This window comes from Vibrio sp. NC2 (assembly GCF_025195005.1).
Taxonomy (GTDB): domain Bacteria; phylum Pseudomonadota; class Gammaproteobacteria; order Enterobacterales; family Vibrionaceae; genus Vibrio; species Vibrio splendidus.
The window spans coordinates 292,664-350,334 of record NZ_JANVFC010000002.1 but is presented as its reverse complement, the minus strand read 5'-3'; the positions used below and the strand labels follow the sequence as shown (position 1 = coordinate 350,334).

At 43.8% G+C, this 57,671-nt stretch carries 49 protein-coding genes, 2 pseudogenes and 1 riboswitch (2 of these 52 running past the window's edge); of the genes and pseudogenes, 30 read left to right on the top strand and 21 right to left on the bottom strand.

Annotation, left to right across the window (positions count from 1 at the left end; all coding sequences use genetic code 11):
* Window positions 1-367: the 3' portion of an alpha/beta fold hydrolase gene (locus NX845_RS05135; protein ID WP_065681394.1), read on the top strand. Its footprint begins 926 nt before the window's first position; only the last 367 of its 1,293 coding nucleotides appear in the window; the start codon falls outside the window, past its left edge; the stop codon is at window positions 365-367.
* Window positions 368-650: 283 nt separating this feature from the next.
* Here NX845_RS05135 and NX845_RS05130 read toward each other — a convergent pair whose 3' ends face one another.
* From NX845_RS05130 to NX845_RS05105, 6 genes are all read right to left on the bottom strand, one after another.
* Complete coding sequence (locus NX845_RS05130) at window positions 651-833, bottom strand: hypothetical protein (RefSeq protein ID WP_004730424.1); 183 nt, start codon at window positions 831-833, stop codon at window positions 651-653.
* Window positions 834-1,096: 263 nt separating this feature from the next.
* On the bottom strand, window positions 1,097-1,324 hold the full coding sequence (locus NX845_RS05125; RefSeq protein WP_004730426.1) for a PAS factor family protein: 228 nt from the start codon (window positions 1,322-1,324) through the stop codon (window positions 1,097-1,099).
* 255 nt (window positions 1,325-1,579) lie between these two features.
* A complete protein-coding gene (locus NX845_RS05120; RefSeq protein ID WP_065681395.1) occupies window positions 1,580-3,736 on the bottom strand; it encodes a cytochrome c in 2,157 nt (718 codons plus the stop codon).
* Entirely contained in the window at window positions 3,733-4,347 is a 615-nt protein-coding gene (locus NX845_RS05115) for a cbb3-type cytochrome c oxidase subunit II (protein WP_004730430.1), read from the bottom strand. The genes NX845_RS05120 and NX845_RS05115 overlap by 4 nt, the downstream gene beginning before the upstream one ends.
* Complete coding sequence (ccoN, locus tag NX845_RS05110; RefSeq protein ID WP_260256597.1) at window positions 4,348-5,772, bottom strand: cytochrome-c oxidase, cbb3-type subunit I; 1,425 nt, start codon at window positions 5,770-5,772, stop codon at window positions 4,348-4,350. It abuts the gene before it with no gap.
* A 24-nt stretch (window positions 5,773-5,796) separates the two neighbouring features.
* Window positions 5,797-6,183 carry a cytochrome c gene (locus tag NX845_RS05105; RefSeq protein WP_065681397.1) on the bottom strand — a complete coding sequence of 129 codons (387 nt, stop codon included), beginning with the start codon at window positions 6,181-6,183 and terminating at the stop codon, window positions 5,797-5,799.
* Window positions 6,184-6,603: 420 nt separating this feature from the next.
* On the opposite strand from NX845_RS05105, the gene NX845_RS05100 reads away from it, so the two are divergent.
* Window positions 6,604-7,071 (top strand): hypothetical protein, encoded by a 468-nt coding sequence (locus NX845_RS05100; RefSeq protein WP_017094567.1) that lies wholly within the window; start codon window positions 6,604-6,606, stop codon window positions 7,069-7,071.
* Window positions 7,072-7,080: 9 nt separating this feature from the next.
* Window positions 7,081-8,106 (top strand): diguanylate cyclase domain-containing protein, encoded by a 1,026-nt coding sequence (locus tag NX845_RS05095; protein WP_017082375.1) that lies wholly within the window; start codon window positions 7,081-7,083, stop codon window positions 8,104-8,106.
* Window positions 8,107-8,605: 499 nt separating this feature from the next.
* On the opposite strand, the gene NX845_RS05090 is transcribed toward NX845_RS05095, so the two are convergent.
* Both NX845_RS05090 and NX845_RS05085 read right to left on the bottom strand, forming a co-directional pair.
* Window positions 8,606-11,035, bottom strand: coding sequence for a bifunctional diguanylate cyclase/phosphodiesterase (locus NX845_RS05090; RefSeq protein ID WP_065681398.1), 2,430 nt, complete (start codon window positions 11,033-11,035; stop codon window positions 8,606-8,608).
* Between the two features lie 3 nt (window positions 11,036-11,038).
* Window positions 11,039-12,070 carry a PotD/PotF family extracellular solute-binding protein gene (locus NX845_RS05085; RefSeq protein ID WP_065681399.1) on the bottom strand — a complete coding sequence of 344 codons (1,032 nt, stop codon included), beginning with the start codon at window positions 12,068-12,070 and terminating at the stop codon, window positions 11,039-11,041.
* A gap of 359 nt (window positions 12,071-12,429) precedes the next feature.
* On the opposite strand from NX845_RS05085, the gene NX845_RS05080 reads away from it, so the two are divergent.
* The 6 genes from NX845_RS05080 to NX845_RS05055 all read left to right on the top strand — a co-directional run bounded on the left by NX845_RS05080 (window position 12,430) and on the right by NX845_RS05055 (window position 16,163).
* On the top strand, window positions 12,430-13,080 hold the full coding sequence (locus NX845_RS05080) for a LysE family translocator (RefSeq protein ID WP_065681400.1): 651 nt from the start codon (window positions 12,430-12,432) through the stop codon (window positions 13,078-13,080).
* A gap of 278 nt (window positions 13,081-13,358) precedes the next feature.
* Window positions 13,359-14,159 (top strand): PhzF family phenazine biosynthesis protein, encoded by an 801-nt coding sequence (locus NX845_RS05075; RefSeq protein ID WP_065681401.1) that lies wholly within the window; start codon window positions 13,359-13,361, stop codon window positions 14,157-14,159.
* A 114-nt stretch (window positions 14,160-14,273) separates the two neighbouring features.
* Window positions 14,274-14,777: a YgjV family protein gene (locus tag NX845_RS05070; RefSeq protein ID WP_017080131.1), complete on the top strand. Its 504-nt coding sequence runs from the start codon at window positions 14,274-14,276 to the stop codon at window positions 14,775-14,777.
* A 61-nt stretch (window positions 14,778-14,838) separates the two neighbouring features.
* Window positions 14,839-15,153, top strand: a complete 315-nt coding sequence (locus NX845_RS05065) for a cupin domain-containing protein (protein WP_004730454.1) — start codon at window positions 14,839-14,841, stop codon at window positions 15,151-15,153.
* 127 nt (window positions 15,154-15,280) lie between these two features.
* Entirely contained in the window at window positions 15,281-15,760 is a 480-nt protein-coding gene (locus tag NX845_RS05060; protein ID WP_065681402.1) for a GNAT family N-acetyltransferase, read from the top strand.
* Between the two features lie 106 nt (window positions 15,761-15,866).
* On the top strand, window positions 15,867-16,163 hold the full coding sequence (locus tag NX845_RS05055) for a hypothetical protein (protein ID WP_065681403.1): 297 nt from the start codon (window positions 15,867-15,869) through the stop codon (window positions 16,161-16,163).
* A 141-nt stretch (window positions 16,164-16,304) separates the two neighbouring features.
* On the opposite strand, the gene NX845_RS05050 is transcribed toward NX845_RS05055, so the two are convergent.
* Window positions 16,305-16,802, bottom strand: a complete 498-nt coding sequence (locus NX845_RS05050) for a fasciclin domain-containing protein (protein WP_017080128.1) — start codon at window positions 16,800-16,802, stop codon at window positions 16,305-16,307.
* Between the two features lie 202 nt (window positions 16,803-17,004).
* Here NX845_RS05050 and NX845_RS05045 point away from each other — a divergent pair, with 202 nt between their 5' ends.
* A complete protein-coding gene (locus tag NX845_RS05045) occupies window positions 17,005-17,991 on the top strand; it encodes a DUF2860 family protein (RefSeq protein ID WP_102456490.1) in 987 nt (328 codons plus the stop codon).
* Window positions 17,992-18,157: 166 nt separating this feature from the next.
* Window positions 18,158-18,652, top strand: a complete 495-nt coding sequence (locus NX845_RS05040; protein WP_260256596.1) for a GNAT family N-acetyltransferase — start codon at window positions 18,158-18,160, stop codon at window positions 18,650-18,652.
* Window positions 18,653-18,751: 99 nt separating this feature from the next.
* Here the strand turns inward: NX845_RS05040 and NX845_RS05035 are convergent, their stop codons facing one another.
* Window positions 18,752-19,534: a response regulator transcription factor gene (locus tag NX845_RS05035; protein WP_260256595.1), complete on the bottom strand. Its 783-nt coding sequence runs from the start codon at window positions 19,532-19,534 to the stop codon at window positions 18,752-18,754.
* Window positions 19,535-19,701: 167 nt separating this feature from the next.
* Window positions 19,702-19,801: riboswitch (purine riboswitch) on the top strand.
* A gap of 90 nt (window positions 19,802-19,891) precedes the next feature.
* Here NX845_RS05035 and NX845_RS05030 point away from each other — a divergent pair.
* From NX845_RS05030 to NX845_RS05020, 3 genes are all read left to right on the top strand, one after another.
* Complete coding sequence (locus tag NX845_RS05030; protein ID WP_260256594.1) at window positions 19,892-20,890, top strand: adenosine deaminase; 999 nt, start codon at window positions 19,892-19,894, stop codon at window positions 20,888-20,890.
* A 357-nt stretch (window positions 20,891-21,247) separates the two neighbouring features.
* Complete coding sequence (locus NX845_RS05025; RefSeq protein ID WP_017094557.1) at window positions 21,248-21,964, top strand: Crp/Fnr family transcriptional regulator; 717 nt, start codon at window positions 21,248-21,250, stop codon at window positions 21,962-21,964.
* A 164-nt stretch (window positions 21,965-22,128) separates the two neighbouring features.
* Complete coding sequence (locus NX845_RS05020) at window positions 22,129-22,287, top strand: hypothetical protein (RefSeq protein ID WP_004730469.1); 159 nt, start codon at window positions 22,129-22,131, stop codon at window positions 22,285-22,287.
* Between the two features lie 86 nt (window positions 22,288-22,373).
* Here NX845_RS05020 and NX845_RS05015 read toward each other — a convergent pair whose 3' ends face one another.
* The 5 genes and pseudogenes from NX845_RS05015 to NX845_RS04995 all read right to left on the bottom strand — a co-directional run bounded on the left by NX845_RS05015 (window position 22,374) and on the right by NX845_RS04995 (window position 29,109).
* Window positions 22,374-23,027 (bottom strand): DUF2057 family protein, encoded by a 654-nt coding sequence (locus NX845_RS05015; RefSeq protein ID WP_182795461.1) that lies wholly within the window; start codon window positions 23,025-23,027, stop codon window positions 22,374-22,376.
* 107 nt (window positions 23,028-23,134) lie between these two features.
* Window positions 23,135-23,563 (bottom strand): hypothetical protein, encoded by a 429-nt coding sequence (locus tag NX845_RS05010; RefSeq protein ID WP_260256593.1) that lies wholly within the window; start codon window positions 23,561-23,563, stop codon window positions 23,135-23,137.
* A gap of 12 nt (window positions 23,564-23,575) precedes the next feature.
* Window positions 23,576-26,001 (bottom strand): annotated as a pseudogene (locus NX845_RS05005) (ATP-binding protein).
* Window positions 25,994-27,100 carry a cytochrome-c peroxidase gene (locus NX845_RS05000; protein WP_260256592.1) on the bottom strand — a complete coding sequence of 369 codons (1,107 nt, stop codon included), beginning with the start codon at window positions 27,098-27,100 and terminating at the stop codon, window positions 25,994-25,996. The pseudogene NX845_RS05005 and the gene NX845_RS05000 overlap by 8 nt, the downstream one beginning before the upstream one ends.
* Window positions 27,101-27,546: 446 nt before the next feature.
* Window positions 27,547-29,109, bottom strand: a complete 1,563-nt coding sequence (locus tag NX845_RS04995; protein WP_004730480.1) for an arylsulfatase — start codon at window positions 29,107-29,109, stop codon at window positions 27,547-27,549.
* A gap of 347 nt (window positions 29,110-29,456) precedes the next feature.
* Here NX845_RS04995 and NX845_RS04990 point away from each other — a divergent pair, with 347 nt between their 5' ends.
* The 10 genes and pseudogenes from NX845_RS04990 to NX845_RS23410 form a co-directional block, all read left to right on the top strand.
* The gene (locus tag NX845_RS04990) at window positions 29,457-31,004 is read left to right on the top strand and encodes an arylsulfatase (RefSeq protein WP_102556009.1); all 1,548 of its coding nucleotides are present in this window, start codon (window positions 29,457-29,459) and stop codon (window positions 31,002-31,004) included.
* A gap of 193 nt (window positions 31,005-31,197) precedes the next feature.
* Entirely contained in the window at window positions 31,198-33,606 is a 2,409-nt protein-coding gene (locus NX845_RS04985; protein WP_215514940.1) for a tetratricopeptide repeat protein, read from the top strand.
* Between the two features lie 219 nt (window positions 33,607-33,825).
* The gene (locus tag NX845_RS04980; protein ID WP_017094550.1) at window positions 33,826-34,809 is read left to right on the top strand and encodes a MoxR family ATPase; all 984 of its coding nucleotides are present in this window, start codon (window positions 33,826-33,828) and stop codon (window positions 34,807-34,809) included.
* Window positions 34,810-34,821: 12 nt separating this feature from the next.
* Entirely contained in the window at window positions 34,822-35,784 is a 963-nt protein-coding gene (locus tag NX845_RS04975) for a DUF58 domain-containing protein (RefSeq protein WP_017080116.1), read from the top strand.
* Window positions 35,785-36,327 carry a DUF4381 domain-containing protein gene (locus NX845_RS04970; protein ID WP_017094549.1) on the top strand — a complete coding sequence of 181 codons (543 nt, stop codon included), beginning with the start codon at window positions 35,785-35,787 and terminating at the stop codon, window positions 36,325-36,327.
* On the top strand, window positions 36,320-37,399 hold the full coding sequence (locus tag NX845_RS04965; RefSeq protein WP_215514939.1) for a VWA domain-containing protein: 1,080 nt from the start codon (window positions 36,320-36,322) through the stop codon (window positions 37,397-37,399). Before NX845_RS04970 ends, NX845_RS04965 begins: the two co-directional genes overlap by 8 nt.
* Window positions 37,392-39,116 carry a VWA domain-containing protein gene (locus NX845_RS04960; protein ID WP_102556013.1) on the top strand — a complete coding sequence of 575 codons (1,725 nt, stop codon included), beginning with the start codon at window positions 37,392-37,394 and terminating at the stop codon, window positions 39,114-39,116. Before NX845_RS04965 ends, NX845_RS04960 begins: the two co-directional genes overlap by 8 nt.
* Window positions 39,113-40,495, top strand: a complete 1,383-nt coding sequence (locus NX845_RS04955; RefSeq protein WP_215514938.1) for a BatD family protein — start codon at window positions 39,113-39,115, stop codon at window positions 40,493-40,495. Before NX845_RS04960 ends, NX845_RS04955 begins: the two co-directional genes overlap by 4 nt.
* 78 nt (window positions 40,496-40,573) lie before the next feature.
* The gene (locus NX845_RS04950; RefSeq protein WP_004730495.1) at window positions 40,574-41,479 is read left to right on the top strand and encodes a LysR family transcriptional regulator; all 906 of its coding nucleotides are present in this window, start codon (window positions 40,574-40,576) and stop codon (window positions 41,477-41,479) included.
* A gap of 18 nt (window positions 41,480-41,497) precedes the next feature.
* A pseudogene (locus NX845_RS23410) lies at window positions 41,498-41,638 on the top strand (lipid kinase YegS); the annotation flags it as partial.
* 81 nt (window positions 41,639-41,719) lie between these two features.
* Here NX845_RS23410 and NX845_RS04945 read toward each other — a convergent pair.
* Window positions 41,720-44,194 (bottom strand): EAL domain-containing protein, encoded by a 2,475-nt coding sequence (locus tag NX845_RS04945; RefSeq protein WP_215514937.1) that lies wholly within the window; start codon window positions 44,192-44,194, stop codon window positions 41,720-41,722.
* Window positions 44,191-45,309, bottom strand: coding sequence for a substrate-binding domain-containing protein (locus NX845_RS04940; RefSeq protein WP_102482602.1), 1,119 nt, complete (start codon window positions 45,307-45,309; stop codon window positions 44,191-44,193). The genes NX845_RS04945 and NX845_RS04940 overlap by 4 nt, the downstream gene beginning before the upstream one ends.
* 81 nt (window positions 45,310-45,390) lie before the next feature.
* Here NX845_RS04940 and NX845_RS04935 point away from each other — a divergent pair, with 81 nt between their 5' ends.
* Window positions 45,391-46,485: a substrate-binding domain-containing protein gene (locus NX845_RS04935; protein ID WP_029221937.1), complete on the top strand. Its 1,095-nt coding sequence runs from the start codon at window positions 45,391-45,393 to the stop codon at window positions 46,483-46,485.
* Between the two features lie 140 nt (window positions 46,486-46,625).
* Here the strand turns inward: NX845_RS04935 and NX845_RS04930 are convergent, their stop codons facing one another.
* Window positions 46,626-48,308: an alkaline phosphatase family protein gene (locus tag NX845_RS04930; protein WP_215514936.1), complete on the bottom strand. Its 1,683-nt coding sequence runs from the start codon at window positions 48,306-48,308 to the stop codon at window positions 46,626-46,628.
* A gap of 165 nt (window positions 48,309-48,473) precedes the next feature.
* Window positions 48,474-49,262, bottom strand: a complete 789-nt coding sequence (locus tag NX845_RS04925) for an SUMF1/EgtB/PvdO family nonheme iron enzyme (protein WP_004730504.1) — start codon at window positions 49,260-49,262, stop codon at window positions 48,474-48,476.
* A 136-nt stretch (window positions 49,263-49,398) separates the two neighbouring features.
* Here NX845_RS04925 and NX845_RS04920 point away from each other — a divergent pair, with 136 nt between their 5' ends.
* Complete coding sequence (locus tag NX845_RS04920) at window positions 49,399-50,730, top strand: anaerobic sulfatase maturase (RefSeq protein WP_215514935.1); 1,332 nt, start codon at window positions 49,399-49,401, stop codon at window positions 50,728-50,730.
* Between the two features lie 87 nt (window positions 50,731-50,817).
* A complete protein-coding gene (locus NX845_RS04915; RefSeq protein ID WP_215514934.1) occupies window positions 50,818-51,876 on the top strand; it encodes a HEAT repeat domain-containing protein in 1,059 nt (352 codons plus the stop codon).
* 162 nt (window positions 51,877-52,038) lie between these two features.
* On the opposite strand, the gene ggt is transcribed toward NX845_RS04915, so the two are convergent.
* Window positions 52,039-53,769, bottom strand: a complete 1,731-nt coding sequence (gene ggt / locus NX845_RS04910) for a gamma-glutamyltransferase (RefSeq protein WP_215514933.1) — start codon at window positions 53,767-53,769, stop codon at window positions 52,039-52,041.
* 621 nt (window positions 53,770-54,390) lie between these two features.
* Between ggt and NX845_RS04905 the strand changes: the two genes are divergently transcribed.
* The 3 genes from NX845_RS04905 to NX845_RS04895 all read left to right on the top strand — a co-directional run bounded on the left by NX845_RS04905 (window position 54,391) and on the right by NX845_RS04895 (window position 57,545).
* Window positions 54,391-55,857, top strand: coding sequence for a methyl-accepting chemotaxis protein (locus NX845_RS04905; protein WP_102482596.1), 1,467 nt, complete (start codon window positions 54,391-54,393; stop codon window positions 55,855-55,857).
* A gap of 131 nt (window positions 55,858-55,988) precedes the next feature.
* A complete protein-coding gene (locus NX845_RS04900) occupies window positions 55,989-57,125 on the top strand; it encodes an outer membrane beta-barrel protein (protein WP_065681419.1) in 1,137 nt (378 codons plus the stop codon).
* A 9-nt stretch (window positions 57,126-57,134) separates the two neighbouring features.
* Window positions 57,135-57,545, top strand: coding sequence for a phosphate ABC transporter substrate-binding protein (locus NX845_RS04895; protein WP_065681420.1), 411 nt, complete (start codon window positions 57,135-57,137; stop codon window positions 57,543-57,545).
* Window positions 57,546-57,633: 88 nt separating this feature from the next.
* On the opposite strand, the gene NX845_RS04890 is transcribed toward NX845_RS04895, so the two are convergent.
* Window positions 57,634-57,671: the 3' end of a sulfate ABC transporter permease gene (locus NX845_RS04890; RefSeq protein WP_065681421.1), read on the bottom strand. The gene runs 1,030 nt beyond the window's last position; 38 of the gene's 1,068 nt are visible here — the last part of the coding sequence; its start codon lies off the right edge, out of view; its stop codon occupies window positions 57,634-57,636.

Genomic DNA, 57,671 nt, shown 5'->3' with positions numbered 1-57,671 from the left:
CTTTAACTACCAATCGGGTAGCGAGTTCTGGTTTACCGGAGAAATGGTGTACCCATGGATGTTCGACCAACTAGAAACGCTGAAGCCATTACGTGAAGCGGCAAATTTGTTGGCTGAAAAATCGGATTGGGGCAAGTTGTATAATGCAGAGCAGCTAAGCAAGAATACGGTTCCGATGGCATGTGCAGTTTACGCTGACGACATGTACGTAGAACTGGATTACAGCCGTGAAACACTGGCGAATATTCCAAATTCGAAAGCGTGGATCACCAACGAGTACGAACACAATGGCTTGCGAGTTGATGGCGAAAGAATTGTCGATAAATTAATGACGATGGTTGAAGCGTTAGAAAACCTGCCAAAATAATTAGACGGTTTACGTTAGAAGCTGTTTACGTTAAAGCTGTCTACATTAGAAGTTTTCTACGTTAAGAGCTATGTACGTTAGAGGCTATCTAAGTCAACGTTAAAAGCTATCTACGTCAAAAGCTATCTACGTTAGAAATAAGATACTCTAGAAACAAGAAAACGCTGCATCCGTGCAGCGTTTTTTTTATGTCATCAAACTCTGTTTTTCTCAGTATCGTATTGATAACTAAAGCGAGTAAAGCAGAGAATTTAAGAACCGGGAGGGATAGTTCCTAAACTCATTAAGGTTGGATGACGATATCTTGATTTTCAGTGGTCGATAAGCTGGCGCGGTTCTGTTCTATAAGTTGAGCCGCATAAGAGGGAGTCACAGCTTGAATTTCGCCTTTTGAACGAATAGTTAGTGCTTCCCACGCATGATCACGGTATTTGCCTGTTTGTGTATATTCAATAAGTACTCTCATGATTCTTCCATCCGATGTGTGGTTAACGTGCTACTAACATTAGCGCCATTGTTGAGGTTGCACACCTGTTAAAAATGGAACATAAGATTAACCAAATGAGAATGCGTGTAGCTTGATAAACAGGCCTAACTGCACTTATCTTACTTAACCGCGTTTATCGCAACTAACGGCGTTTATCGTAACCAACCGTCCTTATCTTAAATAGCGTCCATAAAAAACGCTGCACAATGGCAGCGTTAAAGTTGAGATAGGTTGAAGGTTGTTTAGCTGTTTTCTAAGCCAACAATCTTGCGTGCAGACATCACTGCACTATCCAAGTCGGTCAATCTACCAGCACTTGCTGGACCAAGAACTGATGAATATAAAGCCAACTGCTTCTCAAATGATAAATCTAATTGGTTATATAGATTTTGGCGGATTTGAGCGTGTTGCTGTGGCTTTGCGCTCGACAGGCCTTCCAACGTATCGTAGATGAGTGTAGTTGTATCCATAACTGTCCTTAGTACATCTTTAGAAAATTTTGCATATTATGCACTTGGTGTCATCTTTGTTCTGCGAGATTGATCGCATTATGTGCAGCTCTGCTTAATTGTGTAATCAGTTAGTTACAATTGTGTTGTGCGGCAAAGTATCGAAAACTCGGGTTATGGCAAAAAGAAAAGGAGACGCACTGGTCTCCTTTGGGTTTATTAATCAATATTTAAACTTACTTGCTACTTGCTGAGCTAATCGAATACGTCGAGAACCTAGCGAATGTTAATGTTCTTATCTCGATTTTCGTACATTTCAGGTGTGGTGTGTAATCCTCCAGCGTAACCTGCTGCTTCAAGTGTTTCTCTTACCTCTCGTACGTGCTCCGCCGTGACGGGTTCGTTTCTATCTCCAAGGTGCAATCGCACGAAGGTGATCAACTCAGCCAACCTTTGATCCGACAATACATCCTCAAAACTTGCCATCGGCATGAAGTTTCGATCTTTGTCGAGATAGGTGGGTTGCAAGCCGCGAACGGTTACCGCAATGGTGTTGAATGGGTCGCTGTGCATGATAATACCGTTATTCAACAGAGTAGGGGCGATAGGGTCGCGACCTTTACCATCGTCACCATGACAGGCTCCACAGGTTTGACGATACGTGGTGTAGATTTCACTGCCATACGCGGCTTCATCAAACCCTTTAGGTTGCAACTGAACTGCATCACTGGCAATGGTGTTGTTGATGTCACCACTGAGTAGGTAATAGGACATCGACTCGATATCTTCACGCGTCATCAAACTGAGGCTGTTTTTTACTACGTCTGCCATGCCCGCAAAAGCAGTACCTTTGTCTGAGTGACCCGTGTGTAAGAAATCGGTCAGTGTCGCTTCGTCCCAACCATCGACATACAGTTCATTGGCCGTGATATCGGGCGCATTCCAACCGTCAATCAAGTTACCTTGGAAAATACGTTCTGGTATCAGAGCTTGCGCAATGTTTCTTGGTGTGTGGCATTCCGAACAGTGACCAAGTCCCGCTACCCAATATTTGCCTTGTTGCCATTTCTCAACGTTTTCGACTTCCGTTTTAAGCTCTTCAGGCACTTGGTAGTCAATCGGATCGGTATCCATGAACACAATATTCCACCCGAGCAACCCTAGACGAATGTTCGATGGGAACATCATGCTGTTGTCGTCATTACGTCGAGGCACCGCGGTGATTGACTGCATGTATTCCCACAAATCGACCATGTCTTGGTCGGTGAGGTATTGATAAGAGGTGTAAGGCATTGCAGGGTACAGGTAACCATTCTTACCTTTACCTGCAACTAACGCGGCTCGGAAGTCATCAAAGTCATAAGTCCCAATCCCTTCGGTGGTGTGTGGCGTAATATTGGTTGAATACACGGTGCCGAAAGGGGTCACAAACGGTAAGCCGCCAGCAAAGGGTTCACCACCTTCTGCACTATGACAAGCTACACAGTCACCGGCATACGCTAGGTATTCACCACGTTCAACAGACTGAGCTTCTAGGTTCGCGAGTCTTTGTTGCTGCTCTGAGCCCGCATGTCTAATGTAAGCACCCAGTGCGAGTATTTCGTTCTCGGTGAGCTGCTCATCAAACGCAGGCATTAGGTTGTTCAAGCCTTTGTTGATAGTGTGCTGAATCTCTTCAATACTGCCGCCGTGCAACCAAATATCGTCTGAGAGATCAGGCACGCCAATCTCTGGGTTCGCAACAGAACCATCAGCGTGACAAGACGAGCAGTATTTTACAAACAGCTCTTTGCCGACTTTAACTTTTACTTCTGGAACATCGGTATGGCGTTGGTTGAGAGACGCTAGATAGTAAGAAACCTTAGCCACTTCGTCGGGGCGCATGATTTCGCTCCAACCTGGCATAGCACCGTTCCGACCTTTGGCGATCGAATGAATAACAGCTTCATCACTGCCACCATAGAGCCACTCTTGGTCGATCAGGTTAGGAAAGTGCTTTTGTCCCTGAGCGTTATCTCGGTGACAAGCAGCGCAGTGAGTTTGGAACAGAATCCTACCGCTGTTGACGATCTCTGGGACTGCAGCCAATCCTTGTAACGTAGTTTCACTGGTTTGCGAAAATTGTTCGTTAAGGCTGGTGGTCGGCGAACTGAGTTTGTCGTCGCTTTGTTCCCAATCGATTAACCCTTCCCATTCGCCAAGCCCGGGGTAGAGCACCAAATAACCAGCAGACAAAAGAAATGCCACTGCATAGCTTACAAATAACAGCTTAGGTGGAGGCGCATCTTTCTCTTCAATACCATCAAAGGTGCCAATGGTGTGGTCGTGATCGGCCTTGTGATTGCTACGCCAGTATTTAACGACAACAGACACCATCAGAATAAAGAATATTAAGGTTAAGAGTACCGCCCATAGATTCCAGAATGTGCTCATTGTGATACCTCCTGTGACGTATCTTTACCCAGGCTTTGTAAATAGCGAATCAGCGCTTCACCTTTGGTTTTGCCTCTTACTTGCAATCGGGCGTCACCAATTTCTTGATCGGTATAAGGCACACCTAAGGTACGTAACACTTCCATTTTTGCGCTGATATCATCGCCTGTAAGCGTTTGTTCAAACAGCCACGGGTAAGAGGGCATGATCGATGTCGGTACGACTTTTCTAGGATCAGTTAGGTGAATAACATGCCACTGGTCAGAATACTTTCTACCTAAGTTAGTGAGGTCAGGACCAGTACGTTTAGAGCCCCACAAGTTAGGAAATTCGTAAATATCGTCGGCTTCTTTATTTGGGCGACCATTACGTTTCACTTCTGGCTCTAGAGGGCGAACCATTTGGGTGTGACACACATGGCAGCCTTCACTGATGTAGATGTCTCGCCCTGCCAACTCAATCGGTGTGAGTGGCATTGCTAAACTGCCTTTGGCAATATCGTCTCCGCGGACAATGCTTGGCACTACCCAAACCAACAAAGAGAAGGAGGCAACAACAACGGTGGTCAAAATTAAAATGACGATTGAATGTGTAAAGTCTTTACTCATCATTTAAGCCCCTTCATTAACGGTATGTTTAGCGTCGTGTACTACTGGCATACGAACCGTTTTGTACAAGTTGAATGCCATTAAAAACAGTCCAAGTACAAACAGCGCGCCACCAAAGAAACGCATGAATAGCCAAGGTGCTTTAAAGTCCATAGCCTCAACAAAACTGTAAATCAGTTCGCCATTTTCATTTTGAGCGAGCCACATATAACCCTCACCGATGCCTGCGATCCAAAGTGCTATCGCATAGATGGCGACGCCAGCATGAGCGAGCCAAAAGTGCCACTTAATCAGTCGTCGTGACCAAAGATCGGTTTGGCCCCATAAGCGTGGAATGAAATAGTAAAAAACCGCTATCCCTGACATTCCAACCCATCCAAGAGCTGCGGAATGTACGTGACCGATGATCCATTCGGTGTTGTGTGCCACCATGTTGAACCAGCGAATAGCGAGTAGGGGACCTTCGAATGTCGCCAAGCAGTAGTAAAGAATTGCTGAGAAAAAGAATAAAAGAATGTAGTCGGACTTCAGCTTTTCTTTGTTTTGTAGAAGGGTCATTGCGCTATTGAACGCACCGGCCCAAGAAGGGAGCCACAATATCAATGACATCACGATTCCGATGTTCTGAACCCAGATCGGAACGGAAGAGTAAACTAAATGGTGCGTTCCGGCCCATGTGTAAAAGCCTACCAAGCCCCAGAAATGGATCACAGACAAACGGTACGAGTAGATAGGTCGATCCGCCGCTTTGGGTATGAAATAGTAGTTCATACCAATCACACCTGCAGTTAGTAAGAAGCCGACGGCATTATGTCCCCACCACCACTGAACAATCGCATCTTGAGCCCCAGCAAATACAGAGTAGGACTTCATCGCCAACACTGGCATCGCAAGGTTGTTCACGATGAAAATCATTGCAACGACGATAATGAAAGCAGCAAAGAACCAGTTAGCCACGAAGATATGGCTGACCTTTCGTTTAGCAAGGGTGCCAAAGAACAACACCGCATAAAGCACCCAAACCAGCACGATCATTAAGTCGATTGGCCATTCAAGCTCCGCATACTCTTTTGAGCTGGTGTGGCCTGCGGGTAAGGAAATGACCGCAAGCAATAGAATAAATTGCCATCCCCAAAATACCATCCACGAAAGGCTTTTATTGAATAACTCACAATGGCCTGTTCGCTGGGCAATGTACAAAGATGTCCCCATCAAGATGTTCACGACGAACCCGTAAATCACCCCAGATGTATGTAGCGGGCGCAGTCGACCAAACTGGAAATATTGAGAATCGAAGTTTAAGACTGGCCAATACAATTGCGCGGCGAGAATCACCCCGATGATCATACCTACGATTGCCCATATTAAAGATGCGATGATGAAGTATTTAACGACCTTAATGTTGTACTGCGGTGTCACTTGTTCCATAACAAGGCTCCTTGCCTAAAGCTTTTATTCGCGGACTGAATTTGATTCGTTGAGTGAGTTTGAATCGTTGCCGAGCATTGAATAGAAATAGGAAATGTCGCGGATGTCTTGGTCTGAAAGTGTGTCGGCTTGTTGCTGCATGAGAATTGCCAAACCACTGGTTCTTTCCCTTGTCTGATAGTCTTTTAACGAGGATATGAGATATCCCACCTTTTGACCGCGAAGGTTCGGGTAGGGGTCTTGCGTTGAGATGCCATCAGCGCCATGGCAGGTCATGCACACCTTGGCTTTCTGCTTACCTAACTCGAACTGTTCTTGATTAACGTCAGCAGAAACAGGAAACATGACCAACGTCATTACTAGGGTTGAAAGTGTCGTCATGGGGTTAAATTTTTTTATATTCAAACTCATTCTCGATTCCCTTGATTATGAAATGAGTAAGCTTTTTAAGAGCGACACACGATACCTGCTGGTGGAATAGAAGCGACAGATATCAGAAAACTAGGCTCTCAAAGCTGCTTACGTTCGATTAAAGGTTATGCAGCAACAAGCATTCTTGCTACTTACTGACTCATATTAATTGTTAATTTTGATGGTCAGTACGTATTCAGTGGCTGGATTGGATTACTCATTGCCTTTAAAAAGCCGGGATTACTGGTATGAGCGCTAATTAAAGTCTTATTTAGAGGAGGGAAGGTGTTGTTCGCACCTAGTTACAGGAATGAAACGTTATCTCAGAAAGAGTCGAACTGCATTGTTGAGAAAATAGGCAATGTCTAAGCAAGTCAAATGACCAATATGAACTAGACTCAATTTAGTGACCTTTTTAGAATGGAGTTTAAAATGAGAGCTGCACTTCTGTTTATACTTTCACTTTGTTCATTTTCTATCTTTGCAGCATCCGAACTCACAATATTCGATCACCTAGGGCAAAAGCATCAATTCAGTCGAGAACAACTGCTATTGCTCCCTCAAAAAGAAATTACCACCTCATTACCTTGGCTGGATGGGGAATTGGTTTATAGCGGTGTGGCCTTACAAACGGTGCTTGAAACAAAGGACTTACCCATGGCCTCGCAGGTCACTTTTGTTGCACTAAACGACTATAAAATAGCGGTGCCCAAAGAAGACTTTGACGATTACCAGCCGATCATTGCAATTAAACAAAATGGCCAATTTATGTCAGTCAGAGAAAAAGGGCCGTACTGGTTGATATATCCACTTTCTTCGACTCCAGATATAGATAATACAGACTTCCATGCCAAGATGATCTGGCAGATACGCGATATTCATTTGTAAGGACTTCGTATGAAAAAGCTGTTGTCATTGACTGCCATCAAAGTCGTCGTGTTATCTTTGGCGGCAGTGGTGCTCACCGTTAATATCTACAGTGTTACCCGCATTAACGATATTAATAAGAGTTTTTCTACACGACAAAATGAGGCAACGTGGTTCGTCTTTCAATTGGTGAAAGAATACGCTAATTTCTTGATGGTAAGCCGTTCTGAAACCATTGATTATGATGAGTTATGGTTAGCGTACGATATTACGTGGAGCCGTTTTGACATATTGATTAACAGCACTGAGTCTTCCAATTTCATCAAGTCAGCAAACTTTAAGCCCTATTTCACAGCGGAATTTGATAAATTTAAGAGCTTGGAGCCCTCGATTAAACTGGTCAGCCAAGGGTTGTTGCCCAAGGAATCGTTACAGAAAAAGGTCGATATTTGCTACCACACACTCGTAGATTTTATTAACGACAAATTTCGATTACAAAGCCCTGTAATTGAAGAAAATACCTCAATGGTTGATAACTTAGTGACAGTTCATCGAATCAGTAGCGTTTTTCTTGTTGGCATCTTGTTGTTGACTGGGATTATTTTTTATATGGATTTTTCTATCAAAAGAAAGCTCTACTCTACGGATTTTATTACAGGGTTTCGCAATCGAATTTCATTGATGAAATTTGTGAAGAATAGCTACTCGAAGGACAATAACTTTGATCTCTATTTTGTCCGTATCAGAAATCTTACCGAAATTAATCAAAAATATGGCCTTGAATATGGTGATCTTGTCGTTAGTTCGGCCGCTAAGTCTCTAACCGCTAAGATACCAGAAAGTACCATTTCATTTCGAAGCAGCGGAAGCCAGTTCTTATTTTTTATTCCGGACCATTTGTACGCGAGCGATGAAATTCAGGACAAGTTTAACGACGTGCTCAGTGATTACATATCTGCGGGTAATTTGGAGCTAATGATTGATGCGGTAGTAAGGCACAAGAAGAACATAAGTTCCAAAGACATGATGGAGTTGTTGACCAGCATGCAAGGTTAATTTCTTAAGAATGTCTTAGCTGCTTAGTTGCTTAGCTGCTTGGTACTGGCGGGTGTCGCACTTCGCAGTTGAATTCGGGGCTTAGCTTAGTAAATCTGTTTACTGTTTACTGTTTACTGTTTACTGTTTACTGTTTGCTATTGCCTGTCAGTTCTTGTTAATGCTTCCAAGTTTCCTAACACTTGTTACGGCTTTCTAGCACTTGTTGAGCTCCACCTTTATCTATCCATCCTTCTTATACATATTTAATACTACAAGCCTTATCTGATCCAATGAACGTAGTCATTAGTTTGGGTAGCGCTTTTATCTGTTTACTTAGTGTCAATCTCAAGATATTTAACGTGTATTGCGGCCGTAGATATTGGCTCATTTCAGACGTTGTTATAGTTTGCAAAGGGGCGGGGAAGTGGCCGTTGTTAATCAAATAACATGATTATTAAGGCGCATGGCAATTAATTCGCATAGTAATTAAATCGCATCGCAATTAAATCGAACATATTTATTTATGATTAAGCACGACAACCCTTTCGTTAGTACTTGGTCCTAAAAGGGCTTGCTGATCAAGAATAGTTTGCGGATTGTGGTCGCGAACAAATTCAATGAACTCAATGTAAGTGAGTGGTTGGCTGAAAAAATAACCCTGTATTAGGTCGCAGTTGGCTTTTCGAAGGTGATGATACTGTTCGAGAGATTCGACACCTTCGCCAACAACGAAGGTGTCACAAGAGTGCCCTAAGTTAACCATGGACTCGACCATCTTGCGGTCAGCTTTGTCGTGGACGATATTATCGATAAAGCTCTTATCTATTTTAAGTTCATCGACAGGGTAGTGAAGAAGTTGGTTAAACGCCGTGTAACCCGTACCGAAGTCGTCGAGGGAAACTTTTAAACCTAGGCTTCTGATGCTCTCAATGGTCTGCACAGTAAGTTTGCTGCTTTTAACGTAACTGGTTTCGGTAATTTCTATAATGATGTTGCCCGGAGGAACTTGATAACGTTCGAGTACCTTCCGAATATTGTCGGCAAAGTTACGGTTGTAGAGCTCCATCGCCGAAATGTTAATGGACAAGGTGCCTTTGTATCGGTGAATCTCCGACAGTTCTTTATAGCTTTTGATTGCGGTACTAATGACCCACATGTCGAGTTTGGATATTAAATTACTTTTCTCTGCGGCTGGAATAAACTCATCCGGCCCAGCGTTTATATCAAATAGAGCAGGGCAGCGAATCAAACATTCTGCTCCGTCAATCTGAAGTGTCTTAGCATTGAAAATAGGCATAAAGCGAAGTTCAAAGTTATCACTCGCGCAGCACTCTAATAGCCTTTTCTCGATAACATCATGCCTTTCAAGTGAATGAAGTAGTTCTTCGCCGTAAACAATCCGGCTATCTCCGTCACTGTGATCCTTAGCATTAATCAACATCTCATCAATACATCGGTGCCATATCTCCTCGAACTTAGGAGTATCGACGGGTAGTACGCCAGTTGCAATTGAAAGCCTGAACCCATAGTAATCTAGGAAAGTCGTACCCGTTAGGGTGTTGTTAATGTTCTCAATTTCTTCGTTTATTGATTGGTGTTCACCCATTTCCAATATGGCAATGAATTGGTTTCCTCCAAGCCTTGCGATTGAATAGTCGCTGCAACTAAAGCCGAAAGAGGATTGTTGATTCTGCAGGGTCTCTCTTAGTGTTTTGGCTAGACTAACGAGTACATTGTCGCCCACCTTTGCACCGTATAAATCATTGATTTTACGAAAGTCGATAATGTCCCAGCAAACCAAGTAGCAGTGTGGGCTCCTTGAGCTTTTTATACGTACATCGAGGTGTCGAATAAATGAGCGTCGGTTCGCTAATTTGGTTAATTGATCGAATTCGGCTTCGAATTTCAATTCCGTTAGTGAGTCAATGTAGGCGTTCTTAAGTCCGTCGATCTCACTTTGTCCGGATGACCGTTTAAAGTATCTAAGTTTGAGTCCGCCAATGGAGATTTCGTGCAACAAGTCTTTGAGTGGGCGCACTAATTGATAACGTACGACCATGTGTACGATGAGCATAATGGTGAATAGTGTCGTCAAGCCACCAAGCAAGGTCTGCTGAGCGATAATGGATTTTTCCTGATTGAATTTCTTTTCGCGAATATTAACTTGAGCTAGCAAATGACGACTATTCATCTCGACTTTGATTCTGTCTTTCGTTTGTTCATAGGACTTAATGACGAACTGTGTATTTTCAATATGTTTGGTATCTGATGACGGTTCAATCAGAAGCTGCATGTTGTCATCGTCGTTGTATTTGGTGAGTAAGTTAGACAACTGCTTTAATGGACCATCTGCAATCAATATGTATCGATTGACACTGTCATTTGCACGTTTGTCTTGTGGGAGTAAGTAAGGATCGATAGCTGCAACATAAGCGTATCTGAGCTCACCACTCACTGAGATATAAGAGAAGCCTTCATGAGATAGCTCATTTTTATTAATCAACGAAGTATAGATGTCGAAGACTTTCTCATAGATGTTGTCGGGGATCTTTAACCCTTCGAAAGGGTCTGCTCGTAAAGTAGAGAGTGTTAATTTGAATTTAGGATCGACGACATAGATATTACGTTGACCAAACTGATTAACGTGACTCTGGTTTAAGACACGAAGCACTCTTTTTTCCAGCAGGGACAGGGTTGTGTAGTCACCCGGGTTTTGAATATATCGTAAGAACTGTAGGGATGAGCCAATATCTTTTACTAACAAAGATAAGCCCAGCTGTTCGTATTCAGCCGCCACGAGCGCGGTGTTCACATCCGATTGTACTTCGTCTAAGTACATGTGTTTCGCGTGGTTAGAGGCCAAGTTGTAGGTAACCATTCCGCCTATTGCAAATACGAACAATAAGGTAGGAATGAGCACAAAGTAGAGCTTCTTTAATACTGGCATTAATTATCTCAAACTGTCGACAATGCGGTTACGAATTTGAATGCTATTGGGTTCGAGTTGCTGATACAGATAGCTGCGTTCTAAGACCTCTTTGCTAGGGAAAAGCTCCGGATCATTTTGGTACTCTTGTGTCGTTAAGGCTTTCGCTTTTGAGCTTGGAGTTGCAAACCATGAATCCATTGCGTTTTGAGCTGCGATCTCGGGTTGCGACAAGAATGATAGAATCGTTGTTGCTTGTGCAGACAACTCTCCGTTATTAATCGCAGCAATGCACTCTAACCATAACGTGGTGCCTTCTTGAGGCACAGCGTAGGACCAAGAGGCATCAGGCTCCAAATCATTGAGTACATAACTGTCACCAGAATAACCGTAGGCAAGGTCGATGTTAGCAAGACGTTCGGGTTGGCGAATATAGTCGATGACGTATTCGTTGCTTTCTAGGTGTGGCTTTTGAGCTTGCAGGGTTTTATAGGCAACGCGAAGTTCCTGCTCATTATTGGTGAATGGATCAAATTGATTCGCTAACAGTGCAGTACTCACCAAATCCGTAGGTTCGTAATACATACTTATGCGGCCACTGCTGTTCGTGTCTGGTTCGAGAATAGCGTTCCAAGAGGTGGGAGTGTTTACTTTGTCACTTCGATATAAGATTCCCGCAGTCCCCCAAGCGTAGGGAATGCCATACTCGCCACATCCTTCAACCCACCGTGAATCTATGTTACCAGCAACGGATTGTTGTAACTCACTGAGATTATGAAACAGGTTCTGCTTGGCTAACGCATTGAGCTTTATACTTTCTATAATGACGAGCTCAAATGCGCCACGACGTTCGCTTAATAGCACTTCATCTCTGATCGACTCATCAGAAAAAAACTGCTGTTTCAAAGAAATGCCGTACGTGTCGCTTAGTTGGGTCACGACGCTATTGGATAGAAATTCATCCCAATTGTAGAGATAAATATCATTCTGTTGGCTAAACGCTGTGCCAGTTAAAAAGGATGATGACGCAAGAACTGAAACATAAAATGCTTTCACTGACGGATTCCTTTCCTACTTTGCTTAACTAAATCGTAGCCCAAATTTTGCGACCTGCTTCAAATTTACGACTCTTATTTTAGTACAACCTAATATATTCGATGCGCCTACTTACTTTCAGCCCGCAAATTAGGGAATAAATGAGCCTTTATAGAAAACACCAAGCTAAATCATGGCTTAGCGGTCTAAATATTAAAAAGCGTGTTATTTGGGACGTCTTTTACCTAACGAGACTGTTGAAAACGTGTTGTCTGTCTGATTCTCTTAGTATCGAAACCCTAATAATTAACCCAAAAAGCTAATTGTAGGTTAATTATGCAATAATAATGCATTAAATTTTACGATAAGGACATTGGTTTATGGATGCAGGTTTAGTCGGAATTTTTGTTACCGTGGCGATTGCTCACTTTCTAGCGTTGTTGAGTCCCGGGCCAGACTTTGTGATTGTGGTGAAGAGTGCTGTTCGAAATAAGGGAAGAAAAGCACTAGGCGTTGCATTCGGTATTGCCAGTGCGAATGCGGTTTATATTGCTTTGTGCTTGGTTGGAGTAGGGTCGATTCTAGCGGCATCCGTTTCCGTTATGATTGTACTGAAGATCATTGGTGGTCTGTTTCTTGTTTATCTTGCTGTGCAAGCGATAAGAGCGAAGAAATGTAATTACAGCAATATGGATGTTACCGAAGGAGATAGCTTCAACCAAACGACTTTTCTTAAAGAATTCATCACGGGTTTTCTATCAGGAATCCTTAATCCCAAAAACCTTTTGTTCTATTTGAGCTTATTCACGGTTGTGTTGAACAATGACATTGGCTTCATGTTTAAGTTGGGGTTAGGTGTTTGGATGACGGTGGTTGTATTTGTATGGGATGCGGCGATCATCTTCCTGTTATCTGCACCTAAAGTGCGTCAAGAGTTTACACGTGTTGCTTACTATATTGATAAAGTGACAGGAGTCATGCTGGGTCTGCTTGGCTTGACCATTGTGAAATCTGCTCTGATACGTCAGTAGATTCACCATTGCTGAGTAACCTTACGTTTGTGGCACTATACAATGCCTATGTGCCGCGAATGTGTGCTTGTTTCCTACCAGGCAGATACGTTTGATCTCTTATCTGCCCGATATTAAACCTTCTGCTTAATCCGCCTATTATTTTCATAACTCTTTGTTTATCATTCCTTACTTCTTAAATAAGTATTAATTATGTTGCTGTTGAACACTTGTAGCACGGGGTGTTTGTGCTTATTGTAGGCAACAATATTTATCCAATATAAGAGCTAGGAATTATTGTGAATTTAGATATATATCAAGTGGACTCGTTCACAACTCAAGCTTTTAAAGGAAACCCAGCTGGGGTCTGCATTTCTCAAGATCTACTTGATGAGTCACTCATGTTCTCAATCGCTGAAGAGATGGCGGTATCTGAAACCGCTTTTCTTGCGCTTAACACTATGACGCTTAAATGGTTCACTCCAGAAGTAGAAGTAAAACTGTGTGGGCATGGCACATTGGCAACCGTTCATGTAATGAAAGAGCAAGGGTTGGTTAAAACAGGTGACAGTGTTGTGTTTAACACCTTGTCGGGTGAGTTATCTGCCACAGTTTGTGAATCGTCTATCGAACTTGATTTCCCTAGCACTCAGTTGTCATTGAACTCAGAAGCTAATCTCACATTACTTGAGCACTTTGGTTTAGAACCGCACCAAATCGTTTCATTCCGAGAGTTTGATTCCAAGCAGTTAATCGAAGTTTCCAGCGAGCAAGTGTTATTGGCTCTCTCACCTAACTTTGATGCTTTAAAGAGTATTAAAGGGCGAGGCGTTGTTGTGACGGCACTTTCATCAAATTCTAAACTCGATTTTGTTTCTCGTTATTTTGCTCCATGGGTTGGGGTTAATGAAGATCCCGTTACTGGGTCGGCACATTGTGCATTGACGCAGTACTGGGCTGAAAAGCTAAACAAAAGCTGCTTCAGTGCTTATCAGGCGTCTCGTCGTGGTGGGTATATGTCGACAGAGCTATTAGCAAACGGGCGAGTAAAGTTAATCGGTTCTGCTATCACTGTGATCAGTGGTGTGTTGAAACTTTAGATTTTTATAGAAGCTTTAGAGCGCTGTTTTGTTGTAACCGCCTAGTATGTTTTATTCGATTATTCACAGTGAAAGAAGCGGCTAGGGCGTAATATTATTATTGAAGGAATCACCGTGTCAGATTTTTATCTTTCTCAAGTATTAGTCGCAATTGCTATTTGTTTCGATCTTCTGTCTTTTCAGTTTAAAGAGAGAAAGAAAATCGTTACCTGTCTGTTCTTTGCTGGCGTGCTTATTTCGAGCCACTTTATTCTTCTCGAACAATGGACAGCGGCGAGCTTAATGACGATTGCCACTATTCGCTATTTGACGAGTGTATTTTCTACATCGTCTAAGTTTAAATATTTGTTCTGTTCCATGTCAGTTGTCGCAACGGTTGTGACTTACTCGGGGCTGACAAGCATATTGAGTTGCTTTGCTTCCGTATTTCAAACCTTTGCAGCCTTCAATAAAGATGACCGCCGATTAAGAGAGTTGATGATCATCGGAACCAGCTTCTGGTTGGTTCATAATTACTTAGTTGGCTCGCCAACAGCGGTTCTGATGGAAGCCCTGTTTATCTGCAGTAACTTGGTGGGCTATTACCGTTTTTATTTCAGAAAGAGTGCTGCTGCTTAGGTTTTACAGTGCAGTTAAAGTCCAGGTTGTTAATCAATTCAATGCTAGCTAGGAGAGCTTGATGCCAAACATTTACAATGATGTTCCTTCATCAATACCCAATGAAATATTCAATGACCTGATTGCCAACGACGGTGTTCGAATCGAAAGGATATTGTCGCATGGACATAGCTCACCAGAAGAGGGTTGGTATGACCAAGATGAGAATGAATGGGTGATGGTGATTGAAGGTAAAGGTGTCATCGAGTTTGAAGATGGACGCGTTGTTACTTTATCAAAAGGGGATTACATCAACATCGCTGCACGAGAAAAGCACAAGGTCATTGGTACGGACAAAGACATGGTGACGATCTGGTTGGCTGTGTTTTATCGTTGATATCTTGTTCTAAAGCTGAGGCTGTTGAATACAGGTTACAGAGCCTGTTGAGTTTGGACTATTGAGCCTGCTGATTCAGCTGTCAATTTGCACCTCTGAAAGAACTTAAGACAAAAAGGAGTATGTCGTGGTTAGAATTCGAAACTATCAAGCGAGTGATGATAAAGCACTGTGGGAGATCTTCTTTCATACCGTACGTAACGTGAATGTTCGAGATTATTCTCAACAGCAAGTAGAAGCTTGGGCACCCAGTAGCTTTGACTTTGCGTTATGGCAAAAGCGTATGAATGGGGTACAACCCTTTGTGGCTGAACTCGATGGTTGCGTAGTTGGCTATACTGACCTGCAACCAAGTGGCTTGATTGATCACTTTTTCTGTCACCACGAATACCAAGGGAAGGGGGTAGGGAAAGCGTTGATGGAGCATGTTTTCACTGTGGGTCGAGTTCGTGGTATATCGAGATATTTCTCTGAAGTAAGTATTACCGCAAGGCCTTTCTATGAGCATCTTGGTTTTAAGGTGGTGAATGAACAGGAAGTTGAAATGCGTGGTGTAAAGCTGACCAATTACGTGATGGAAAAGGTTGTGCCTTCAGACGAACGGTAATCTAATTTTTGTTACAGTTTTCACTTGCTTTTGGTTCTCTTCTTAAAGAAAAATCATCACTTTAGCGATAATATTCACTGAAACTAATTTGAGTGAAGGAAGTAACGTGGGAATTGAAGCTTTAGCGTTTGTGATGGACGCATTAATAACCGCATGCTGCATGTATATCGCCTCCAAAATGTCTTTCGTGGTCGCAGACTTTAAATCCCTTCTTACTATTGCTGTAATCGTTGCTTTGGTGTCATTGATTCCGACAGTGGGCTGGGTGTTGGGGTTGATTCTGTTTGTGTTCCTTCTCGGGAAAGCAACGCACTCTAATATTGGTGATTGCATCTGGGTGGTGGTCTTCACGAAGGTGGTGTCGATGGCGGCATTTCTAATATTCGGCCGCTTGTTTGTGTAACTCGGGTTCTTGTCGATATAGTTCTTGTTGATATAAAGGTAGCCTCGGTTGGTTTGAGACCGTTATTAACTTTTTAATTAAAAGATGAAAAGGGCGTGACCTGTCACACCCTCTTAAAACCTTTGACTGATGTTGTATTTCTTATTTAGGCAACAGCACAGCGTCAATCACATGGATAACACCATTGCTAGCCTCAACGTCTGGCATAATAACTTTGGCGTTGTCTATCATTACGTTGCCGTCATCTATCGCTATCATTACCGCACTGCCTTGAACCGTCACTGCACTATTTAACTTCATAACTTCAGCTGCCATGATTTTACCTGGTATTACATGGTATGTGAGCACTGCAACTAGTTTGTCTTTATTTTCTGGCTTCAACAACATGTCGACCGTTCCTTCTGGTAACGCAGCAAATGCCTCATCAGTGGGAGCCAATACGGTGAAAGGGCCTTCGCCTTTCAATGTATCAACTAAGTCCGCTGCTTTTACTGCCGCCACTAAAGTATTGAAAGAGCCGTTTTCCGCCGCAACATCAACGATGTCTTTCTTCATCTCGTGGTGGTTAGCGTGAGCAAAAGCCGTAAAAAGAAGCGTCGCAACTAGCACTGATGTGGTTTTGATTAATTTGTTAAACATATTGTCTTCCTTTGAGTTTTGTCCGTTATTTTCGAGAAGTACTACGAAAGCTTAAAAGCGATAGATCAACTTATTGCACCTTTGAACCTATTTTTTAGATACCCAATTCGTCAGTTGAATAAATGTCTCCGTTAAATAGTTGTTATAATTTCAATTTAATACATATAGTTAACGGGTGATTATTCAATTAATGGATGTGAATATGAGGTTTGTTTTACCAGTTGTATTTTCGGCATTCGCTTCAATGCCAGCTTATAGTGGCCTTGCACCAACGGAAGGCTTCAGTGGTAACTTCAGTGTATTGGCCGGTTTCTACTCTGACAGTAGTAATTTGAGTACTGAACAAGATTCGAATCAAGCCACCAACACCCAGGAAGGGGAGAGTGAAAACCAAGGGCTACTCGGCTTTTTGGGTACTGTTCAATATACTTTTGGCGAATCGCTGACTCACCAAGTGTATGCGGGTACAACACGAGAGGATATTGCAACAGGTACCATTGCGTTTGAGATCGGTTATCGATATCAACTTTCTGGTGGCACCATATTGGATTTTTCTGTTCTTCCTACGCTTGTCTCGGGTAAGGCTTGGTCTGATCCTTACGCGGTTGGCGTTAATCGAAACGAAACCGATTTAAAAGGTAATGTTGGGCGATTGCAAATGACCAACATAGGCGGCACTGGCTTTCGAACGGATTTCGCGATTGGTGAGTCCGACGTTGATGATGAGCTGTCTGGGACTTCATTGGGGCTATCTGCTGAAGAGATAGCACTGCTTAATAGGGAACGAACCTATGTGTATGCCAAAGCAGGATACCCTTTCATCTTAGCTAACCAAGCGGGTGTGTTCGTTCCATCCATGGTGTATTTCCACTCTGATGCGGAAGGCGGAGCGTTTAGCTTTGATAGTTACGGTATTGAATTAAACTACGCCAAGAAGATTGGCCGCCACGGTTTTGTTGTCACGTTGGATGCACATGATCGTCAGTACGATGAAGCGAACCCAATCTATGGAAAAGCGCGTGAAGAGAACGAATACGGTGCTTTTTTAGCGTATGAGTTTGGTGGTTTGATGGGCTATAAAGATTGGGCATTCATTACTTTATTGGGCTTAAGAAGCATAGATTCTAATACCGATTTCTATAACTCCGAGCAAGTATTAGCGAGTGTGGGTGTGGATTATAAATTCTGATATTCACACTATGTTAAAAATACTCATCAAAGCAGAAGTTAAAGTTCAGTCTTTCTATTTATTTAATTATTTCGGGCACTTACATCTTTAAAGGTTGTAGGTGCCCGTTGCTATCCGTAATATGAAAATTAGCTTATGGACAAAAATAATATGATAAGGAAGCGCTTTGGAAATACAAATTAGACATCTTGAACCCACCGATAACCAAGATATTTTTGATATTTATCGACACTCGTCAGTTTCAGAAAATACCTCACAAAAGCCTTATCTTAGTTCTGATCAAGTGGAGCGACTGTTTGGCCATTCAGACCATTTCACTCTGGTTGCGGAAGTATCCGGTAAAGTAGTGGGCCACATTACTTTATTCATGACCACCAAGGTGAGAGACAGACATTGCGCTGGTCTTGGTATTGCTATTCACCCGGATATGCATGGTAAAGGGGTCGGTAAGGCGTTAATGCAAGAAGCGATCAATCAGGCGGATAACTGGCTTAACCTCGTGCGTCTTGAGTTAGAGGTTCATGCTGACAACCACGCCGCTATTGCTTTGTATGAACGTGTAGGTTTTCAGTTAGAAGGAACAAAAAGGCTGAGTACGTTCAAAGCGGGTAAGTACATCGATGTGTTACTGATGTCGAGAATTCGACCGGATTATCGTTGAGAGTGACTTAACTCAGTTTAGTTGAAATTGGCCAATAAGATAGTGATTAAACAAAGCCCTTAAATCATTGCTTTTTAGGGCTTTTATACGAATATAGCGTTATTTGTTGTCGATACCGAAACCATTGCGCAGCGCAAATTGAATCAGTTCGGTATGGTTGTCGAGTTCCAAAATATCCAACATGCGGTATTTGTGTGACTCAATGGTTCTAGGGCTTAAAAAGAGGATCTCCGCACATTGCTTTGCGGTGTAACCTTGTGCCAATTGAGTTAGAACTGCACACTGCCTTTTGGTCAGCAATAATAGCTTTTCACTCTCGTTAATATTATTGGTTTCATCGCTGGTGACACTACGAGTCATTTTGGAGTGCTGCCAAAAACAGAGCCAGATGTCACTCAGCAATTTGATTCGCTTCATGTCAGCCTCTTCAATTGGCTTATCGTAACGACTGAACCGTGAGAAGCCGATCGCTCCCCACTGTTGACCAAACAGCGAAAGGCTTACAATCCTATGCCAATGAGCACCTTCTTCATAAAGTACACGTAACGGGTCGAGTTTATGGTTCTTTAGTGTTTCCTCAGGGAACAACTGCCAACACTCTTTTGAACGTAAAAGCTTTAGGTAATCAAGATAATTGCCTTTTAGAAAGCGTTCCATTTCAAGCGCTGGAGTATCTGTTTGGGATACGGAAATACTTTTTCCTGTATCCAGAAGAATCATTGAGTTTGGAAACAGGGTAAGTCTGTCGAGCTTAAACCAAGCGAGCGCTTCTCTTGCCAGTAAGAAAAAAGTGCTATCGAAATCTTTGGGTTGGCATGCGGTCAAAGTGTTGGTTTGGTGAGAGAGGAGATCCTCAAAGCTCGCGAATTGGTTATCTTTCATATTGACCGTCTTTTATGGTTTTAGACAAAGTAGCGGCAATAGCTAAAGTGTGTCAACCTAATGTTAGAATGATGTTCGGAATAAAGTGTGGCGAGTATTCTTAAATGCTACTGAGTAATTTATTAGTTTTATGGAGAAACGATTAGTGAAATTCACACTGAACTCTGTATAGTAGCAACCGTTTGCTTCGTATAACCCCAATGATATGGTTTGGGGGTCTCTACCAGCTCCCGCAAAGTGCTGATTACGAAGGGTTTAGATCACAATTGTGTTCTTACTCTTTGTAATGGCGTTCAAGAAAACCTCCTGTCTATTATTCAGAGTAAGTGCACACCTAAAATCCATAGTAGGTGAAATATGAACGCATTTATTCAAGGGCTTCCAAAAGTAGAGTTGCATTTACACATTGAAGGTTCGCTCGAACCTGAGTTACTTTTCCAACTTGCTCAACGCAACGGCATTGATCTGCCTTATTCGTCCCCAGAGCAGCTAAGACGCGCATACGAATTTGATGATTTACAGTCATTTCTGGATATCTATTATCAAGGTGCTGATGCACTGCGCACAGAACAGGATTTCTACGACTTAACATGGGCTTATCTAGAACGCTGTAAAGCCGACAATGTTATCCATACTGAAATTTTCTTTGACCCTCAGACACATACCGATCGTGGCATTGCATTCGACACCGCTATTAACGGCATTCATCGTGCGCTTGAACAGGGTCATAAAGAGTTGGGCATCACATCTCAAATCATCGCATGTTTTCTGCGTCATTTATCTGAAGAGAGCGCCATTCGAACGTTCGCCGATGTGTTGCAGCATCAAGACAAGATCGTCGGGGTTGGGCTTGATTCTTCCGAATTAGGACACCCACCAGAGAAGTTCAAGCGTGTATTCCAACAGGCAAAACAAGCGGGTTTCTTAACGGTGGCGCATGCAGGAGAAGAAGGGCCTGCTCAAAATATTGTCGATGCGATTGAAATGCTCAGCGTGAGCCGAGTGGATCATGGTGTGCAGTGTATGACCGACGAAGTTCTGATAGCCGAATTGATTGAAACCAAAATGCCGCTGACCGTGTGCCCACTGTCTAATATTAAATTGCGTGTATTCGATGAGATGGAAGACCACAATATTGTTGAGCTGTTAAGACGAGGCGTAGCGGTGACGATTAACTCGGACGACCCTGCATACTTTGGTGGTTATATGTCGGATAACTTTAACGCGGTGAGCTTAGCTCATGAGATGACGGAGCAAGAGCTTGCTCAATTTACTTTAAATGCAATAGAAGCGAGCTTTATTGAAGAATCATTGAAACAGCAATATCGTGATGTTGTTTTGGCGTATCTCGCTTAAGTCAAAAGTCAAAAGTTAAAAGTTTCAGTATGAAGCTAAAGGCGAAGTTTAGGGTATAGGTGAATGCGAACGAGCTCTCGGCATTCTGCGATTTAGAAAGCTTAAACGGCCAACAAGTATTGGTCGTTTTTATTTTGGTTCTCAAGCGGGTTCTGAGCTAGATAAGTGGCTTAAGACATTAAGAAATATGATTTTATTTGGGTAAAAACATCTTGTCTTAAGCTTTAATGAACTACATTTAAACGAGGTGTAGATATACAGTGTCACGCTGTATTGAAATAGAGATCAACTTAAGCATAAGCATAAGCATAAGCGTATAAAAGCAGACACAGAGATTGTCTGAGGAGGAACAAACTGTTGTTAGATCCAACAATCAGTGAACAAATACAATGGCCGTGTGAATTGTCTGCGGACTTGATAGAAAGCTTGCTTGATATTGCCATTTTTAAATCGGGTGTCGACAGCTTTGAGATTACAAAAAAGTTTCAGAATTTGCCCGGCGTCTTTTATATTTTAAGTGGCTCCGCTGGAATCTGTTTTTCTACAGAAAACATGAAAAGCTTATCTGGTGGTGTTATTGGAAGGGGAGATTGGATGGGTGCTTTGTCTATACATGCTGACTACAACCTCTTTGCAGTGGCAGAAGAAGTCGAGCCTATCACTATGGTACTTTTTCCTGCAAGTAAGGTATTAGAGCTCGCAGAGCGGAAGTGCATGGTTTACAAATGGCTACTTCACTGTGGAACCAAAGCGCAATCTATTTGGATGCAGGCTTACTTATCCTCGATTCATGAAAAAGAGCAGAAAACCATTTACGTCTTGTTGGAACTTGCGGCACGCCAGACCAATATCGCGGGGGCAACCGTCAGCATTAATATTTCACAAATTCAATTGAGTTCGATAACTGGCATATCAAGACCTAGGCTAAACGAAGTTCTTAAAGGGATAGAGCAGCAAGGCTTGGTTAAGATACAAAGAGGAAAGGTGTTTATCACCGATGTTAAGGGCTTGTATGAGCATATTTCACCGATGAATTTGATGATACGAGATCCTGTTGCTGAAATTAAGGCATGAATCTTTAACACTACGAGCTAACGTTTGGATTACTAGATTTTCAGTGTTTATTAGATATTTCAAAAAATTATGCACAGTGTTCTTTTAGGAACATACATTACAAGAGAACATCTATAATGTTCAGTCTAGATTTATAAATTGAATTAGAGCGGAATAGAATTGTTATGAAAATGGCTGTATTGGAATATAAAGTATTGGGGCTTGGTGATTGGATTAAAACAACGGTTTCTAGCCGCTGTGCGCACTTACTGGCTGCAGAATACAAAGCGCTAGGATGGCCAACAAAAGTAGATGGAAAAGTGTTATCGACTGAGTCTGCTTAATCTATATAAGCCTAAATCATCTAGATGAAGACAAAAAAGAAGCTGGCAGTGCGCCAGCTTCTTTTTTTTAAATTAAGACCATTGAGCTACTTGTTCACGTAGTCTTTGAATTTCTGCTTGGTTTCAGCATCCGCTTTTTCGTACCAGAAATACAACATTTCTTCAGCTGTAGTCGCCGTATTTCCGTCAATCTTTGCTGGAAGCGTTACGGGTTGTACTACAGCAGCCGCTGCACCCGCGCTAGCACCTAGTGTAAGTGCTGCGATGCCGCCTTTTTGGTTGTATTCTTTAGCTTCTTGAGGGTATTTACGACCAATCTGCATGCCGTCTTTGATTAGCTTGTCTTGCTTAACACTGATTGCGTTTTGGTTCTCATCAACCAATTTCCAATCTAGCTTCTCCAAGCCTTTCTTTGCTTCAGCTGTATTACGGTATTTAGGCATATCAAACGTTAATGCGGCGTCAGTCGCGCTAAAGGTTGCAATAATAGCGTCGCTATCAATGAACTCACGATCGTTGCCTTTATCAAAAGCAAGTTGATATTGGAATACGATTTGATTTTGACCGTCTGGAACGGTTAGCGTTTTATAAGAAGAGAATAAGCTACCATCGAGATCTGGCTTAGCTTCGTTGACCGCTAGAATATCAACACTTGATGGAACTTGGATCTCAACGTCAGCTAACACGTGTGGTGCTACGATAATTGTGGAAAGCAGCGCGATGGATTGTAATGTTTTCATAATCATACAGTTGTTTATGGATAGTTAAATTACAATCTCATGCAGAACGAAGTATTTCAAGTTACCTTGTCTCGATTTGGTAAAATTCACCGAAACTTAACCTAAGCCTAATTCTTGAACGTACGAAACGTGTTTTTTTCGTTCGTATTATGGTGTGGCCTCAACGTTTTCTCTTCTGGATTATCTAAATCGCTCTCTTGAGCGCTTCGAAGCGACTGCAGAGTGATATACATAGGAACGAGAGCAGATACCCAAATGGCATAAATCGTAATCACTCGGTTGAAGGCGACGAACCAGGTTTCACTGCCCGCACTAGATAGGTAGTAGCCAATGAGCGTAAGCAAGGTGCAGGTGATAGCCCACATGACTGTGGAGGTTGGATCTTTCGTTGTTGCCGCCAGCAATACTATCGTAACGTAGGGAACGGCCATAGCAATGCCTAAAGGTACATGACAATCGACGGCGAAAATGATGGTTGCACCAAGGGCTAAGAGCATATTTGATCGCGTATTGGGTAAATTAAAGTTCCATGTCATGTGATATCTCACTTAGCCCGTTTTACGTTGTTGATTGAGCTTGTTTATTAGGCGCGTAGCTTGATGGCTATTGACCATCAGGCGGTTGATCAGTTGTTGGAGCAACTCGGCTTCTGGCATGACGTGTTGATCGGCTATCTGTTCGGCTGAGCTCGCGAGTTCAAGTACTTCGTTCATTTCATATCTTGCGGCAATCTCTTTAACCGCCTTCAATGTTCTGGAGAGGTCATCCTGTTTAGCGTCCGAAAATAGCTCTATCAACTCATCGATTTCGTTTTCTAGCTCATCAACGAGAGACGTTAAGCATTTGAGCTTCTCGTCTGATTTGAGATCATCTTGTGCCAATACTTGGCTACGCGACAGTTCTTCTTCTGTGAGTGGCAGTTTATTTTGGGGATGACGCGTTAACATGGTGATGTTGCTTGCACCTTTGGTTAAAAGGTTATGTTCGTTAGCCAAGTTATGTCGGTTACCCTCAAATTGATCATGAAACTCATTGATGGCGTTTTGTAAGCTGTTTTTCTGTAATGGTTTGGTGAGAACAAAATCAGCCCCTGACATGATAAATTCATCGTGTGCTTCTTTAAATACGTCGGCTGTGCATGCGAAAACTACGGTAGTCAGCTTGAGTTCGTTACGAATTTTTTGAATCGCTTCAATGCCGCTCATGTTCGGCATGTGGTTATCCATGATGATCAGGTCATATTGGTTTGAAACTAATTTATCTAAGGCTTGTAAACCGTCGTAGGCGTTCTCAACCGTTAAGTTGATAGATTCACAGAACTTCCTAATCACCATTGCGTTGATCTTGTTGTCTTCGACTAACAATACTGAGAAGTCATCGAGAGTCTTATTGGTTTTGGTTGGCGTTTGATCGATGACTTGTTCTTCAAGTTCGTGCATTTCAAGCGGAAGCGAGATAGCAAATCGAGTGCCGAAATTAAGCCGGCTGGTAACCGTGATGGTGCCACCCATCAGTTCGACTAACTGCTTAACAATGGAAAGCCCTAATCCTGTCCCGCCAAACTTACGGGTCGTTGAGATCTCGGCTTGTTCAAATGCCGTGAATATATGGTCGGTCTTGTCTTCTGCGATGCCAATACCTGTATCAGTCACTAAGATATTCACGCTTGGTGGGGTGGTTGGTGCAATCAAGAATTCCACTTCAACCTTTCCTGACTCAGTAAATTTGACGGCATTCCCTGCTAAATTAAATAAGATCTGACGTGTACGTGCAGAGTCACCAATCAACTGAATATGGGTAGGGATGTTATCTTTAATGGTAAAAGCGAGGCCTTTGTCTTCTGCAAGAGGCGTCAAGGTTTTATCAAGATGTGTCACCACATCTGCCACTGAGAAAGGGCTATATTCAAGCTCCATTTTTCCTTGCTCAACCTTAGAAAAGTCAAGAATATCATTCAATATGGTGACAAGATGCTGGCCTGAATCGATGATGATCTGTGCTTGTTGACGGGTATCGGCGCTTTGCGAGTCCTCTTTGATTATTTGAGCGATACCTAGTACGCCATTCATCGGCGTTCTTAGCTCGTGACTCATGGTGGCAAGGAATAAGGACTTCGCTTCGTTGGCTTTTTCTGCTTTGTCTGCGGCTTCTTGATAGGCAAGGTTGTTTCGTTTTAATTCAAAGACTCGGAAGATAAATATGGCGAACGAGAAAGCGAAGGTTAATAGCGCGAGTGTGATGATAAGTTTGACAATCACGCCTTCTAGTTGGTCTTGAAGGTCGGTGAATTGATGTTCAATTTGCTCAAGATACTCCATGTTATGCACCGAAAGAACTTGAGATAACAGTACCTTTTGTTGCTGATTGAGTTCAGCGAACGTTTTAGACAGGTCCGCCAACTCTGAGCTAATCTCTTGATGTTGAATTTGGCTCCCTGAAAATAACACACTAGCAAGTAACTCACTTTGAATGTTGAGCTCCGGTGTAGAGAGAACATTTAGTTTTTCTGAATCATGTCCCCTTGCTGCTTCTCGATGGTTTGCTGAATGACTATCAATGAGTTGCAGCGTTAGGGATTGCAGTATGAACTGACGAGCGACACTCACCCGACGAGCTTGTCGAGCGTATCGACATTGGCTATCGAGGCCTTGTGGAAATGCTCAAGTAATTGGGTGGTTTGTAAGTCTTGAAAGAACGTTGAGTGGATGCTTTCCCCCTTATAGCTATCCTTGAGCTCTTGCAGTTCTATTTCTAGTCTGACTAAATCAGCCGATATTTGGTAAGGGTTCGAAATGTCAGCGAGAGCAGCGTTGGTTATCTGATCGCGCATTTCTAAAACTTCATGCCCCAGCTCTCGAACAGATTCTCCATATTCCGATACTTTCTCGTGTTCAGAGTAGGTCAATATAATTAAGCTAACCAAAGCCAAGAATAGCGAGAAAAACAGCAAAAAGATGAGTCTGATTTTATTCATTTTCAAACTCCACTAACATCTGAGGGCGGCTGCCCGTTAAGGTTTCTAGAAATGTTTTAATCTCACTAATGGTTTGCTTTTCAAACGTTTTACCGAGTTGGCTTTCACCCATGATTTTGATGGCTTCCTCTAACGTTTCAGTTTGACCATCATGAAAATAGGGGGCAGTGATCGCCACGTTTCTTAAACTGGCGACACGGAAGAGGTGCTTGTCTTGTGGTTGTCCTGTAAACATAAATCGACCTTGGTCTTCACTTCGTTCTGAGCCCGTTTTTGATAATCCAAAATAGCCAAATCGCATCACCATGCCTCCACCAATATTGGTACCTTGGTGACAACGAATGCAGCCTTGTTCTTGAAAGGCCTCCCAGCCTCGCTTGGCCTTATCAGACAACGCTGAATGATCGCCTCGCAAGTACTGGTCGAAAGGAGAATCAGGCGTGGTTAGCCCTTGCATGAACTCAATAAGTGCAGCCTTAATCGAAGCTTCGTTGATGGTTGTCGATTGTTCTTTGAATAGGCTGATGTAAGTCTCCGATTGAGAGACATAGTCCGTAATGTGTTTCCAGTTTGAATCCATTTCGTCAACGTTGTGTACTGGACCATCGATTTGATCGCCAAGGTTATTCACCCGACCATCCCAAAAAAATCGGTAGTTAAAGGCAGCGTTAAAAACGGTGAGTGAATTTCGCATTCCCGCTCCATTTACGCCAATGGAAACAGGAGTCACTTCGGCGCCATTGGTTTGTAGACTATGACAACTTTCACAGCTGACACTTCGGTTCGACGATAAGTTAGGGTCTTTGAATAGCGCCCAACCTATCTTGGCAAGTTCATTGTTAATCTCGGTCGAATCTGGAATTGGGAAGATTTGTTGATCTGGAAATGCCGCTTGTTGGGCATCTTGTGACTCTGTGTTTGAGTCTGTGTTTGAGTCGTGTTCTGAAGAGTATGAATCATCATGGTCGTTTGCATGAGAGTGATTTTCTTGGTGCTCAAATGAGGCGTGCATCTTTAAAGAAGCGGCGTCATAAACCAGTAGGCCTATTGAAACGCAAATGACAGTGATGCTTATTACTGCTAAATATGGCGTTTTCATAGTATTAGTTCCATCTAGTTTAGATAATTTTGGCAAGTCAGAATCCTTCTGATTTAAACCTTATTCACCCTGTGGATGAGAGGTGCATATTTATAAACTTAGTTTCATAGTGGTGATGTTGCAAGAAGATGGTGTAACAAGAGGATAGGAGAAAGATGAAGTCATTGAATCGTTGAATGGCAAGGAACAGGGATCGTTAGAAACAACGCGTTACGTAGGGTAAGTTAGTGACCTAACGGTCAATTCGAAAAGACCTTGTTGTATAAAACTCGGATTTTTAAGATACAGATACAGATACAGATACAGATACAGATACAGATACTGATGCAGATACAGAAAACAAGTGCCAGACGTAGAAAAACCGTGGTAACTGCATAGAGTGACCACGGCTTTGGTATTACATCATGTACTTTCTAAACTGCTTGAATTACATGGTCTAGAAGGACTTATTTAGCTTGCGCTGCTGCCGCTTCTAATTGCTTAAGTTTACCTTGAAGCATGTAAGCATTTTGGTTGAAGTTACCAGGGTTCAACACTTGGCTTTGCTGCATAGGATAGTCAGGTAGCGTGTTCATGAACTCTTGTACTTTGCCGCCTACTGGTACGAATAACCACATGTTGTCTGCCATCCAGCGTAGGTACATGCCCGATTCGTGTGGTGCTTTTTCGAATGGGTCAGCACGTAGATGAACAACTTGAGGCCAGTTTGGTTGGAAGCGAACTGCATCAACAATGTTACCGTCCATTACTGCGAACGAAATCTTGAAGTCATTCCAACGAACTGCGTTTAGCTCAGCGTTAGCAGAGAAGTAAAGCATGCTGTCACGAGGGCCTTTCTCTTCTTTGCCTTGGAAGTAAGGTAGGAAGTTGTAACCATCTAGGTGAACACGCCAGTTTTTACCGTTGTAAGTTGCACCTTTATCAGACGCAAGTTTCTCAACCACTTTATCATCACCAGCGGCTGCTAGTAGAGTAGGGATCCAGTCTTGGTGCCCCATGATATCGTTGATCTTAGTTCCCGGTTTGATAGTGCCAGGCCAGCGAACTAGCTGAGGAACACGCATACCGCCTTCGTACGTTGTACCTTTTTCACCGTGGAAGTAAGTAGCACCACCATCAGGCCAAGATACCGTTTCTGCACCGTTATCGGTCGAGTAGATGACGATAGTGTTGTCTGCGATTTTAAGCTCATCAAGCTTGTCTAGAAGGATACCCACTTGGTCATCGTGCTCTAACATGCCATCAGCGTAGATGCTGATACCAGATGCGCCTTGGTATTTTTCTTGTAGACGAGTCCACACGTGCATACGAGTCGTGTTGTGCCAAATGAAGAATGGTTTGTCAGCTTTCACTGCTTTTTCCATGAATGCTAGAGATTCTTCTAGGAACTCTTCATCCGCATGCTCCATACGCTTACGCGTCATAGGGCCTGTATCTTCAATCTTACCGTCAGAAGTCGATTTGATTACACCACGAGGGCCAAAGTTCTTACGGAACTCAGGATCTTTAGGGTAGTAGTAAGTCTCTGGCTCTTCTTCCGCGTTTAGGTGGTACAGGTTACCGAAGAACTGGTCAAAACCGTGGTTCGTTGGAAGGTGTTTGTCTTGGTCACCCATGTGGTTCTTACCGAACTGAGCTGTCATGTAGCCTTGTTCTTTAAGAAGGTCTGCGATCGTTGGAGCCCAATCAGGGATACCGTGGTCCGAACCTGGCATGCCGATAGTCAATAGACCAGTACGGAAAGGTTCTTGACCGGTTAGGAATGCAGCACGACCAGCAGTACACGATTGTTGACCGTAGTGGTCAGTAAATAGTGCGCCTTCGTTAGCAATACGGTCGATGTTAGGTGTTTCGTAACCCATCATACCGTTGTTGTATGCACTGATGTTGAATACACCAATGTCATCACCCCAGATAGCAAGAATGTTTGGTTTTTCTGCTGCTGTTGCCGCTGAAGAAGCTGCTAATAAGCCAACACCTAATGCTAGTTTATTAATTTTAGTACCCATAAGGACTCCGATTCACTTTTAAGATTAATGCGTTAGAACAACGCATCGATGAGTAAATGTTATTCTCAAAATTCCGTTACGTCCTTTTATAGTGCTTATAACCAATCGTTATGATGTATGGTTAACTTGCTGATTAAATTGAATTTAGGCTGATGGTTACCAGAAACCCTTAGATAACATGTGTGATCCTTATCATGTTTGTCGCCGTAAACCTTATCGATAACTTCTGCACCTGTATCTGAATAAAAAATGACAAAAAGATTAATAGCTTAGCGAACCTCGCGCATGCTTAAAAAATGGACTATACGTTGTAGGGCAGGATGCAAATAACTTACGAAGAGGTTTCTATGACAGCGAAATATGGCGTTAAGCGTCGTTTAGCAATTTTGGGTACGGCGATGATGGCGGCTTCCACCACCACATTCGCAGCTGAAAAACCAAATATTCTCGTGATTTGGGGGGATGATATTGGACAGTCTAATGTTAGCGCGTACACCTTTGGTTTAATGGGTTACAAAACGCCCAATATTGATAGCATCGCCAAAGAAGGGATGATGTTTACCGATTATTACGCTGAACAATCGTGTACTGCGGGTCGCTCTACCTTTATTACGGGACAAAGTGTATTACGAACAGGTTTGAGTAAAGTAGGTTTGCCGGGCGCAGACATTGGCTTGCAAGCGGAAGACGCGACAATTGCAGAAATGCTGAAACCTATGGGTTACATGACAGGTCAATTTGGTAAAAACCACCTTGGCGACAAAGATGAATTCCTTCCAACAGCACACGGGTTTGACGAATTTTTTGGCAACCTTTACCACCTGAATGCTGAAGAAGAACCAGAGAATGAAGATTACCCAACCGATCCTGAGTTTCGTAAGAAGTTCGGTCCGCGTGGTGTTATTAAGTCATTCGCTGATGGCAATATTGAAGATACGGGTCCACTGACGCGTAAGCGTATGGAAACGGTCGATGAAGAAACACTAGACGCGGCACTTGATTTCATGGATCGCGCAGTGAAAGCTGACAAACCATTTTTTGTTTGGTGGAACGCAACACGTATGCACTTTAGAACGCACGTGAAAGCCGATAGTAAAGGTGTGACCGGTGTCGGTAATTACGCTGATGGTATGGTTGAGCATGATCGACACGTTGGGCAACTATTGAAGCAAGTGGATGAGTTGGGAATCAAAGACAACACCATCGTTTTCTACTCAACGGATAACGGCCCACACATGAACTCTTGGCCTGATGCGGGTACAACCCCGTTCCGTGGTGAGAAAAACACTAACTGGGAAGGCGCATACCGTGTACCAGCAATGGTCCGTTGGCCTGGTAAGATTGAACCTGGAACCGTATCCAATGAAATCATGCACCACATGGACTGGATGCCAACCTTCGTTGCCGCTGCTGGTGATGACCAAATCAAAGAGAAATTGCTGAAAGGTCATACTGCCGGTGATAAAACGTTTAAGGTTCACTTAGATGGTTATAACTTCCTTCCTTACCTAACGGGTGAAGAAGAAAAAGGCCGTCGTTCAGAGATCTTCTACTTTACCGATGATGGCGATTTAGCGGCGCTTCGTTACAACCAATGGAAAGCGGTGTTCATGGAGCAACGTGCAACGGGTACCATGCAGATTTGGTCAGAACCGTTCGTGACGTTACGTCTTCCTAAGCTGTTTAACCTGCGTATGGACCCATACGAAAACGCAGATATTACTTCGAATACCTATTATGACTGGTTGTTAGACCATGCTTATATGTTCGTTCCTGCGCAAGCGTATGTAGGCGAGTTCTTAGAAACGTTTGCCGAATACCCACCACGCCAAAAAGCAGCAAGCTTTAGCTTGGATCAGGTTATGGAGAAACTTCAAGAGAACCATAATAAGTAAACTATTGCCTTAGCTAAACTGATAACACGAAAGAGCTCCTAGGAGCTCTTTTTTTTATGCGCATATCGATGAGTAAATCCCGGTCGTGAATATGAATCACAACTATCGTGCTCATTGCCACTAAATAATTGTATTTTAGTCGTTTTTACGTCTACCTTAGTAAGCATAAGGATGTATAAAAACAAGGAATGTTATGTCTGCATGGTTGTGCTCGCTAGTGAACGGATTGAAACACCAGAGAGTCGCAGTATTATCCGTAATCTTGTCTCCACTTATGTTGTCGCTGTTCAGTTTGAGCACCTATGCCAACGAGCAAGATCCTAATAGCAACACTGAGGCTTCAAAGCTCAGTTCTGTAGCTTCACACGCTAGCTCTGATGTTTTACCTATCGGCTCTAAAGCCACGTATGTCGGTTCGGAAGCTTGTGTTGATTGTCATAGTGAAGAAGTCGAAGCGTGGCAGGGCTCTCATCATGACATGGCGATGAAACACGCTACAGATGAATCTGTATTAGGCGATTTCAACGATCAAACGGTCACTCATGGCGGTAAACCCAACCGATTTTTTCGCAAGGGTGAAGAGTTCTGGGTCAATATCGAAGGCCCAGACGGGCAATTCAAAGATTACAAAATCAGCTATACCTTTGCCTTTGAACCATTACAACAGTACATGGTTGAGTTTGAAGACGGTCGAGTACAGTTGATTCCTTTCGCTTGGGACTCTCGCACTGAGGGCGAAGGCGGTCAACGTTGGTTTAACCTCTACCCGGATACCACCAACACTGATGAATTCTACTGGACCAATAGCGGTCAAAACTGGAACTTCATGTGTGCTGATTGCCATTCAACGAACCTAGAGAAAAACTACGACAGCGCGAGTAATACCTATAACACTACTTGGTCTGAGATTAATGTCGGTTGTGAAGCCTGTCATGGCCCTGCAAGCGAGCACGTTAAACAAGCCCAGCTAGCAAAAGCTAACGGCGGAAAGGATGCTCAAGTCTCGGCGCATTATGGTTTTGATCGCGACTTGTCGAAGTCGGTCAAAGAGTGGATCTACCAAGAGGGCAACTCAACCCTGCAACCAAAAGACATCATCCATACCAATCAAGTTCAAACCTGTGCGCAATGCCACAGCCGACGTACTCAGTTAAATGAAACGGGTGACCACGTGAACGGGTCTTTCTTTGATAAGTATCGTCTAAGTTTGATTACTCCTGAGCTCTACCACAACGACGGTCAAATCTACGATGAAGATTACGTTTACGGATCTTTCTTGCAATCAGTGATGGCTGAAAAAGGCGTCACATGTACTAACTGTCACGATCCACATACTGCAGAACTGAAAATTGCCGAAGAAGCGGTGTGTAGCCAATGTCACATTGCATCAGAATACACGCCTGAAAAGCACACATTCCATGAAGCGAATACCGAAGCTTCACAATGTACGACTTGTCACATGCCAGAAACGACTTACATGGAGGTCGACCCAAGACGTGACCATAGTTGGCATATCCCGCGTCCTGATATTAGCCAACATATTAAAACGCCGAACGTGTGTACTAGCTGTCATGAAGACCAAACTGACCAGTGGGCAGATAAGCAAATCGGTGAGTGGTTCCCAGATTCTAAGTATCGTAATCAGCAGCATTTTGCCGTTGCCTTTTATGCTGACTCAATAGGGCACAGAGGGGCAGAGGATGCGTTGGCATACTCGGCTCAGGACTCTAGCTTAAGCAATATCATTCGTGCATCGAGCTTAGAACGTTTGGGCGGCAATACGGGTAAGAATACGCTTATCTCGCTAGCAAGAGCGGTGAAACATGATGATGAAATGATCCGTTTGGGTGTGGTGCAAGGCTCGTCTGGTTTCCCATTTACTGATCGTTGGCAGATTCTAGAGCCGCTACTGAAAGATCCTGTATTGTCGATTCGTTCAGAAACCGCAGGCGCATTAGTGCGTTACTGGGGAGAAATGAACCCTCTGCAGAAAGACCAAATCAAACCTGCATTGGAAGAGTACATTAAGATACAGCAATTTAATGCCGACAGAGGGTTTGGACGCACTAATCTAGGAAATGTTTACCGAGATTTAGGCCAGCACGATAAAGCGATTGAATTCTATTTAGGTGCTATCGAGATTGAACCTTACTTCGAAAACAGCTACGCCAACTTGGCGGATCTGTATCGCGCGCAAGGTAACGAAGCAAAAGCGTTGTCGACGTTGAAGCAAGGTATTGAAGCTCAGCCGAAATCGAGTGTATTACCATACAGCACGGGATTATCTCTGCTTCGTGTGAAAGATTACGAACAAGCAACGGAGTACCTTAAACAAGCTGCTGAAACTGCACAAACCGACCCACAATATTGGTATGTGTACGGATTGGCTTTGGAGAAATCTGATGTGCTTGCGGCAAGTCAATCACTGCACAAGGCTTACCAATTTAGCCGTAACCCACAGCACCTGTATGCCCAGTGTGAAGTGTTGGCGCGAAACAGCCAAATACCGGGCGTACCAAAGGCGTTTGAGCAATGTATTTCATCATTGAGCAAAGTGGCACCGCCGGAGGCCATTAACCAATTGAAAGCTAAGTTTAAATAAAGCGATGAGGTGAGCTTGGCTATTGTGCTTGCTGCTTATTTCGCTTGTAACTAATTATCGCGCTTATGAGCAATTATCACGTTTATAACTTATCGCGCTTATGAGCAATTATCACGTTTATAACTTATCGCGCTGATGAACAATTATCACGTGTATAACTAATAGTTATGGGGCTTGTGAGTAGGATGTACGCAGCCAGATTGAATTAAGGGAAGACCTATGAACCATGCGCAACAAGCAATAAACCAACTGATTGAACAAACAGAGAAAAGTGTTATCGGTCAGAGCCACGTCGTTCGGGCTCTGGTGATAGGGTTATTGACTAATGGGCATGTGCTTTTAGAGGGACTTCCCGGTACAGCGAAAACTCGTTCAGTGAAATCGCTGGCGAACCTACTGAACACCAGTTTTGGTCGAATTCAGTTTACGCCTGACCTGCTGCCATCAGATGTAACCGGTACAGAAGTGTATCAAGAGCTTGATGGAAAGCCTCAGTTGCACTTTCAACCGGGTCCTATTTTCAATAGCATTGTTCTGGCCGATGAAGTGAACCGTGCCCCTGCAAAGGTGCAAGCGGCACTGCTTGAAGCGATGGCGGAAGGGACGATTACGGTGGGTGGTCAAACTCATATTCTGCCAGATCTATTTATGGTGCTAGCCACTCAAAACCCAGTAGAGCAAGAAGGTACGTATCCACTGCCTGAAGCACAGATGGACCGTTTCATTATGAAAGTGACGGTCGACTATCCAGAAGATGAAGCTGAACGCGACATCATTCGATTGGTGCGCAGCGAAGAACTTGGCAGTGAAACTAGCTCAGAGCTAGTCACACCGCAACACATCGAACCTGAATTGGTGCTTGAAGCGCGCCGCCAACTTCCAGACATTGCCGTTTCCGATTTAGTTGAGAACTACATTGTGGCTTTGGTGATGGCGACACGTAAGCCAGAACGTTACCCAGAATCAAATCTATCAAAGTGGATTGAGATTGGTTCAAGCCCACGCGCGTCAATCTCATTGGATAAATGTGCTCGCGCTTATGCTTGGCTACAAGGGCGTGACCACGTCACGTTAGACGATGTGCGTGCCATGTTACCAACCGTATTAGGCCACCGATTCTCGTTGTCTTACGATGCATTAGCCGATGGTGTTGACCATCAAAGAGTGGTTGAAGAACTGCTTGATAATGTTGAGATCGGATAACTAGGGGGCGTCATGGCGAAGCCAACACAAGCTCCTAAACCGCAAGGCCTTGATCCTCGACTGTACTGTGACTATTCAAGGTTAGTGCGAATTCAGGCTCAAGCTGAGTCATTTTCACTGTTACCTCATTTAAAAGCGGGCAGCGTACTTTCGGGCAGACATAACTCTTTGTTCCGTGGTCGTGGTTTGAACTTCGAAGAATTACGTCATTACCAATTGGGTGATGATATCCGTAATCTCGATTGGAAAGTTACGATGCGAACGGGGAAGCCGCATGTTCGCAGTTACACCGAAGAGAAAGACCGTAATGTGATGATCTGTGTCGATCAGCGCAGTTCGATGTTTTTTGCTTCTCAAAACACCATGAAATCCGTTGTGGCTGCCGAAGTGGCGGCACTGTGTGGGTGGCGAGTGCTAAAAGATGGTGACCGTGTCGGCTTCGTTTTAGCCTCACACCAAAAACTGTTTCATACCAAAGCGCAGCGTTCACAGTCTGATTTACTGGCTCAGTTAAAGCATCTTACCAAGGCTAATCAAAGCTTAGACGTGAGTGTGAGTGACAGCGAGGGTGTTGGTTTTAGCCAGTGGATTGAACTGATCAAGCGAATGAGACTCAAGCAATCAACCTTGATATTCATTAGTGACTGGCGAGACTGCCGAGAACAACATCTCGATCGACTAAAGCAGTTACAGCAACACAACGATATCTTGGCCATTATGGTCACCGATCCATTAGAACAGTCATTGCCTCAAGATCTTGCCAGCGCAAACTGGGTAGTGGGTGATGGTCGTTTTCAACTTAATCTGGATAGCCAATCTAAGGTAAACCTCGCGAGTGAAAGTCTTGCTCAGAAAGCGGCACTTCAGAAACAGTCCCTTGCTAAATTGATGGCGATGAAAAACCTCCCTTATATTGAATTAGACACGTCAGGCAATCACATATCGCAGCTGCAGAAGCTAGTGGGAGGGCGCTAAATGGCTGTTGAACATACTCCCCCAAGTACTTATATCCTCCGCGAACTGCACGATGTAGCGATTCCTGACAGTGTGAGCTGGGCTCCTCAAACGATCGGCTGGAAGATCTTTGGCGTTATTCTGTTATTGGTCGCTATCTATCTGGTTTATCGTTTGGCGCAGAAATGGTGGAATAACCGTTATCGCAAAGAAGCGCTTCAAGAGCTCGTGCTATTGGATGCACGAGACAAGAACTCAACCGAGCGAACCTTTAAAGTCCTCAAAGTGGTGCTTCGTTACCTAGACAGCAGTAATGCAAAGCTGTTTGGACAAGACTATGTAAACTGTCTAAACGCTTATCTGCCTGGTAGCGCTAACACAAGTGAAAACAGCAATGCGTTCTTTGCCTATGAAGTTTCGGAATTATGGATGCAAAGCCTAATTGACCCTAATGTGCGTTTGAGCTTTGAACAGCGTTTAGAGGTAATTCAAACCGCGATGATGTGGCTAAAACTTCACAAGCCGAATGTACAGGTAACGGTTGAGGGGCAAGACAATGTTTGATGTTTTATCTTCCAGCTTTGAATTCGCGCACCCACTGTGGTTTATCGCGCTGCCTTTGCCGTTGTTGGTCTACTTTGCCGTGCCAGCTTATCGAACTAAGCAAATGGCCATCAAGGTGCCATTTTTCAGTGAATTGGTTGAAGCTATTGGTGAAGCGCCGTCTGAAGGGGCAAGCCAGCTAACACCAAGCTGGTGGCAACGAACCACGCTCATTATTACTTGGGCATTAGTGGTGTGCGCGCTCGCTAAACCAACCATTCTTGGTGAGCCGCAAGTTCGCGAACAATTAGGTCGTGATGTGATGGTAGTGGTCGATTTATCTGGCTCAATGGCAGAACAAGACTTTACCTCTAAGCGGGGCGATAAAATATCTCGTTTGGACGCGACCAAAGAAGTGTTGGCTGATTTTGCGACTACCCGAAAAGGGGACCGACTCGGTTTGATTCTTTTTGGTGATGCAGCGTTTGTACAAACACCGTTTACCGCTGACCAAGATGTGTGGCTTGAACTGCTTAATCAAACCGATGTCGCTATGGCAGGGCAAAGCACGCACTTAGGTGATGCAATTGGCTTGGCGATTAAGGTGTTTGAACAAAGCGAAAAGCAAAGTGCTGCCGTTCAAGATTCAAGTGTTGATGCCAACGAAAAAGAGAAGGTCGTGATCGTATTAACCGACGGTAATGATACGGGAAGCTTTGTTGAACCGATTGATGCCGCCAAAGTTGCGAAAGCGAAAGGCGTTCGTATTCACGTGATCGCCATGGGTGACCCACAAACCGTTGGTGAAGTGGCTTTGGATATGGAGACCATCAAGCGAGTGGCTCAAGAGTCTGGTGGCGAAGCCTTTGAGGCGCTTAACCGCGACGAACTGACCAAAGCCTACGCTCAAATCGGTGAACTAGAACCACAGTTATATGAAAGTACCACTTATCGTCATAAACAGGGGCTACACCATTACTTAATGGCGATTGTTGTTGTGATGTATCTGACTGCCTTTAGTCTGGCGACTTTACGTAGAAGGTCGCTTTTGGCTTCTAAAACTAAAAAATTGAAAGGAGAGGATGATGCCTGATTCTCTCACGATACAACAGTTCTTTACCCAGTTTCATTTTATCCGACCTTTGTGGTTATTGGCCTTTATTCCGATGTTCTTCCTGTTATGGGTTCGTTGGAGAGAAGAGACCAAACCAACGTGGAAAGACATTCTACCTTCACACTTACGTGATGCTTTGACGATTGGCGAAACAGGCTGGCGTAAGCAGCTGCCATTGAAGCTATTGGTGGTGATTGTAACTATCGCCATCATTATCTGTTCTGGCCCAACATGGCAGCGTGAGGCTTCGCCTTTTGGTGAAGACAAAGCGTCGATGTTGGTTGTGCTTGATAACAGTGAATCTATGCTCGCTAAAGACTTACCACCGAGTCGCTTGGAACGATCTAAGCAGAAGATTAGAGACTTATTAGCAGCTCGGAAAGGCGGTAATACGGGCTTAGTGGTTTATGCAGGCAGCGCACACGTCGCGATGCCCGTCACTCAAGACAGCAAGGTATTCGAACCGTTTCTAGCGGCTATCACACCCGATATCATGCCGGTATCAGGTAAGTCAGCAAAAGAAGCACTGCCATTGATTAATCAGCAACTGTCTGGTGAGTTAGGCTCTTCTGTACTGTTGGTATCAGATGGTGTAAACCCAAGCACCATTAGGGCGTACGAGAGTTTCTTTAACGACAATCCGTATCAGTTGCTCATTCTCGCCGCAGGAAACAGTAATGTGGTGAGTGATAATCCAGTCGACCTAGATTCACTGCGTAACTTAGCGAGTAAGACGGGTGGACGAGTGGTTGAGGTGACCGTTGATGATTCGGATATCCAACAACTGAACAGAGCGGTTGAAAGAAACATGCAGCTCAACGGCGAATCTTCAATGCCTTGGAAAGACATGGGCTATGGACTGCTTATTCCAATGGCTTTCATTATGTTGCTATGGTTCAGAAAAGGCTGGCTGGTGCAGTGGTGTGTCGTTGGTCTAGTGATTTCGGGCAGCCTGTATTCACCAAGCATTTTGGCGAAAACCGTCAACTTAACCGCTGAGAAACCCGTTGTGGTGGAGTCGGTTACGGCTTGGGATAAAACAGCTCAATGGTGGTGGGACTTATGGTTAACGCCTGACCAACAAGGTCAACGCCTGTTGAACCAGAAGGAATACCTTGAAGCGGCAAAACATTTTACTGACCCAATGAGAAAAGGCGCGGCTTACTACTATGCTCGCGATTTTAAGCTAGCTCACAGCGCATTCCTGCAAACCAAAACTGACCTTGGTTTATACAACGCGGCGAGCGCGTTAGCCAGGCAGCGTGAATACCTTGCTGCGCGAGACCTTTTGAAATCATTAAGCGAGAAAGAGGATCTGTCACCAGAACTAAGAACGGATGTGGAGAACAATCTTGCTGTACTTAGTGGAATTGTCGAAGAGGTTAACCGAACCAGTGAAAGTCAGTCTGGAACCACAGATGGCCCTGAAGAGTCGTTAGAACTCGAAGACGATCAGCCACGAACGGGTGATGGCGCTGAAGAAGAAACGGTAGCGGAATTGATGCTCAAGGAAACGCTTAATGCCAATGAAATTTTGGGTAGCCAAGAGCTTGCCGATAAGTGGTTAAAACGAGTAGAAGCGGACCCTAAGTTCTTCTTAAAATCTAAATTCCAAATTCAGCTACGAGACCCTGCACCTTCCATCGAACAAGCGTCAAAACAGGAACAGGCATCAAAACAGGAGCAAACCCAATGAGTCGATATGATTTAGCTCTTGAAGCCATTCAATCAAAGAGAGTGCGATTCAGATCCCATAAGTGGTTACTGCCGATGACTCTTATGTTGAGTTGGTTTTTTCCTGCTGTTGCTTCTGCTGCCGATATCTTCGATCTCCAAAAAAGTGGTGACGTTGAGCTTATCGCTTGGGTAGGGGAAAAGCCAAAGTCAGGCGATAAGATAACGCCGACTAAAGTGAGCGTTAATGAGCAGGTAATTCTGAATATTGAGGTGGCGACGCCGCGTTGGTTAACGGGAGGGACTCGAATCGGCAGTATCGAAATCCCTAACGTGATCGCTAAGCAACGTAACCAACTCGCGACTAATTACACGGAACGGGTCAATGGCACTACATGGTCGCGTCAACGATGGGAAGTGACACTTTATCCGATGACTTCTGGCGAGTTTGTCATTCCAACCGTGCCGGTTCGCGTCCAAGTTTCTGCACCTGATGGTTCTAACGTTGGCGGCACGCTTTACACGCAGTCAATTAAGTTTGAAGCTTCGTTGCCTTCAGGTTTACTTGATAATGAATCGCCTTGGTTTTCTGCAACAGAAGTAGATACAGAGCAACAATGGCAACGCTCGAGTGAAAACTTAAAAGTAGGCGATGCTATTACTCGAACGGTAACCATCAAGGCAAAAGACAGCCTTTCTGTATTACTTCCGGACGTGTTGAATAATAAATCGACTCAGCAATATCAAGCTTACCCGCAGCCTAATCGTTTAGAGGATACTCAAGATCGTGGTAACTACCGTTCCAGTCGAATTGAGGAGACGGTTTATATTATTCAGCAGGGCGGTGAATTTACGTTGCCAGAGTTTTCACTTCAGTGGTGGGACAGCAAGAATCAACGCCTTGAAAATGTAGTGATAAAAGGGAATGTGTTTGAAGCCAAACACACAGTCCAATCTTTCATCAAGGCTTACATGTCAGTGTTTATTAGCGTTGGTCTGGCACTGTTGTTCAGTGTGGCGTGCTTTGTTTCTGTTAAACGTTATTATGCGAACCGCCCAACACCAGGTTGGTTGGTACTACGTCGTTTACTTAAGCAAGGTAATTGGCCTGCATTAAGAACCTTTATCTACCGCCAATTGCGAAACGAAACCTCTCAGTTAGAGCTGGATAAAGCACAACTGGGTAAAGCGCAACTTGGTAAATTGAATGGACAAAAGCGTTGGCTAGAAGACAGTGAATCCCTCCAACAAGGGCGTGAAGACAAAAACGTATTTACTCGTTTATGGAAAAGCTTACGTAAATTACCCAGTGATAAATCAAACTCAAGCAATTCTCGTTCAATTTTCGACCGCTTGAAAATCCCTAAAGCCTTGCCAGACTTAAAAGATAGAACTAAGTAGCAAACTTTAGTTATTCGCATCGAACAAAATCGGCAGGTTCTCTACTATGGGGAACCTGCTTCTTTAATATGGAACTGTATGAAAAGTACCGAACTCAATCTAATTCCTATATTTGTCGCTATTTATGAAGAGCAGAACTTATCTAGGGCTGCTAATCGCATGGATATAAGCCAGCCAGCTGTGAGCAAAGCGCTTGCAAGGTTGAGAGATATCTATGACGAGCCACTGTTTCATCGAACTACTTCTGGCGTAGAGCCAACCACATTCGCTATTGATATCTATCCAGCAATGGCTGCTGCGCTGAAAAACTTTACTTCTACCTTATCAGCATCAAGAGATTTCGACCCTAAAACCTCTGGCCGTGTGTTTTCAATTGCCTGCGTTTCAGCAGCGAGTTATGAAATGATGCCAAGAGTCATGCAGTTAATCAGTCAAGTCGCACCAGGTATCGCATTAGAAGTTCATCCTCTATTTACGGAAGATTACGAGTCTGATTTAAGGCTGCAAAGACATGATGTCATTATCGATATGACGCCAAGAGGAAGAACCATGCTCAAGCATGAGGTGATCTCTAAAGAGGAACTGGTGGTGGTGTGTCGTAAAGACCATCCCACGATTGGTGATACTATCGATATGGAACAGTTTTTATCACTTGATCATGTGGTGGTCTCTAGGTGGCATGCACGTAGAAGCTTATTGAGTTCTGAACACTACAGTGACCTTGAAAAACGTAGAATAGTCTATCGAGCTGCTGGCGTTGTTGAGATGCTGCCTGTTATTGAGGGCTCTGATTACATTGGAGTGCTACCTATGTCATCGGTGCGTTGCTTTTCTGAAAAATATGACGTTAAAACTCTGCCTTTGCCATTCGAATTGGAAGACCTCGATATGTGTATGATTTGGCACCCCAGTCGCACTAACGAACCTAGCCACAAGTGGTTGCGCACTAAGCTCAAAGCGGCAGCAAAAGAGTTATCAAGTTAGCTTCTAAAGGGCATGGTCATAGAAAGCATTCGCGCGATTTTAAATGGAAAGAAAGCCAGTATCCCTGAGCTGAGGTAAGCGGCGTTTATTGCAAGGGAGCGGGATATTGGCCTGCAAGTTAGAGTCATGTGGGACTCGTCAGATATGTTTCGCTTGGTGCTGCCCGAAGGCAGCCCTTGTTTAACCATAAATCAGTGAAGGGACTTAACTTACTGAATTGTTTGATTTAAGTAACGGATACTAAGCCTCTTTTGGGCTCTGTTCTGAGTTAAGCAAGAAGTAGGACACCCAATCATCAATAGGCAAAGGTCGCGCGAAGAAATAGCCTTGAGCATATTTACAACCAATCTGGCGTAGAGTCGTTACATGATTCTGGGTTTCAAGGCCTTCTGCAATCACTGAGAAATCGAGTATTTGCGCGAGCTTGAGAACCGCGCAAGTAATCTCATAATCTACTTTTGACGAGTTAATATCTTCAATAAAGCTTCGATCTAATTTTACGCAATCGGCGGAAAGATTCTTCAACACCGACAACGAAGAATAACCCGTTCCAAAATCATCGATAGCGATCTTGTAACCCTTAGAATGAAGTACCTCGATGGTCCTTGAACAAGTCTCGAAATCTCGCATCATATCCCTTTCTGTGATTTCCAGAAGCAGCTGATGAGGCTGACAATCCGTTTCGTCGAGTATCACTTGTAACTGGTCTGCCAGATCGGTCATATAGAACATTCTCGCTGAGAAGTTGATGGAAAAAATCACGCCCTGTAGGTCCATTCCTGCGCGTTGCCATTCGGTAATCAGATTCGCTACCTTCTTAAATACCCATTTATCAATGTCGATAATAAGATCACTCTTTTCGGCAACCTCAAGGAAATCGACGGGTGGCAATAAGCCCAGTTTAGGGTGACGCCAACGTATTAGAGCCTCGGCACCAATGATGTCTTGCGAGTCTAAGTTGACTTTGGGTTGGAAGAAAACTTCAAGCTCGTCATTGGCAATGGCTTGATGAAGCCCCATGTTGGTTTCAATCAAGTCATTTACCTCGTGAGTCATTTCGTCCGCGTAGACGCGATATTGATCTCGGCCGTTTCGCTTTGCGTGATACATTGCTGTGTCCGCATTTCTGATTAGAGTTTCACGATCTAAACCATGAGTGGGGTACTCACACACACCAATACTCGCCGATACAAAGATAGAATTATCATCGATGTAATAAGGCTTTCTTAACGCTTGATTTAAGCGGTCTGCGATAGGTTCGCCTTCGTCTAACCCAATGTTTGAGTAAACAACCAAGAACTCGTCTCCACCCATTCGGGCAACAAATCCTTTATCACCCACTAAGTTACTCAATATGTGCCCGACATTGACTAATAAGTTGTCACCTGGTGCATGCCCTAAAGAATCATTAATGGTCTTAAACTCGTCAATGTCGAGGTAGAACAGCAAGAAAGAGGCGTTGTTCTCATAGGATTCCCTGATCTCTTCATCTAACTGTTTGGTTGCCAATAGTCGATTTGCCAAACTGGTCAGTGGATCGTGGTGGGCGAGGAAGTCGAAGTTCTTTTTTTCTTCCGTGAGGTCTAGGTATGCCTTAGATAGCCTTGAAGCCATATCGTTATAGGCTTTCTCCAAGTGAGACCATTCGTCACTTCGGCCCAAGTTAATTGGGTTTTTTAGGCTTCCAGACTCTAGACGATCAAAACCATGCCTGAGTGCATTGAGTGGCTTTCGAATGTGGTGTCGAACAACGTGGTGAACCAACAACATCGATAATACAACGGCTGAAAAACTGATAATAATGGCGTTCATTCTTGATAAACCGATCTCTTTTTCAAGCTGGTCGGTTAATTCTAAGGCTTGGCTTTGTACGCGTGACTCGGTTTTTTCTACCATCTCTAACAGGTCGCTTTGAGCGACTAAGAGCGAAGCCATTACCAGCCAACGCTGCTCCAAATTCGCTCTAATGCGTTTTAAAGCGGCGTTGTATCGTTTCACCGTTCGATTGATTCTTTTCTTCTCAGCAATAACCGCTGTCGTTTCGATATCAACGTTTTCTAAGTGGAGTAAGAATATATCGAGTTCTTTCTCGACCTCGATAAGCAGTACTTTCTCCGTTTCTGGCGTGATGCGACTGTGAATGTCTCCAACCATTTTTCCTGAGGTGAGGAACGACTCTCTCAACATGTTGATGAGATCTAATTCATTGTTATAACGAATGAAATTTGGTTGGTCTAAGTGCCTAAGCTTGCTGTCGGCTATCGCAAATTCGAGCTGATCAAGCTGTTCGGCTAACGTGGCGTCGATTTGATTGGTCTGCTTTAGAATTCGATTTAATGCGAGCGAACTGCCTAAGAAACGGTGGAAGTTATCGATAAAGGCATCAATTTTTTGCGAGAAACCTTCGTTAGTTGATAGGTCTCTGAGTCGTTGAAGCTGGAAATCGACATTAAATGCTTCTTCCGACAGTGTGGTTTCACTGAACAAAAAAGTCTGTTCAAGTAGCTTAACTCGAGAGGTGAGCGTAAATACGCGTCGGCTGATTTCAGAGTTAACAATCAAGTCTGATACGTGTGTTGAAGTTTCGTTTTTAAGCGTCGACTCGACGTAATAGAGAGATCGAATCACCATGATGACAGCAAAGCTGACAATCAAAAGCGAAAGCAGGTTCGAAATAATGAGTCGTTGGGTGATGTTTATCTGAGGTAATTTCATTGTGGCTTCCAAATTTTCAGATACGCTTCACGGTAGCCATTTTTAGGGTCGTAGATGCCTTTGTCTGACTGGCTGATGAGTTCTTCAACATTATCGGGCGTGACGAGATGCACGGGGGCAGAGTACCCACTTGGCGGCATGTGATTAAATGCTCGGTTGAGTTCGTCGACTATTTGCCAGCCTTGTAGATATAAAGGTTCAGGTACTGTTGCTAGTTGGAATTGACCGCTATTGATTCTTTTGTACGCGGCCTTGCTACCGTCACCCGCTGAGATGTTTTGTGGTATCAACCGGTACTCCTCTAGGTTTGATTCCAAAGAAGGGATAGCATAATCAATGTACAGGTCGTTGATTGCCAGGAGATGAGTGACTTTCTCGCCGTACTTCTCATCTAGGTTCTTTAATGTCGCAGGCATTTGCTCGGCAATTTTATCGAGCGGTAAATAGTTAAGCTCAAGTACATCACAAGCGCTGCAACGCTTGATGGTATTAACCATCGCGTTGGCTTTGATCATCGCGATTTCATAGTTAGGGTCGGTGAACACCACGGTTCTCGCTCGACCGTTTGAGTTTACAATCGCGAGTAGCGCGGCCACTTCCGCGACATCGAGAGGGTCGGTGGTGATGTTGGTGTATAAACCTATTTCTGGATTACCACCGACAAGTTCAGTCGCGTGCCATCCAATGACAACGATTCCCAGATCTTCAGCTTGTTTCAAAATGGTTTTGTGTCGGACAGCGTCAATGCCGCCCAAAACAATGGCATCGGGTTCAAAACCAATCGCTTTCCTGATAGCTGCACCTTGGCGCACTTCTGAGCCTAATCCATCGATGAATCTAAGGTGCCAATTGATGTTAGAAATGGCTTCAGATATGCCTTTCCCAACGCCATAAACGCCACCATTACGTAAATCAGACGCGACAAAAATAACGTTCTTTTCATGGCGCACGGCAGGGCCTTGTGTGGGGCCATTCCACGTTCGCTGGTTGGAAACCGCACGCATCACTTTTTCTTCAGCATATTGGAAGAAATCGTCTTCATGATTACCCGCAAAACTCTGAGAGTAGCAAGTAATAGCGAGCAACAAACTCGCAAAATTTAATCTCTTATTCATATGGCTTATAAAACGCTTTAACTTATAATCGCTCTATATTTATAATAATGTTAATAAACATTCAAACATTTGGTAACAGTTATGCCGGGTCAAATTTGTAAAAACGTCTTGCTAACCCTACTGACAGCGTGTTTTTCCCTCCCTTTGTACGCCAAGTCTGACCGGATAAGGGTGGAGGCTGATGCTCAGAAACTCGAAAAATTTCAAGAGACTGTGAGTGGCGAACCGATTCTTTTGGCTCCAATGTCGGTAGAAAAACCGGTTAGAATTGCATTAATTTACCCAAGTGCAGATATTTCTGACTTTTGGACAAGAAATTACACAGCATTGAAGCAAAGGCTCGTCGCTTTGGAGTTACCATTTGAGATCAGCGAGTTCACTTCAAGGCAAATTGAGCACTCATTGCAGACCCAATACACCGAACAAGTGTTGAACTCTGAAACCCCTTACGACTTCGTTATTTTCGGCCCTTCTGAGCTGGGTATTCAAGCTGAGAATATTCAAAAACTGTCTGCTTCGACAGAGTTCAAAACCTTTATTTGGGCTTTTCACACGCCCAATGAACAATGGAAACATCAACCGGATAGCTGGTTCGATTTTTCAAGCGCGATGGGGGCCGATGTCCTGTGTGACCATGTGGTGAAAGAGCTCGGCAACGACGTGGAATTTTCAGCGAATCGTGGGATACCGGGAATAACCGATACTCAACGCTCGCAAGGTTTCATTGATTGCGTAGAAGAGAAAGGTGATTGGTTAACAGTGTATGAGCACTTTGGGCAATACCAGAAGATAGGCGGTGCCGATGGGATTCGTTTAGTGCTCGGTAATTTCCCTGAGGTGACCATGGTTCACAATGCCAATACTGCGATGACCATGGGAGCGGTGGATGCATTAAACAATGCCGACATGTTGTCTGAAATCTATGTGACGGGTTGGGGCGGTACAGCGAAAGAGATTGAAAAGATTCGTACGGATGAATTGGATGCGACTCCAATGAGAATGAGTGATGATCTTGGTGTGGCAACGGCCGAGGCGATCAAGTTTCATTTGGAAGAGCGTGAAGCAGAAGTCCCACTGGTTTATTTAGGCCGTATCACGGTTGTGCACAACAAGATGAATGATGACCAGTTGGATCAGCTGACCAGAGAAGCGTTTCGATATTCTGGTAAGAACTAGGTTAGATTCAATCTATCCTTTATTAATCAAAAAGAGCCGCTTATCTGTTTCGACTGAATCAGTCTGAATATGATAAACGACTCTCTTAATGAGTGGGTTCTGGATTCGAAATCTAGCTCACGAAACCTTAGAGGTATACTCTACTCAGTGACCTCTTGTAACACCTCTCCAATTGATCCACTTGGTTGGGTTATCCCCAGTTTGTTCGAAAGTGTTGGTGCAATGTCGTATGGCGTGATTGCACGCGAGATCTTCTGGGCTTCAACGTCGTAGCCTGCGAAGATTACAGGGACATGCGTATCGTACTTCCATGGCGAGCCATGTGTAGAGGCGATTTGAAGGCCTTCCATGTCGTTAATGTAACTACGCGGTGCAAATACCACATACACGTCACCTGAACGAGCAGGGTGGTAGTTGTTTTTGATTAGCTGCATCACATGAGTATCAGGCACTCGGTTTGCTGCAATATCACTGCTTGATACTGCAAACGCCACACCCTTCACTTTCGCTATTTCATCGGCGATCGCTTCCTGCACTTTAGCTAGGTCAAGTTTCTTCTCTGCGATTAAATCGTGATTCAGATAGATATAAGGCTGTGCGTACAAGCGAATTGCGTCTTTGGTTAGACCAAATTCATCCTTCAATCGCTTCTCAACACCACTCGAGAGCAGTGTATCTTTATTGAAGTATTGAGCTTGATTAAAGCCAAGCGCATTTGCCGCGGGTGAAGATTCAGGGACACCATGATCGGCAGACAACACAATTAATGTATTTTTTAGCCCGACTTGGTTATCAACGGTTTTAAGAAGCTTGGCGATCGTCTTATCAAGTCGAATTAGGTTGTCTTCTGTTTCTAGGCTTTCAGGGCCGTATAAGTGCACCACGTAGTCGTTTGATGAGAAACTCACAGACAGATAATCAGTCACTTCACCTTGGCCTAGCTTCTCTTGCATCAACAGTGTGCTTGCAAAGTTTTCTGTGATCTCGTCACCGGCCGGGCTAACGGTTAGCGTTGTGCTGTAGTACTTGTAACTTGCAGGGCCATAAGGGTGAGGAAAGGTGCGTTGGAAGTCACCGAGTTTCACTTTGTGTTCGGTATCGTGTTCTTGAAGCGTGTACTTGTCACGTGGTAATGAGAGCTCCCACTTCTGTTTCGAGTACTGAGCAGCAATTGCTTTCTCGTTCCAACGTGATACCCAATCTGGATACTCGTCGTAGTAATAGTTGCTGGTGACAAACTCAGATTGCGCTTTGGAGAACCAGAAGGCTTTACCACTGTGTCCCGCCAATGAGATTGCGCCGCGGTCTTTCACTGATACACCGAACACTTTTGATTTGCCACTATTGGAAATCGTCAACTCGTCACCAAACGTGGTGGAAAGTATTGGCTCCGGAGAACGTCCATCGCCCTGTGCTGTCTTCTGCGTTGGGTCGATCTCTGTTGCTTTGTCGACACCCGCGCCAGAGGTCAACATTTTGTAGTTGCCGTCTTCTACGTTATACACCAAACGCTCTTCGCTACGGTCATACCAAACGTTACCTACCATGCCGTGTACGCTCGGTGGCGCACCTGTTGCAAGCGACACATGCCCCACGATCGTTTCCGTGTTGCCATGTTGGTAGTTCGCGTTGGTGTAGTAAGTGCCGTCATCCATTAAGTACCGGAAACCACCTTCACCGAAGTTATGCTTATATCGTTCGATTAGATCTGCGCGCAGGCCATCTACCGTGATTTGAAGGACTAGATCTGGCTTTTCCGCAGCCGAAACAGGGAAGGCACAGAGTAACGCGAGTGTTAGTCCTGAAAGCTTGGTGTATTGCATAGAGTTTCCTTATTCAGTATTGCCGCAGAGTTCTAAGGTTTGGTCAGATATCTAATATTTGGTCAGATTTCTAACGTGTATACAGTGCGAATCGTATTTTTAGGATTGTTGGTGAAGATTATTGAGTCATAACCGTCTGCACCTATAACTAGCTCGTATTTTTAGCTAGTTCGCATCCTTAACTAAACGCAGGCCCATATCTGACATAGTGATAGATTGGCTTGCGAAGTCGCGACGGTAACTTTCAGATTCGTTTTCGTCATAAGCAAAGCTGCCACCGCGAACCGATTTATGTGATAAACCAACGTCGCTGTGTTTTGCGTTGTTAGGATTGTCTGTTGGACCGAATCGGTAGAAGGTGTCATCGAAGGCATCAATCACAAACTCACCCACGTTTCCGGTCATGTCATATAAGCCTAGTTCATTTGGCTTCTTTAGCCCGACTGGATGTGCGCTATTTTTAGAATTTGCTGAGTACCACGCAACATCATCTAAGTTATTGGAACCACTGTAAGTATAGCCTTTGCTCTTGTTGCCACCTTTCGCTGCAAATTCCCATTCAGCTTCAGTCGGCAGACGGTATTCTTCACCTGTAAGTTCGTTCAATTGTTCAACGAAGTAGTTCGCCTGTTGCCAACTTAAGTTATTGACCGGAACTTGTGGGTTTTGGAAATAACTGAGAGATGAACCCATCACCGATTCGAACAATTCTTGAGTCACCTCAAACTTCGCAATGTAGAAACTATCTACAGTTATATCTCGCGCTGGTCGTTCTGCTTTGGTCGCTTCAGGATCGTTCGAACCCATGGTGAATGTACCACCTTCAACTAGCACCATCTCTTGGTCGATTTGTTGGGCGATAGGGTGTGTAGGCACGCTCGCACAGCCGCTTAGGAAAATAGTCATGGTGACGCTGCTGATCGCCGCTAATTGTTTGTAATTGAAAAATTTCATCACGTGCCTCGAATGTTCGAAATAGAGGGCAATTTTAACGTTTAAGGTCATTCCTATTGGTTATAAAGGGTATAACATGCCACTGACTGAAATAGGCATTATGATGGCTACAGACACTAAGATAGGTAGATAAATCATGCACATTACTCAAGGTCCACAATACAATGGTAAAGCCTCTAAACGCTTGCATGTTATGGCTAAGCCAATTGGCGCAGCGTGCAACATTGACTGTAAATATTGTTATTACCTAAGTAAGCAAGATTTGTTGGAGTACAAGAAAGGCAGTTCTCCAAGAATGGATGATGAGACGTTAGAAACCTACATCCGACAATACATCGAAGGTCAAAATACGCCTGAAATTATCTTCTCATGGCAGGGCGGTGAGCCGACCATGCTAGGTTTAGCGTACTTTGAAAGAGTGGTTGAGCTACAGAAAAAGTACCGACCTGAAGGGGTGTTGATTTCAAACGATCTACAAACCAATGGCACATTATTGAATGACGACTGGGGGCGATTCTTAGCACAGAACAATTTCCTAATCGGCTTGAGTATTGATGGCCCTGAAATGCTGCACAATGCGTATCGTGTTAACAGAGCAGGCCGTGGCACATTCAAACAAGTGATGGCGGCTGTGGAGCTGCTGCACAAACACCAAGTGAAGTTCGCAACGCTGACTTGTGTGAATAACCTCACCAGTCAAAATGCACTTGAGGTGTATCGCTTCCTACGTGATGTGGTGAAGTCACCGCAAATGCAGTTTATTCCTATCGTTGAACAGAAAACGTTCCGAACGGTTGCGCCACAAACGTCTCAAGTGAGTGAGCAACTTAAGCAAGGCGACAAACGCCTGACCCCCGGCCATAAAGATTCGATCATGGAATCGTGGTGTGTGTCGGACTTGGCTTGGGGTAACTTCCTTATTTCTGTATTTGATGAGTGGGCGAAGAACGACATCGGTAAAGTGTTCGTTCAGTATTTTGAAGCAAGTTTAGAAACATGGATAGGGCGTCCTAACCCGCTTTGTACTCTGAATGAAATCTGCGGTAAAGGCCTCGCGATGGAGCCTAATGGCGACGTATTCTCATGCGACCACTATGTTTACCCTGAATACAAGATTGGCAATATTCATCACGAGAAGCTTGATGATTTGGCGTACAGCGCACCACAGCAAAAGTTTGGTTTTGCTAAATCACGCACAATGACCAGTCAATGTCAGCAGTGTGATTACAAGTTTGCTTGTCATGGTGAATGTCCTAAAAACCGCTTTATCAAAACTCGCGCAGGCGAACCGGGCTTGAACTACTTATGTGCAGGTTGGCACAAGTTCTTTTCTCATGTGGACAAGTCGATGGCTTATATCGCTCGTGCGATGGGGCATCCGGTTGCTCATGGCAAATTCAGTGATTCAGTATTGATGGCACATCGTGCAAAACAAGCGCAACAAACTACGTTCGAGACCAAGTTTTAACTCGTTTTTTGGGTCAACAGGTCCAAGACAAATTTAATCAGATACGAGTCTAAGGACAGGCTAAGTTCTCCAGTTTAAGGTAATACTATGATGAAGAAGAGTTTAGCGACGGCTGTTGCTCTATTAGTTTCAACGTCCGCATTGATTTCAACGTCAGCAATGGCAGCGAATAGCGTTCAGCAAACTGTTGACGCACCGGCAAAAAATATTAATCAAGTGCTCGAAATGACGGACACTCAAACCCGTATTCAACAGTTGTCTTACATGGCACAAGATCAGAACCAATCTGTTGAAAATCGTACTGGTGCACTGCAAGAGCTTGCTTCATATCCAAGCCAGAATGCGCTGGTGGCGGTGGCAAGAGGTTTGAAAGATCAAAACCCTGAAGTTCGTGAGGCTTCGATTATCGGTTCTTCGCCATATCAACTTGAGCATCGTTGGGCGTTAGTTTCGCCTTTGCTGAGCGATACAGACTCTATGGTTCGTCATTCAGCAACATCGAACTTAGTTCGTGATTACAATACGTTAGATAAAGAGCAGAAAGCACAAATCGAACAACCTGTCGCTGAGTTAATCACATTCTTGGAATCACAAGAATCTGAAGAGTTTCAATTGTTGTTCGCTGACGTGCTCCGTTGGCACAATGAATGGGATAAAGCGGAAACGATTTATCTTGAGTTGATTAATACTCACCAGAAAGACCCTCAAGTTTGGCTGAGCTACGCGGATAACTTCCGAGCTCAGAATAAAGATCAACAAGCGGTCGAGGTGTTGGATCGTGGTTTGAAGAACGTGCCGGACAATGCAGCGATGCACTATTCTAAATCATTAACTTTGGTTCGCCTTGAAGACAAGGCAGCAGCAGCCAAAGAGATTGAAGTAGCAGCAGAACTTGCAAAAGATAACAGCTACTACTGGTACTTGAATGGGGTACTACAAGAAGAGCTGGATATCGACAAATCGACTAAATCGTTCGAGAAGGCGTATTTGATCTCTGGTTCTCCGGAGCAGTTATACGCGGTATGTGATATCTACGTGCGATACGGCAACGACAAGACCGATGATTGCTTAAGTGAGTTAGGTAAAGTGGCTCCTGACTATGTTATTGAGCAGCTGAAAGAGAAGCGAGTCGCGCCAAGCTCATAATATTTGAATGAGTAAATAGATAAGCCGCTTATGAAAAGCCAGTCGAAATATTCGACTGGCTTTTATGGATCTAGAGTTCTGCTTGGAATGTGGTTTTAAAGCAAGGCACAAGTTGGAAACATTTAAAGTGGGTGAGCTTATTCTCTCACCCCTTAAGTTAAATTATTCGCCCATTGAGGTGGATGCACGGCGTCTGTCTGTCGCGCCATGGATCTTGCCATCTTTGATTTCAATGGCGTTCAAACCGCTGACCACTGGAATGACATGTACTGGGTAACCGAGCTGCATAAATTCTGGAACCAACATTTCAGCGTAAGTCTTCTTCTCGACCAATAAACCCGTTGGGTCATAAGGTTTGGTGCGATCTATCTTGGTGCCGTATTGGATGTTTGGAAGGTCAATCGCTTCCTGCGCAGACAGATCCCAATCTAAAACACCAACCACGGTTTTTAACACATACCCCGGAATTTGCGAGCTACCAGGAGAACCAACCACTAAACGCAGGTCGTCTTTTTTATCCATAACCATTAACGGGGTGATCGCGGAACGAGGTCGCTTACCTGCTTCAATAGAGTTTTGAGTCGGTTTACCGTTTATGGTGGGTTTGGTGGAGAAGTTTGCCATTTGTGCGTTAAGAATCACACCATCGACCATTACCCCTGATCCCATACCTGTGCCGACGGTGCTGGTCATTGCAATGGCATTACCGTCTTTGTCGATGATGGATATGTGCCCGGTATCTTGGCTCTCAAAACCTTGATACTGAGCGTAATCAGTATCGGTTAGCTTGCCTGCTTTTGGCTTTGCTTTCGCAATACCAGCCTCTGGAATGAGCTTACGTCGCTCATCGATGTAGGCTTTGTCGAGTAGGGCAGCAACGGGCGCTTCGATGTAATCTGGGTCACCGGCATAAGCGATGCGATCGGCCTTGGCGATTCTCATGGCTTCGGTCATCAAGCGCCAAGGTTCAACATCAGTTTTAGACATATCGGCTAAGTCATAGGCTTCGAGCATTTCAAGGCTTTGAGCAACCATCACGCCACCAGAGGCTGGGTAACCGAACGAGACAATCTTGTTGCCTCGGTAGTCACTTTCAATAACCTCACGCTGTTTGACTTGGTATCGTGCAAAATCTTCAATAGAGAGCTTTGCGTGGTCGGCATCGATTCTGCTGTTCACAGTTTCAACGATGTGCTTACCAAACTCGCCACCATAAAGGTACTTATCGCCTTGTTGGGCAATGTTACTCAGAGTGTCGGCAAGCTTAGGGTTTTTCATCAATGTGCCGGTTGGTTTGATTTGGTCGCCATTCCAATACAGGGCTTCGATTTCTGGATCTTCAATCAATCGTTCTTGTTCACGAACCACGATGTCGTAGGTGTAGCTGTTCATCGCGTAGCCCTTACTCGCCAGTTCAATTGCGGGTTGAACAAGCTCAGACCATGGCAGTTTTCCGTATTGTTGATGAGTGCTATAGAGCAAACGAAGTGTGCCGGGAACCGCTATAGAACGAGCCCCTAAAATCTCGTTTCGACTGAGTGCTTCTCCATTTTCCATGAACATGTCTGGAGTAGCAGTTGAAGGGGCTTCATCTCGTCCATCAAGTGCGAGAAATTGATCTTTGTCTTTTTGATAAAACAGCGCAAAAGTACCACCGCCAATTCCTGTCATATCCGGTTCAACCACCGACATTGTCATCTGCATCGCCACCATCGCATCGACCGCATTACCGCCTTTTTTGAGTATCGAATACCCAGTGCTGCTTACGTATGGATTCGTTGCACTTACCATAAACTCTTCGCCACTTTCATCTGGCGTAATTGGAAAAGGATTTGGCTCAGCCGCGAAACCGACCGCTGAAACCAAACTTAAAGATAAAGTCGCTATTCGCATGCGTTCTCCGTTTAAGGTATCTGTTTATTCGCTCTTAGGTTGACTGTATAAAGGCGGTGAAGTTCGTGAGTTTCCAGCCTTCTTACACAATGCTGACGCTGCTGACAGAACCATTAAATAGTAGAGGATTTTGTGGTTCAAATTTATTACGAAGCTAAATGTAAGAGGAAACTTGGGTTCTTAATATTGATTTAACTATCGTGAAATCCCCACTCATGAATAACTAAAGCGAGTTTGGAACATGATGAATTTCAGTCTTATGATGAGGTGTTCAGTTTGATGTTGAACTCATTTTTAACAAAGCACTCAATTATACCCACTGATTTATATGGTTATTCTCGTTCATATGATGATTTATAAATAGTATTAACATTTCTGTCACTATTTTCGTTGTAACAGATTGATATACTGGTCAGATCTGTTATTGTTCAAAATATATGTGCGGTTCACCATACTGTTTAACAAAAGGAGCTTATGTTTACACTATCGATCAAAAATAGGATTTTGGCTTTATGTTTAGTGTCGCTAGTAGGATTTACTAGTATTCTATTTGTCGGAGGGGATACGTTAACCAGTAACACCCAGCAGGTTAATCGAATTGACCAAGTTACTTATCCGGTTATGAATGCGGCTTCATTGAATAGTGTATTGATTTCTCAATTAGCTGAGCGCTTTAATTTGGCAGTGACTCTAGGCGATGAAGAGATTTTGGAGATGAACAAGCAAACTCTCGCTGAGATTCAAAATAACTTCAACATTCAAACCTCTCTCGATCCTTCGTTACAGAGCTCATCTGCACTTCTGCAAAATAAAACCAATCAATATTTTGAGTTAGCTTACCGAATTGCTCAAGGCATGATAGATGAAGAGATCAGCCTTAGTGAAGCCGGGCGTCTTGCAAAACAGAGCACCGCAATCTTAGATGAGCTTACTTTGGGTATGCATGAGTTTTCTTTGGCTCGTCAATCAGAGTTTGAAAGCGCAGTGCAAGATTTAGAATCAAACAATAAAAAAGCTAACCAAATCATGAGCGTGTCTGGTGCTGTAGCCATGCTTGCGATGTGTATCTTTGGTTGGTTTGTGGTGAAAGGTATACGTAGAGATCTCGCGAATATCAGTGACAAAATGCGTGATATTGCTGAAGGAGATGGAGACTTAACGGTTCGTCTTCAGCATGAAAAAAATGACGAACTGAAACCTTTAGTAGAGTCGTTCAATAGCTTTGTCTCTCATTTACAGCAGAACGTCACACACACTATAGGTAACGTTACTCAGCTGGACACGATCTCTGGTTCACTTGTTAAATCAAGTCAAGTAACAAGTCAATTGTCGACTAAGCAGCACCTCTCTATTGAAGAAGTATCAAGCTCATTAAATCAGTTGTTTCTTGCCGCTAGAGAAATCGCTACGAACGCTAATGATGCTTCGACTTCAGCTTCCAGTGCGAGTGAGCAAGCAAGCTTAGGAGAACAGCAAGTCAAGAGTACGATTTTAGCCGTTCAAGAATTAACGCATGATGTAAGTAATGCATCGCTAGTGGTTAAACAACTAAATGACAACACACAAAGTGCTGGCTCAATACTTGAGTCGATCAGTTCGATTGCAGAGCAAACCAACTTGCTTGCGCTCAATGCGGCAATTGAAGCTGCACGCGCTGGTGAACAAGGCCGTGGCTTCGCTGTCGTTGCTGATGAAGTAAGAACGTTAGCATCAAGAACTCAATCATCTACACAAGAAATTCAATCTGTACTCTTACAGTTACAAGACCAAGCAAAAACCGCGTCATCGATTATTTCTGATAGCGTAGTTAAAGCTGAAACTTGTGTTGAAAAATCAATTGTCGCGGAAAATTCTCTGCAGAAAATCACTTCAGATATTATCGAAATTAGTCAACGAAACGAAAGTATTGCCGCTGCGACTGAAGAGCAGGAGCAAACCTCAACTCGCATTGAAACTTTTGTCGAAGAAATTCGTAAGATGGCAGAAGGCACCAGTAACAGTGTTCAGCAAGTGGACGCCGTGGCGCAAGATATTCAAAAAGTGACTCGTAATCTTTCAACATTAACTGGCCACTTTAAAGTCAGTTAAGTTCCCTAGAATCATTCCCTCTTTCTTTTCGGCTATGCCTTAAGGAGGGCGGGAGTATGCCCAAAATATGGGCTGATTATACAAAAACAATTATATAAAAAACAAAAATCACATAACAATTGGAGTTAGTTATGAAGAAGACAGTGGTTGCTGCCCTAATAAGTATGGCGTTTGGAGCAAATGCTGCAAACATGGATGATCTTCGAATTAGTGGGTTTGGTTCTGTAGGCATCGGTAAGTCAGACAATGCGATAGGTTATGCGGGTTACACCGACGAAAAATTAGATTGGGAGCAAGAGACATTAGCAGGCTTACAATTTGATTTTCAAGTAAATGAGCGTGCTAAGTTCGTGACGCAAATCGTTGCAAACAGCCGTTATGATTATGAGCCAAAAATTGAAATGGCTTATGCCTCTTATGATTTTGAGGCCTTCACAGCTCGAGCAGGTAAGTTGCGTTTACCTTTGTTTTTCTACTCAGATTACACCGATCTTGGTTATGCATACCCTATGATCAGACCTTCTCAAGAATTGTATGAAAACATTGTTTTGAAGGGCTACACGGGTGCTGATTTATTGATTCCGATTGAACTTGAAGATTCAAGTATTCTTCTTCAGCCAGTGGTTGGTATCGGTACGATTGATGAAGATGATTCAATCGTTGGCGAAGTGAAATTGGACAAACTGTTTGGTATCAGTGCGAACTGGAACGTTGATGATTTTACTTTCCGTGGTTCGTACTTTGTTGCTGAGTCAAACCCTTCTTGTGATTTCCAAAACTCACAAGATCCGTATTGTCAATTGGGTGCAATGCTAGATAGCCAAGATGGTCAGTTTATTTCTCTAGGTGCTCAATATGACAATGGTGCTCTGTTAGTTAATGTCGAAGCTGCGGATGTTCAGTTGGATGGGCAGTTTTATGACTATCAATCGGTTTCTGGCTTGGTTGGTTACCGAATCAATGAATTTACGCCTTACGTTTCTGTTAGCTGGGTTGAAACAACAGACAACGAAGAACGTGAAAACATGACTACGACGGCTATTAAAGAGTCGATGAATTACGAGCGTCTTTCTTATTCAGTTGGTAGCCGTTGGGATTTCGCTAAGAACATGTCTTTAAAAGCAGATGTGACCTATGTCGATTACCGCGACACTAGTGGTGGGTTCCAAAGCAATGTTGAAACACCAGCAAACCCATATATTGCAACGGGTAACTACCTTGAAGACAGCTCTATTGTCTATTCAGCACGTCTTGATTTCGTATTCTAAGGAGGCAACATGAAAAGTTTACTGGCAGCAATAACCGTAGCGGTTCTTTCATTTAACGCTTCTGCTGGAATGGTAGTGATTGGTAACAATGCTGGCGTTGATTCTCTATCTAAATCTGACGTTAAAAAGTTATTCATGGGTAAGAAAAGCAAGCTATCGAATGGTACCAAAGCACAGATCATCGAGCTGGCTGATGGTTCTGAAGGTCGACTAGCTTTCCATGAGGTGGCGACGGGACGCAGCGAATCACAACTTCAATCAGCGTGGTCGCGACTTGTATTTACCGGTAAAGCTGAAGCACCAATCCAGGTTGCAGACTACAACGGAGCAATCACAACGGTTGCTTCAAAAACCAACGCAATTGGTTATGTCGACGAAGCCGCTGTAACAGGTGACGTGAAAGTATTATTTAAATACTAAGCGTTGTTTGCTTACCAACATTAAAAAGCCCAAGGTTATTTAATTACCTTGGGCTTTTATTTCTAATGACGATGATTTTCACGCTTGATTAGAAAACGAAACTCAGCATGATGGTGTAAAGGACGG

Bases quoted from the DNA above. Each gene is read 5' to 3' on its own strand.
- NX845_RS05115 (WP_004730430.1), bottom strand. From the start codon at position 4,347: ATGATGAGTAAAGACTTTACACATTCAATCGTCATTTTAATTTTGACC.
- NX845_RS04960 (WP_102556013.1), top strand. From the start codon at position 37,392: ATGCCTGATTCTCTCACGATACAACAGTTCTTTACCCAGTTTCATTTT.
- NX845_RS05050 (WP_017080128.1), bottom strand. From the start codon at position 16,802: ATGTTTAACAAATTAATCAAAACCACATCAGTGCTAGTTGCGACGCTT.
- NX845_RS05015 (WP_182795461.1), bottom strand. From the start codon at position 23,027: ATGAAAACATTACAATCCATCGCGCTGCTTTCCACAATTATCGTAGCA.
- NX845_RS04995 (WP_004730480.1), bottom strand. From the start codon at position 29,109: ATGGGTACTAAAATTAATAAACTAGCATTAGGTGTTGGCTTATTAGCA.
- NX845_RS04945 (WP_215514937.1), bottom strand. From the start codon at position 44,194: ATGAAATTACCTCAGATAAACATCACCCAACGACTCATTATTTCGAAC.
- NX845_RS05000 (WP_260256592.1), bottom strand. From the start codon at position 27,100: ATGAAAACGCCATATTTAGCAGTAATAAGCATCACTGTCATTTGCGTT.
- NX845_RS05080 (WP_065681400.1), top strand. From the start codon at position 12,430: ATGGATGCAGGTTTAGTCGGAATTTTTGTTACCGTGGCGATTGCTCAC.
- NX845_RS04905 (WP_102482596.1), top strand. From the start codon at position 54,391: ATGAATGCGGCTTCATTGAATAGTGTATTGATTTCTCAATTAGCTGAG.
- NX845_RS04955 (WP_215514938.1), top strand. From the start codon at position 39,113: ATGAGTCGATATGATTTAGCTCTTGAAGCCATTCAATCAAAGAGAGTG.
- NX845_RS04895 (WP_065681420.1), top strand. From the start codon at position 57,135: ATGAAAAGTTTACTGGCAGCAATAACCGTAGCGGTTCTTTCATTTAAC.
- NX845_RS05030 (WP_260256594.1), top strand. From the start codon at position 19,892: ATGAACGCATTTATTCAAGGGCTTCCAAAAGTAGAGTTGCATTTACAC.
- NX845_RS04965 (WP_215514939.1), top strand. From the start codon at position 36,320: ATGTTTGATGTTTTATCTTCCAGCTTTGAATTCGCGCACCCACTGTGG.
- NX845_RS04915 (WP_215514934.1), top strand. From the start codon at position 50,818: ATGATGAAGAAGAGTTTAGCGACGGCTGTTGCTCTATTAGTTTCAACG.
- NX845_RS04985 (WP_215514940.1), top strand. From the start codon at position 31,198: ATGTCTGCATGGTTGTGCTCGCTAGTGAACGGATTGAAACACCAGAGA.
- NX845_RS04930 (WP_215514936.1), bottom strand. From the start codon at position 48,308: ATGCAATACACCAAGCTTTCAGGACTAACACTCGCGTTACTCTGTGCC.
- NX845_RS04970 (WP_017094549.1), top strand. From the start codon at position 35,785: ATGGCTGTTGAACATACTCCCCCAAGTACTTATATCCTCCGCGAACTG.
- NX845_RS05120 (WP_065681395.1), bottom strand. From the start codon at position 3,736: ATGAGCACATTCTGGAATCTATGGGCGGTACTCTTAACCTTAATATTC.
- NX845_RS04900 (WP_065681419.1), top strand. From the start codon at position 55,989: ATGAAGAAGACAGTGGTTGCTGCCCTAATAAGTATGGCGTTTGGAGCA.
- NX845_RS05105 (WP_065681397.1), bottom strand. From the start codon at position 6,183: ATGAGTTTGAATATAAAAAAATTTAACCCCATGACGACACTTTCAACC.
- NX845_RS05065 (WP_004730454.1), top strand. From the start codon at position 14,839: ATGCCAAACATTTACAATGATGTTCCTTCATCAATACCCAATGAAATA.
- NX845_RS05125 (WP_004730426.1), bottom strand. From the start codon at position 1,324: ATGGATACAACTACACTCATCTACGATACGTTGGAAGGCCTGTCGAGC.
- NX845_RS05020 (WP_004730469.1), top strand. From the start codon at position 22,129: ATGAAAATGGCTGTATTGGAATATAAAGTATTGGGGCTTGGTGATTGG.
- NX845_RS04920 (WP_215514935.1), top strand. From the start codon at position 49,399: ATGCACATTACTCAAGGTCCACAATACAATGGTAAAGCCTCTAAACGC.
- NX845_RS04935 (WP_029221937.1), top strand. From the start codon at position 45,391: ATGCCGGGTCAAATTTGTAAAAACGTCTTGCTAACCCTACTGACAGCG.
- NX845_RS04940 (WP_102482602.1), bottom strand. From the start codon at position 45,309: ATGAATAAGAGATTAAATTTTGCGAGTTTGTTGCTCGCTATTACTTGC.
- NX845_RS04950 (WP_004730495.1), top strand. From the start codon at position 40,574: ATGAAAAGTACCGAACTCAATCTAATTCCTATATTTGTCGCTATTTAT.
- NX845_RS04980 (WP_017094550.1), top strand. From the start codon at position 33,826: ATGAACCATGCGCAACAAGCAATAAACCAACTGATTGAACAAACAGAG.
- NX845_RS05035 (WP_260256595.1), bottom strand. From the start codon at position 19,534: ATGAAAGATAACCAATTCGCGAGCTTTGAGGATCTCCTCTCTCACCAA.
- NX845_RS05095 (WP_017082375.1), top strand. From the start codon at position 7,081: ATGAAAAAGCTGTTGTCATTGACTGCCATCAAAGTCGTCGTGTTATCT.
- ccoN (WP_260256597.1), bottom strand. From the start codon at position 5,772: ATGGAACAAGTGACACCGCAGTACAACATTAAGGTCGTTAAATACTTC.
- NX845_RS05130 (WP_004730424.1), bottom strand. From the start codon at position 833: ATGAGAGTACTTATTGAATATACACAAACAGGCAAATACCGTGATCAT.
- NX845_RS04975 (WP_017080116.1), top strand. From the start codon at position 34,822: ATGGCGAAGCCAACACAAGCTCCTAAACCGCAAGGCCTTGATCCTCGA.
- NX845_RS05010 (WP_260256593.1), bottom strand. From the start codon at position 23,563: ATGACATGGAACTTTAATTTACCCAATACGCGATCAAATATGCTCTTA.
- NX845_RS05045 (WP_102456490.1), top strand. From the start codon at position 17,005: ATGAGGTTTGTTTTACCAGTTGTATTTTCGGCATTCGCTTCAATGCCA.
- NX845_RS05100 (WP_017094567.1), top strand. From the start codon at position 6,604: ATGGAGTTTAAAATGAGAGCTGCACTTCTGTTTATACTTTCACTTTGT.
- NX845_RS05090 (WP_065681398.1), bottom strand. From the start codon at position 11,035: ATGCCAGTATTAAAGAAGCTCTACTTTGTGCTCATTCCTACCTTATTG.
- NX845_RS04990 (WP_102556009.1), top strand. From the start codon at position 29,457: ATGACAGCGAAATATGGCGTTAAGCGTCGTTTAGCAATTTTGGGTACG.
- ggt (WP_215514933.1), bottom strand. From the start codon at position 53,769: ATGCGAATAGCGACTTTATCTTTAAGTTTGGTTTCAGCGGTCGGTTTC.
- NX845_RS04925 (WP_004730504.1), bottom strand. From the start codon at position 49,262: ATGAAATTTTTCAATTACAAACAATTAGCGGCGATCAGCAGCGTCACC.